Origin of the sequence: Pseudomonas sp. D2002 (assembly GCF_013385735.1) — a bacterium.
GTDB lineage: Bacteria > Pseudomonadota > Gammaproteobacteria > Pseudomonadales > Pseudomonadaceae > Aquipseudomonas.
Map to the genome: position 1 here is coordinate 113,736 of NZ_JACAPL010000007.1, position 56,424 is coordinate 170,159.

54 protein-coding genes, 1 tRNA gene and 2 pseudogenes (2 of these 57 running past the window's edge) are annotated in these 56,424 nt (G+C 58.2%); 38 read left to right on the plus strand and 19 right to left on the minus strand.

Translation table 11 applies throughout. The annotated features are described in order from the left end of the window. A protein-coding gene (locus HX783_RS16270; protein WP_177017534.1) for a DHA2 family efflux MFS transporter permease subunit crosses the window boundary here: on the minus strand, positions 1-1,365 show its 5' portion. It extends 24 nt beyond the left edge of the window; the window shows 1,365 of its 1,389 coding nt (coding positions 1-1,365); it begins with the start codon at positions 1,363-1,365; the stop codon falls past the left edge of the window. Between the two features lie 230 nt (positions 1,366-1,595). Here HX783_RS16270 and HX783_RS16275 point away from each other — a divergent pair, with 230 nt between their 5' ends. The 4 genes from HX783_RS16275 (at position 1,596) to pcp (ending at position 4,563) form a co-directional block, all read left to right on the plus strand. Continuing rightward, a complete protein-coding gene (locus HX783_RS16275; RefSeq protein ID WP_177017535.1) occupies positions 1,596-2,009 on the plus strand; it encodes an N-acetyltransferase in 414 nt (137 codons plus the stop codon). A 241-nt stretch (positions 2,010-2,250) separates the two neighbouring features. Further along, positions 2,251-2,967 (plus strand): DUF969 domain-containing protein, encoded by a 717-nt coding sequence (locus HX783_RS16280; RefSeq protein ID WP_177017536.1) that lies wholly within the window; start codon positions 2,251-2,253, stop codon positions 2,965-2,967. Beyond that, positions 2,964-3,914, plus strand: a complete 951-nt coding sequence (locus HX783_RS16285; RefSeq protein ID WP_177017537.1) for a DUF979 domain-containing protein — start codon at positions 2,964-2,966, stop codon at positions 3,912-3,914. The genes HX783_RS16280 and HX783_RS16285 overlap by 4 nt, the downstream gene beginning before the upstream one ends. Positions 3,915-3,921: 7 nt before the next feature. Further along, entirely contained in the window at positions 3,922-4,563 is a 642-nt protein-coding gene (gene pcp / locus HX783_RS16290; RefSeq protein ID WP_177017538.1) for a pyroglutamyl-peptidase I, read from the plus strand. An 87-nt stretch (positions 4,564-4,650) separates the two neighbouring features. On the opposite strand, the gene HX783_RS16295 is transcribed toward pcp, so the two are convergent. The 4 genes from HX783_RS16295 to HX783_RS16310 form a co-directional block, all read right to left on the minus strand. Further along, positions 4,651-6,051, minus strand: a complete 1,401-nt coding sequence (locus tag HX783_RS16295; RefSeq protein WP_177017539.1) for a heavy metal sensor histidine kinase — start codon at positions 6,049-6,051, stop codon at positions 4,651-4,653. Beyond that, positions 6,048-6,719, minus strand: coding sequence for a heavy metal response regulator transcription factor (locus HX783_RS16300; protein ID WP_177017540.1), 672 nt, complete (start codon positions 6,717-6,719; stop codon positions 6,048-6,050). Before HX783_RS16300 ends, HX783_RS16295 begins: the two co-directional genes overlap by 4 nt. Positions 6,720-6,761: 42 nt before the next feature. After that, positions 6,762-7,022 carry a DUF2790 domain-containing protein gene (locus HX783_RS16305; RefSeq protein WP_159958154.1) on the minus strand — a complete coding sequence of 87 codons (261 nt, stop codon included), beginning with the start codon at positions 7,020-7,022 and terminating at the stop codon, positions 6,762-6,764. A gap of 111 nt (positions 7,023-7,133) precedes the next feature. Then, positions 7,134-7,904, minus strand: coding sequence for an alpha/beta fold hydrolase (locus tag HX783_RS16310; RefSeq protein ID WP_177017541.1), 771 nt, complete (start codon positions 7,902-7,904; stop codon positions 7,134-7,136). A 218-nt stretch (positions 7,905-8,122) separates the two neighbouring features. Between HX783_RS16310 and HX783_RS16315 the strand changes: the two genes are divergently transcribed. Beyond that, positions 8,123-8,800 (plus strand): HAD-IA family hydrolase, encoded by a 678-nt coding sequence (locus HX783_RS16315; RefSeq protein WP_177017542.1) that lies wholly within the window; start codon positions 8,123-8,125, stop codon positions 8,798-8,800. 19 nt (positions 8,801-8,819) lie between these two features. Here the strand turns inward: HX783_RS16315 and HX783_RS16320 are convergent, their stop codons facing one another. From HX783_RS16320 to csrA, 3 genes are all read right to left on the minus strand, one after another. Continuing rightward, entirely contained in the window at positions 8,820-9,116 is a 297-nt protein-coding gene (locus tag HX783_RS16320) for a hypothetical protein (protein WP_177017543.1), read from the minus strand. Between the two features lie 93 nt (positions 9,117-9,209). Continuing rightward, positions 9,210-9,473: a hypothetical protein gene (locus tag HX783_RS16325; RefSeq protein ID WP_177017544.1), complete on the minus strand. Its 264-nt coding sequence runs from the start codon at positions 9,471-9,473 to the stop codon at positions 9,210-9,212. Positions 9,474-9,680: 207 nt separating this feature from the next. Further along, positions 9,681-9,875, minus strand: a complete 195-nt coding sequence (csrA, locus tag HX783_RS16330; protein WP_003192511.1) for a carbon storage regulator CsrA — start codon at positions 9,873-9,875, stop codon at positions 9,681-9,683. Positions 9,876-10,137: 262 nt separating this feature from the next. On the opposite strand from csrA, the gene HX783_RS16335 reads away from it, so the two are divergent. After that, on the plus strand, positions 10,138-10,503 hold the full coding sequence (locus HX783_RS16335) for an SPOR domain-containing protein (protein WP_177017585.1): 366 nt from the start codon (positions 10,138-10,140) through the stop codon (positions 10,501-10,503). A gap of 31 nt (positions 10,504-10,534) precedes the next feature. On the opposite strand, the gene HX783_RS16340 is transcribed toward HX783_RS16335, so the two are convergent. From HX783_RS16340 to HX783_RS16350, 3 genes are all read right to left on the minus strand, one after another. Continuing rightward, positions 10,535-11,224 carry an endonuclease gene (locus HX783_RS16340; RefSeq protein WP_177017545.1) on the minus strand — a complete coding sequence of 230 codons (690 nt, stop codon included), beginning with the start codon at positions 11,222-11,224 and terminating at the stop codon, positions 10,535-10,537. 4 nt (positions 11,225-11,228) lie between these two features. After that, entirely contained in the window at positions 11,229-11,480 is a 252-nt protein-coding gene (locus HX783_RS16345) for a DUF1654 domain-containing protein (protein WP_159958072.1), read from the minus strand. Positions 11,481-11,660: 180 nt separating this feature from the next. Then, positions 11,661-12,749 carry an asparaginase gene (locus HX783_RS16350; RefSeq protein ID WP_159958070.1) on the minus strand — a complete coding sequence of 363 codons (1,089 nt, stop codon included), beginning with the start codon at positions 12,747-12,749 and terminating at the stop codon, positions 11,661-11,663. A 495-nt stretch (positions 12,750-13,244) separates the two neighbouring features. Here HX783_RS16350 and HX783_RS16355 point away from each other — a divergent pair, with 495 nt between their 5' ends. From HX783_RS16355 to HX783_RS16385, 7 genes are read left to right on the plus strand one after another with little or no spacing between them, the layout of a single operon-like run. Continuing rightward, positions 13,245-14,204 carry a sugar ABC transporter substrate-binding protein gene (locus HX783_RS16355; protein ID WP_159958068.1) on the plus strand — a complete coding sequence of 320 codons (960 nt, stop codon included), beginning with the start codon at positions 13,245-13,247 and terminating at the stop codon, positions 14,202-14,204. 57 nt (positions 14,205-14,261) lie between these two features. Next, positions 14,262-15,815 carry a sugar ABC transporter ATP-binding protein gene (locus tag HX783_RS16360; RefSeq protein ID WP_177017546.1) on the plus strand — a complete coding sequence of 518 codons (1,554 nt, stop codon included), beginning with the start codon at positions 14,262-14,264 and terminating at the stop codon, positions 15,813-15,815. Further along, positions 15,812-16,789: an ABC transporter permease gene (locus HX783_RS16365; RefSeq protein ID WP_176998751.1), complete on the plus strand. Its 978-nt coding sequence runs from the start codon at positions 15,812-15,814 to the stop codon at positions 16,787-16,789. Before HX783_RS16360 ends, HX783_RS16365 begins: the two co-directional genes overlap by 4 nt. A 3-nt stretch (positions 16,790-16,792) precedes the next feature. Further along, on the plus strand, positions 16,793-17,815 hold the full coding sequence (locus HX783_RS16370; RefSeq protein ID WP_159958062.1) for a LacI family DNA-binding transcriptional regulator: 1,023 nt from the start codon (positions 16,793-16,795) through the stop codon (positions 17,813-17,815). 23 nt (positions 17,816-17,838) lie between these two features. Continuing rightward, positions 17,839-18,756 (plus strand): ribokinase, encoded by a 918-nt coding sequence (gene rbsK / locus HX783_RS16375; protein WP_177017547.1) that lies wholly within the window; start codon positions 17,839-17,841, stop codon positions 18,754-18,756. Continuing rightward, on the plus strand, positions 18,753-19,157 hold the full coding sequence (rbsD, locus tag HX783_RS16380) for a D-ribose pyranase (protein WP_177017548.1): 405 nt from the start codon (positions 18,753-18,755) through the stop codon (positions 19,155-19,157). The genes rbsK and rbsD overlap by 4 nt, the downstream gene beginning before the upstream one ends. 25 nt (positions 19,158-19,182) lie before the next feature. Then, positions 19,183-20,211: a nucleoside hydrolase gene (locus HX783_RS16385; protein ID WP_177017549.1), complete on the plus strand. Its 1,029-nt coding sequence runs from the start codon at positions 19,183-19,185 to the stop codon at positions 20,209-20,211. 33 nt (positions 20,212-20,244) lie between these two features. Here HX783_RS16385 and HX783_RS16390 read toward each other — a convergent pair whose 3' ends face one another. Beyond that, positions 20,245-20,457, minus strand: coding sequence for a hypothetical protein (locus tag HX783_RS16390; RefSeq protein ID WP_177017550.1), 213 nt, complete (start codon positions 20,455-20,457; stop codon positions 20,245-20,247). Positions 20,458-20,612: 155 nt separating this feature from the next. Between HX783_RS16390 and HX783_RS16395 the strand changes: the two genes are divergently transcribed. After that, positions 20,613-20,921 carry a hypothetical protein gene (locus HX783_RS16395; protein WP_177017551.1) on the plus strand — a complete coding sequence of 103 codons (309 nt, stop codon included), beginning with the start codon at positions 20,613-20,615 and terminating at the stop codon, positions 20,919-20,921. A gap of 143 nt (positions 20,922-21,064) precedes the next feature. Further along, complete coding sequence (locus HX783_RS16400; RefSeq protein WP_159958050.1) at positions 21,065-21,385, plus strand: I78 family peptidase inhibitor; 321 nt, start codon at positions 21,065-21,067, stop codon at positions 21,383-21,385. Between the two features lie 74 nt (positions 21,386-21,459). Here HX783_RS16400 and HX783_RS16405 read toward each other — a convergent pair whose 3' ends face one another. Both HX783_RS16405 and HX783_RS16410 read right to left on the minus strand, forming a co-directional pair. Next, the gene (locus HX783_RS16405; protein WP_003234260.1) at positions 21,460-21,672 is read right to left on the minus strand and encodes a cold-shock protein; all 213 of its coding nucleotides are present in this window, start codon (positions 21,670-21,672) and stop codon (positions 21,460-21,462) included. 289 nt (positions 21,673-21,961) lie between these two features. Then, complete coding sequence (locus HX783_RS16410) at positions 21,962-22,276, minus strand: hypothetical protein (protein WP_177017552.1); 315 nt, start codon at positions 22,274-22,276, stop codon at positions 21,962-21,964. 368 nt (positions 22,277-22,644) lie between these two features. Between HX783_RS16410 and thrS the strand changes: the two genes are divergently transcribed. From thrS to HX783_RS16470, 12 genes are all read left to right on the plus strand, one after another. Then, positions 22,645-24,567, plus strand: coding sequence for a threonine--tRNA ligase (gene thrS, locus HX783_RS16415; protein WP_177017553.1), 1,923 nt, complete (start codon positions 22,645-22,647; stop codon positions 24,565-24,567). Beyond that, on the plus strand, positions 24,567-25,118 hold the full coding sequence (gene infC / locus HX783_RS16420) for a translation initiation factor IF-3 (protein ID WP_015884933.1): 552 nt from the start codon (positions 24,567-24,569) through the stop codon (positions 25,116-25,118). The genes thrS and infC overlap by 1 nt, the downstream gene beginning before the upstream one ends. Before the next feature lie 60 nt (positions 25,119-25,178). Then, positions 25,179-25,373 (plus strand): 50S ribosomal protein L35, encoded by a 195-nt coding sequence (gene rpmI, locus HX783_RS16425; RefSeq protein ID WP_002553160.1) that lies wholly within the window; start codon positions 25,179-25,181, stop codon positions 25,371-25,373. 30 nt (positions 25,374-25,403) lie between these two features. After that, positions 25,404-25,760 (plus strand): 50S ribosomal protein L20, encoded by a 357-nt coding sequence (gene rplT, locus HX783_RS16430; RefSeq protein WP_053257052.1) that lies wholly within the window; start codon positions 25,404-25,406, stop codon positions 25,758-25,760. 109 nt (positions 25,761-25,869) lie between these two features. Beyond that, positions 25,870-26,886, plus strand: a complete 1,017-nt coding sequence (pheS, locus tag HX783_RS16435) for a phenylalanine--tRNA ligase subunit alpha (RefSeq protein ID WP_003192486.1) — start codon at positions 25,870-25,872, stop codon at positions 26,884-26,886. Positions 26,887-26,912: 26 nt separating this feature from the next. Then, the gene (gene pheT / locus HX783_RS16440) at positions 26,913-29,291 is read left to right on the plus strand and encodes a phenylalanine--tRNA ligase subunit beta (protein ID WP_177017554.1); all 2,379 of its coding nucleotides are present in this window, start codon (positions 26,913-26,915) and stop codon (positions 29,289-29,291) included. Between the two features lie 3 nt (positions 29,292-29,294). Next, complete coding sequence (gene ihfA, locus HX783_RS16445; RefSeq protein WP_002553164.1) at positions 29,295-29,597, plus strand: integration host factor subunit alpha; 303 nt, start codon at positions 29,295-29,297, stop codon at positions 29,595-29,597. Beyond that, on the plus strand, positions 29,578-29,934 hold the full coding sequence (locus tag HX783_RS16450) for a MerR family transcriptional regulator (RefSeq protein WP_003174972.1): 357 nt from the start codon (positions 29,578-29,580) through the stop codon (positions 29,932-29,934). The genes ihfA and HX783_RS16450 overlap by 20 nt, the downstream gene beginning before the upstream one ends. Before the next feature lie 90 nt (positions 29,935-30,024). After that, a tRNA-Pro gene (locus HX783_RS16455) sits at positions 30,025-30,101 on the plus strand. Between the two features lie 326 nt (positions 30,102-30,427). Continuing rightward, positions 30,428-37,057: a DUF3320 domain-containing protein gene (locus HX783_RS16460; RefSeq protein ID WP_177017555.1), complete on the plus strand. Its 6,630-nt coding sequence runs from the start codon at positions 30,428-30,430 to the stop codon at positions 37,055-37,057. 303 nt (positions 37,058-37,360) lie between these two features. Further along, positions 37,361-38,254: a hypothetical protein gene (locus HX783_RS16465; protein ID WP_256347192.1), complete on the plus strand. Its 894-nt coding sequence runs from the start codon at positions 37,361-37,363 to the stop codon at positions 38,252-38,254. A gap of 29 nt (positions 38,255-38,283) precedes the next feature. Next, positions 38,284-38,673 (plus strand): hypothetical protein, encoded by a 390-nt coding sequence (locus tag HX783_RS16470; RefSeq protein ID WP_038859116.1) that lies wholly within the window; start codon positions 38,284-38,286, stop codon positions 38,671-38,673. 435 nt (positions 38,674-39,108) lie between these two features. Here HX783_RS16470 and HX783_RS30000 read toward each other — a convergent pair. Together HX783_RS30000 and HX783_RS16475 are read right to left on the minus strand one after the other, a co-directional pair. Then, a pseudogene (locus HX783_RS30000) lies at positions 39,109-39,344 on the minus strand (site-specific integrase); the annotation flags it as partial. A gap of 272 nt (positions 39,345-39,616) precedes the next feature. Beyond that, positions 39,617-40,492, minus strand: a pseudogene (locus HX783_RS16475) (tyrosine-type recombinase/integrase); the annotation flags it as partial. Between the two features lie 18 nt (positions 40,493-40,510). On the opposite strand from HX783_RS16475, the gene HX783_RS30325 reads away from it, so the two are divergent. The 4 genes from HX783_RS30325 to HX783_RS16490 all read left to right on the plus strand — a co-directional run bounded on the left by HX783_RS30325 (position 40,511) and on the right by HX783_RS16490 (position 42,379). Continuing rightward, positions 40,511-40,744: a glycine zipper domain-containing protein gene (locus HX783_RS30325; protein ID WP_371317690.1), complete on the plus strand. Its 234-nt coding sequence runs from the start codon at positions 40,511-40,513 to the stop codon at positions 40,742-40,744. Positions 40,745-40,852: 108 nt separating this feature from the next. Then, positions 40,853-41,179, plus strand: a complete 327-nt coding sequence (locus HX783_RS16480) for a DUF2388 domain-containing protein (RefSeq protein ID WP_177017557.1) — start codon at positions 40,853-40,855, stop codon at positions 41,177-41,179. 81 nt (positions 41,180-41,260) lie between these two features. Further along, the gene (locus HX783_RS16485) at positions 41,261-41,734 is read left to right on the plus strand and encodes a hypothetical protein (RefSeq protein ID WP_177017558.1); all 474 of its coding nucleotides are present in this window, start codon (positions 41,261-41,263) and stop codon (positions 41,732-41,734) included. Positions 41,735-41,968: 234 nt separating this feature from the next. Further along, entirely contained in the window at positions 41,969-42,379 is a 411-nt protein-coding gene (locus tag HX783_RS16490) for a VOC family protein (RefSeq protein ID WP_177017559.1), read from the plus strand. A gap of 131 nt (positions 42,380-42,510) precedes the next feature. Here HX783_RS16490 and HX783_RS16495 read toward each other — a convergent pair whose 3' ends face one another. Continuing rightward, positions 42,511-42,678, minus strand: coding sequence for a hypothetical protein (locus HX783_RS16495; protein ID WP_177017560.1), 168 nt, complete (start codon positions 42,676-42,678; stop codon positions 42,511-42,513). Between the two features lie 302 nt (positions 42,679-42,980). Here HX783_RS16495 and HX783_RS16500 point away from each other — a divergent pair, with 302 nt between their 5' ends. The 6 genes from HX783_RS16500 to fecE all read left to right on the plus strand — a co-directional run bounded on the left by HX783_RS16500 (position 42,981) and on the right by fecE (position 51,775). Continuing rightward, complete coding sequence (locus HX783_RS16500; RefSeq protein ID WP_177017561.1) at positions 42,981-43,676, plus strand: zeta toxin family protein; 696 nt, start codon at positions 42,981-42,983, stop codon at positions 43,674-43,676. 1,725 nt (positions 43,677-45,401) lie between these two features. Further along, positions 45,402-47,801 carry a TonB-dependent receptor gene (locus HX783_RS16505; protein ID WP_177017562.1) on the plus strand — a complete coding sequence of 800 codons (2,400 nt, stop codon included), beginning with the start codon at positions 45,402-45,404 and terminating at the stop codon, positions 47,799-47,801. A gap of 306 nt (positions 47,802-48,107) precedes the next feature. Continuing rightward, a complete protein-coding gene (locus HX783_RS16510; RefSeq protein WP_371317692.1) occupies positions 48,108-49,022 on the plus strand; it encodes a Fe(3+) dicitrate ABC transporter substrate-binding protein FecB in 915 nt (304 codons plus the stop codon). Positions 49,023-49,024: 2 nt separating this feature from the next. Then, positions 49,025-50,014 carry an iron-dicitrate ABC transporter permease FecC gene (gene fecC / locus HX783_RS16515; RefSeq protein WP_177017564.1) on the plus strand — a complete coding sequence of 330 codons (990 nt, stop codon included), beginning with the start codon at positions 49,025-49,027 and terminating at the stop codon, positions 50,012-50,014. Beyond that, a complete protein-coding gene (locus HX783_RS16520; RefSeq protein ID WP_159958015.1) occupies positions 50,011-50,979 on the plus strand; it encodes an iron ABC transporter permease in 969 nt (322 codons plus the stop codon). Before fecC ends, HX783_RS16520 begins: the two co-directional genes overlap by 4 nt. A 4-nt stretch (positions 50,980-50,983) precedes the next feature. Continuing rightward, a complete protein-coding gene (gene fecE / locus HX783_RS16525) occupies positions 50,984-51,775 on the plus strand; it encodes a Fe(3+) dicitrate ABC transporter ATP-binding protein FecE (protein ID WP_177017565.1) in 792 nt (263 codons plus the stop codon). A 272-nt stretch (positions 51,776-52,047) separates the two neighbouring features. On the opposite strand, the gene HX783_RS16530 is transcribed toward fecE, so the two are convergent. Both HX783_RS16530 and HX783_RS16535 read right to left on the minus strand, forming a co-directional pair. Continuing rightward, a complete protein-coding gene (locus HX783_RS16530) occupies positions 52,048-53,379 on the minus strand; it encodes an LLM class flavin-dependent oxidoreductase (protein ID WP_177017566.1) in 1,332 nt (443 codons plus the stop codon). 2 nt (positions 53,380-53,381) lie between these two features. Further along, complete coding sequence (locus HX783_RS16535) at positions 53,382-55,574, minus strand: TonB-dependent receptor (protein WP_177017567.1); 2,193 nt, start codon at positions 55,572-55,574, stop codon at positions 53,382-53,384. Between the two features lie 206 nt (positions 55,575-55,780). Here HX783_RS16535 and HX783_RS16540 point away from each other — a divergent pair, with 206 nt between their 5' ends. Next, positions 55,781-56,424: the 5' portion of a LacI family DNA-binding transcriptional regulator gene (locus HX783_RS16540; protein WP_177017568.1), read on the plus strand. Its footprint extends 397 nt past the window's final position; 644 of the gene's 1,041 nt are visible here — the first part of the coding sequence; it begins with the start codon at positions 55,781-55,783; its stop codon lies off the right edge, out of view.

Consider the following 56,424-nt stretch of genomic DNA (forward strand, 5'->3'; position numbering starts at 1 on the left):
CACGCTTTCCCCGGCCCCCGCCGGCAACCGATACACATCGATCAACCCCAGCACACCGAGCAGTGCCACGCCTGCGAACGCCACCCGAAAATCCCCGGCGCTGGCGTGTGCCTCATGCCCTTGCGCGGCCATGGATGCGCGCAGCAGCAGTGCTGCAATCGACACGCCCAAGCCCATCGCCAGTTGAAACGCCATGCTGAACAGGGCGGATGCTTCACTCATGCGTGCCTTGGGCACATCGGCGAAGCCAATCGAGTTGTAGCAGGTGAACTGCATCGACCGCGATAGCCCGCCCACAAACAGCACTGCTGCAATCAGCGTCAGCGGCGTTTGCGCCGTAAACAAGGCGCAGGCGGCAACGAGGCTGACGCCGATCACGCCGTTGACGAGCAATACCTGGCGAAACCCAAAGCGCTGCATGATGGCTGTCGTGAAGGGTTTCATTGCCAGGTTGCCGGCAAATACCGCCAGCACCAACAACCCCGCATCCACTGGCGACAAACCAAAGCCCACCTGAAACAACAGCGGCAGCAAAAACGGCAGGGCGCTGATGGCCAGGCGGAATAGTGAACCACCCAAAATGCTGACCCGGAACGTCGCGATCGACAGCGTCTGCAGCGGTAATAACGGTTCGGCATGCCGACGGCAATGCTGCACGGCCCATACCGCAAGCGCTGCACCTGCCGCCGCGAGCGCGAAACCGGGCAGCAGTGTTTCACTGGTCTGGTTACCCAGCCATTCCAGCCCGCCCAGCAATGCCACGCAGGCGCTCGCCAACAGCACAAAGCCTTTGCCATCGAATTGACGCACGCTCGCCTCACGGCCCTTGGGCACAAGCCACAGCGCGGCAACCAAGGCCAGCGCGCCCAGCGGCACGTTCACGTAGAAAATCCACGGCCACGATGCATGGGTCACGATCAAGCCACCCACCAATGGCCCAAGAATCGGTGCCACCAAGCCAGGCCAGGTGATCACCGCAATCATGTTCACCAGGTCTTTTTTGTCGGTATTGCGCAGAACCGCCAGGCGCCCCACGGGCACCATCAGCGCGCCGCCGATGCCTTGTAGCACCCGCGCGATCACGAACATCTCAAGGCTTTGGCTCAACCCGCAGAGCAGCGACGCCAGGGTAAACACGATGATCGCGCCAGCGAACACCCGGCGTGCGCCAAAGCGGTCAGCAATCCAGCTGGACGCCGGGATGAAAATCGCCACGGCCAGAATGTAGGCCGTGATGCCGATGTTCATGTCCACCGGCGTTACCCCAAAGGCGGCTGCCATGGTCGGCAGAGCGGTGGCGATCACCGTGGCGTCGAGGTTCTCCATGAAAAAAGTCACGGCGACCACCAGAGCGATAAAACGCATTTGCACGCCTGAGATGGGTGTAGCGGAAGAAGTCACCAGTGCCACCTCTTTTCAATGAAAATCGATTGCAGTCCACAATACCGGCTCAGTCCTGTGCTCGCACGTTTGAGTCGACGCGCCTAAGTCAGGCTCTTCCAAAACGTCGGATTATGCCGCTGCGCAAGCCAGAGTGAGCTAGTCATACTGACGGGTCATTGAGTTCAGCCTGGGAGCTTGAAGTGGAATGTGAAATGGAAGTGTCGTTCGACGTGACGGCGCAGGAGCGTGAGGACATCCTCAAACCGTTGAGGGCTTACAACACCCGCCATATCGGCGACATCAAGTTTGAATCGGTCGGCATTTTGTTACGTGATTCGACCAGTCGAGCGGTGGTAGGCGGGCTCTATGGGAGCATTTCTTTAGGATGGCTGTTCGTTGAACTCTTGATCGTTCCGCAAGAGATGCGCGCCCAAGGTACCGGTAGGCGTTTGATGCGCGCCGCCGAGGAGTTAGCTCGGCAAAAGGGCTGCATCGGGATCTGGCTGGATACGTTCAGCTTCCAGGCGCCGGAGTTTTATCGAAAGCAAGGCTTCAGCGAGGTGGGTCATATCGCTGACTACCCTGCGGGCCACCAACGGTATTTTTTCCAAAAGCGTCTGGCTTGAATCCCAGCACGGCGCCGGATCACCTGGCGCCAATCACCCACAAAATTTATTGGTTTGCAGCAACAATTTTTCTTGTTGGACACCCCCCGGCCCCAAGCAGCAAAGTTGCCGCCACTGACGCTCGACCTTCCAGGTCAACAATAAAAACCGCGCCGGGCTGCACGCTATTTTCATGCTGTGAACCCGTTGTTCACATCCTGCCGTAATGGCGCCGCAGCGCGCATTCAAGGACCTCATCGTCATGCAAACTGTTGTGAACCTATGGCCGTTGATCGGCGTACTTGTCATCGTGGTTGGCTTCGTCTTGCGCTTCAATCCGCTGTTGGTGGTGACTGCTGCCGCCATCGCTACCGGGCTCGCCGCCCACTTCCCGTTGGAAAAAATCCTCGCCAGCATGGGTGATGGTTTCCTTCAGACCCGCGCGCTGCAACTGATCCTGTTATTGCCCCTGGCGGTCATTGGCCTGCTCGAGCGCCATGGTCTGCGTCTGCATGCGCAAAACTGGATCGCGCGTTTCGAGCGCGCCACGGTCGGGCGTTTGTTGATCATCTACCTGTTTGTACGCGAGTCCACGGCGGCCATGGGGCTGACCAGCCTGGGCGGGCACCCGCAAATGGTGCGGCCGCTGCTGGCGCCGATGGCCGAAGGGGCGGCGGAAAAACGCTACGGCAAACTGCCGGACAAACTACGCCACAAAGTATTGGCCATGTGCGCGGCGACCGATAACGTCGGGCTGTTTTTTGGCGAAGACATCTTTGTCGCCTTTGGTGCGATTGCGCTGATGCACACCTTCCTGCTGGGCTCGGGCATTGACGTGGAACCGTTGCACATTGCGGTGTGGGGCATCCCGACGGCGATCTGTGCGTTTATCATCCATGCGATTCGCCTGCATCGGTTTGATCGAAGACTCACGCGTGAAATGACATCCGCCGCCACGCCTGCGGAGGCTGCGCAATGATCATCTCGATTCAATACCTGTATTGGCTTGCCGGTGTTTTGCTGCTGATTACTGCGGGCATGATCCTGCTCGATCGAACCCACCCGAAGCGCTGGTCGACCGCGTTGTTCTGGTTGCTGTTCGCTATTCCGTTCCTGGTCGGGGAGCGTCTGCCGTCGGTGGTCATCGGCGCCGGTGTGGTGGTGATGGCATTGATTGCAGGCCTGGGCGGCGTCGGCCGTGGCAAGCATGCCGAATTGCATGACAAGGCGTCCCGCGCGAGTGCCGGTCGTTTGGGGCACAAATTGTTTATCCCGGCGCTGGCCATTCCCCTGACCACGGTGATTGGTTCGGTACTGCTCAAACACACCGAAATCGGCGGCGTGCCGCTGCTGGACCCGAAAAACACCACCTTTGTGTCGTTGGGCATTGGTTGCCTGATCGCCCTCGGCCTGGCGTGCTGGCTGACCCGCGACACACCGGTACAAGCCTTGCGCGAGTCTCGGCGCCTGACCGAGGCCCTGGGTTGGGCCATGGTGTTGCCGCAAATGCTGGCGATGCTCGGGCTGCTGTTCAATGAAGCTGGAGTCGGCACGGCTGTCGCTCATGTCACCACCACCTATATCAACCTGGATTTCAAGTTGGTGGCGGTAATGGTCTATGTGTTGGGCATGGCCTTGTTTACGGTGATCATGGGCAACGGTTTTGCGGCATTCCCGGTCATGACTGGAGGTGTCGGCGTGCCGGTGCTGGTGGGCATCTATGGCGGTAACCCGGCGGTGATGGCGGCGATCGGCATGTTCTCCGGCTATTGCGGTACGCTGATGACGCCGATGGCGGCCAACTTCAATATCGTCCCGGCGGCGTTGCTGGAACTGCCGGACAAAAATGCGGTGATCAAGGCGCAAATGCCGACGGCGTTGATGATGCTGGTGGTGAATATTGTCCTGCTTTATCTGTTGATGTGAGGCGCAGATGCAAACAGTACTGCTGACGGGCTTCGAGCCCTTTGACCAAGACCTGATCAACCCATCCTGGGAGGCTGCGCGCCAGTTGGATGGCGTGCAACTGGCCGAGGATGTGCAGATTGTGGCGCGTCGCCTGCCCTGCGCGTTTGCCACGGCGGGGGAGTGCCTGGCCGAGCTGATCGCCGAGCTGCGCCCGGTGATGGTCATCGCCACGGGGCTCGGGCCTGGGCGCAGTGATTTATCCATGGAGCGGGTGGCGATCAACGTGAATGATGCACGTATCCCCGACAACCTCGGCGCGCAACCTGTAGACACGGCGGTGGTGGTCGGCGGGCCGGCGGCCTACTTCAGCACGTTGCCGATCAAGGCCATGGTCAAGGCCGTGCGCGAGGCGGGGGTTGCAGCGTCGGTTTCGCAAACTGCCGGGACGTTCGTGTGTAACCAGGTGTTTTACCTGTTGCAACATTCGCTCGCCGGTACGGCGATACGCAGTGGTTTTATCCATGTGCCACCTATGCCGGAACAAGTCACTGTCGCGGCCCAGCCTTCGATGGCACTGGAGACGTTGGTTAAAGGTTTACGGGTTGCGGTACAGGCGGCTTGGGGCGCGCAAGTGGACATCGCGCAAACCGGAGGGCAGGTCAGCTGACCTCGCTTGGGAAGGAACAACAGAGGGAAAGCGGCCCAGTGGTGACAGACAATTTTTTTGCAAAACCAAGGTTCGGGCCGGGCGCTCTCAGTGTTCCCGCCGAGGAAAGAACAACTCAAAACATGTCACGCCTTCTTCACTGGTGACGCTGTAGCGACCGTTATGCAACTGCATGATGGTCGCGACAATCGACAGCCCCAATCCATTGGACTGTGCCGAACGTTCCCGCGACTCATCCACCCGATAAAACCGCTCGAACAGCCTCGGCAGATGCTCGGCAGGAATCGTCTCGCCGCGGTTGCTGACACTCAGGCTGATGCCTTCAGCAGTAGGCGTCGCCTGGATCAACAGCAGCGAACTCGGCGCGCCGTACTTGATCGCGTTGGCACACAGGTTTGCCAGCGCCCGGCGCAACAGCATCGGTTCGGCCCAGATCACGCCTTCGCCCTGCGCAAGAATGCTGATCTGCACATCGCTCGCCAACCCTTCAAAGTAGTCAGCCATACGTTCCACTTCATCCGCCGCACTCAGTTCCTGGCGTTGGCGCAGCGCGCTGGCCGGGTCGGTGCGGGCGAGGAACAGCATGTTGTCGAGCATCCGCGCCAGGCGCTCGAGCTCTTCAACATTGGAGGCGAGTAATTGTTGATAGCTCTCGATGCTGCGGTGCTGTTGCAGGGCGACTTGGGTTTCGCCCAGCAGGTTGTTGATCGGCGTACGCAGTTCGTGAGCCATGTCGGTAGACACCTGGCCCAGTTGCACAAAACCCTTGGCCAGGCGCTCGAGCATGGTGTTGAACGAGTCGATCATTGGCAGCAGTTCTTTCGGCGTACCGTGGCTGTCGAGGCGTTCGGCCAGGTTGCCCACGCCGATGCCCTGGGCGTGCCTGGCCAGGCGCCGCAGCGGCAGCAGCCCACGGTGCACCAGCAGGTAACCGACCATGGCGAGGATGATCGCCGCGATGCTGGCCAGCACAAACACACTCAAGCGATAGCTGGCGAGCATGGCCGTGCGCTCGGTCATCAAGCGCCCGGTGGTGACTTGCAGGCTGCCCAGGTCGCCGGTATCGATGGACGCGGCGACAGTGGCGAAGGGCACGCCATTTACGCCGGGTAAATGGTGCACATCGGAAAACCCCAACACTTGGTTTTTTGGTACGGGTGTCACGTTCGGCATGTCAATGTTGCCCGGGTTCACCAGCAGCAACGGCTTTTGCCCCGGCGCCGCGATGCTCAGCACCGACTCGCTGTTGCCCAGCATGTTCTGGAACAGCTCCGGCTTGGTCTTGATCAGGTCCAGGGTGTTGCTGTCATTGAGCAGGTTGCGCAACTGGTCGGCGCGATAGATCAGGGCCGCGTCGTCACGCTTGATCAGTTCCCGCTCAAGCTCGCGATACAGCGCGACCCCCAACGTGGCCAGCAGGGCGAAGGCGAGCAAGGCGAAGATCAGCGCCAGGCGCAGGGTCAGTGAGTAATGCCGGCGATTGTTCATGGCTGGGTATCGAAGCGGTAGCCAATGCCGCGCACGCTGTGGATCAACTTGAGCTGGAACGGGTCGTCGATTTTCAGGCGCAGGCGCCGTACGGCGACGTCGACCACATTGGTGTCGCTGTCGAAGTTCATGTCCCAGACCCGCGAGGCGATCATCGAGCGTGACAGCACTTGGTCTTGATGGGTCGCAAACAAGTGCAGCAGCGCGAACTCTTTATTGGTCAGGGTAATGCGCGTACCGGCGCGGGTGACGCGGCGCTTGAGCACGTCGATTTGCAGGTCGGCGATCTGCAGCTGTTCTTCCTCGCGGCTCGGGCCGCGGCGGGTCAGGGTGCGCAAGCGCGCGACCAGCTCGGCGAAGGAGAACGGTTTGATCAGGTAATCATCCGCGCCCAGCTCCAGGCCCTTGATGCGATCAGCAATGTCGTCGCGAGCGGTCAGGAACAGCACCGGCGTATCGGCTTCTTTGCGCAGGCGGCGCAGCACCTCCCAGCCGTCCATTTTCGGCATCATCACATCCAGCACAATGACGTCGAATGGCGTTTCCAGCGCCTTGTGCAAACCGTCCACGCCATCGCGGGCAAGGCTCACGGAGTAACCCAATTCCTGCAGACCGTTGAGCAGGTAATTGCCGGCCTTGGGTTCGTCTTCGACTACGAGGATGTTCATGGGAGGAGCCCTGATGCTAGGTGTGGCGCAAGTGTAGCCCGATCAATTGTCACTGGCGCAGCCGATGCCTTGCACTTGGTAGTCCAGCACGTGTTCGCGGCCCTGGTGGTCCAGGTAGTCGAGGCGGGCAGGGACGATGCCGCATTGGCCATAGGTGTCGGTGCTCGACAGCACTTTGTCGACATCCAAGTGCACGAAGAAGCCGGTTTTGTCGTGAATCACGTTAGTGGCAGCTGTGGTGTCGGCGGCAAACGCGGAACCGGTAGCCAGCAAAGCGGCAAAACCCAGGATAAACAGTTTCATGGTAGTAGCTCTCTTTAAGGGTTGGCTGCCAGGTCCTGGCAGTGAGTTCACAGTAACCAGGCGCCCCAAACAGCCAACCAACAGGATCATGACAAGTTCGTAATGAATGGCTTAAGGCTGGCGACCGGACGCTTCGAGGATCAGGTCGGTGATTTCCTTGGCGTGGGACACCAGCGACAAGTGGCTTGATGGCAGCTCGATGGTGCTGGCGTTCATGCGCTTGGCGAGAAAGCGTTCCAGGTCCGGGTTGATGGTCTGGTCATTGCTCGACACCGCGTACCAGGACGGTTTGGTGTGCCACGCGGCGTTCACCGTACGGCCGCCGAACAGGGTCTTGGTGATCGGTTGTTGCACGGCGTACAACTCCAGGGCCTTGGCGCGCGGCACATCGGCGGCAAAGTACTTGAGGAAGGCATCCTGGCTCAGGGTGAGGTAGCCGTCGTGATCTTCCACGCCGGCACGCACCGGCATGGTCGGGTACTTGGCGGAAAGCGCGACGAAGTCTTCGTTGGCGTCCGGCGCACGGGCGGCCACGTACACCAGAGCGCTGACCTTCGGGTTCACCCCGGCGTCGCTGACCACGGTGCCAGCGTAGGAATGGCCGACCAGCACCGTAGGACCGTCCTGTTGGTCCAGCACACGATTGGTCGCGGCGACGTCATCGGCTACCGATGTCAGTGGGTTCTGCACAGCGGTGACGTGCAGGCCGGCGGCCTGAAGCCGGGTGATCACTTCGGACCAGCTTGAACCATCAGCCCAGGAACCGTGGACCAGCACAACGTTATTGGCTTTGACCGGTGCGACGGTGCCGGCCATGGCGGTGCCGGTGCCCAGCATCAGCAGGCTGGCGGCGATCAGGCAGAGTTTGCTTGCAGGTTTCATCGGGTGGACCCTTTTCATCTGTGGGAAGTGGCGTCAACCGCTGTGGGTGACTGACGACTCCACTGTATGAAGTGAGGGTGCTGACAAGACTTACAGCTTGATTACAAGGTTGTAATGCAAGCCCATGGGGATCGGTGCGCAGCGTTTACAAGTGGGAAGGGGATCCGTAGATTGCATCGGGGTCAGCATTTGTTACCGATCAAAAGGAAAGCCAAGCAGTGTCCATTTCAGGCCCCGCCGCATTTACCCAACGCTTCCGCGCCTTTCTATTCGACATGGACGGGACCTTGCTCAACTCCATCGCCGCTGCCGAGCGGGTGTGGAGTATCTGGGCTGAACGCCATGGCCTGGATGTGCCGGCCTTTCTGAGCACAATTCATGGCGCGCGGGCCATCGACACCATCACCCGTCAGGCGCTCCCGGGCGTCGACCCTGAGGTTGAAGCGCAGTGGATTACCGAGGCTGAGTTGAATGATGTCGAGGGTGTGGTTGCGATTCCCGGCGCGGTTGAATTCCTGAACCGGTTGCCCGGCAGTCAATGGGCGTTGGTGACGTCTGCACCCAAGGAGCTGGCATTACGCCGGTTGCAAGCGGCGGGTATTTCGCCGCCGCAGGTGCTGGTCACGGCCGAGGATGTCGCTATCGGCAAACCGGACCCCGCCTGTTATGTGCTGGGTGCACAACGCCTGGGTGTACGTGTGCAGGACTGCCTGGTGTTCGAGGATGCGACGGTGGGAATTCGGGCCGGGGAGGCGGCGGGAGCAGCGGTGGTGGTGGTGACCTCGACGCACCTGAAGCTCATGGCTACGGCACATGCATCGATCGATGGCTATGAGCAGCTGCAGGTCGAGCGCGATGATGACGGCCTGCTGAGTTTGCACCGCGTGGCGGACTGAAACGAAAAAGCCGAGCGCGTTACCGGTCTCGGCCTTCTTCCCTGGCGTCGTGATCGGGTGACGCTTGCTGTCGGTTACTGCGCATGCCCTGGCGGGACATCACCATTTCCCTGAGGATCTCATTGGCCAGCCGAGCAATCGCTTCGGCGCCGCGATAATGTGCGCGCACGATGCCGGTAATCGCGAAATGGTCGGTTTCGGGGCCGCTCAGGATGGCTGAAAGGGTGCCGTCAGCATGCAGCGTGCAGGTGATCTTGTAGCTGGGCAGACGGGCCGCCAGTGCAGATTCGATGTCGGATTTGCTGAGGGTATCCATCTGCTTACTGCCTTTCATTGATCGTGCACGCCCAAGCATAGATCTTGCTGTGAGGCTGTAAATACCGGCGATCAGATAGTGTATTGCCGCCCATTAACCCGCAGATTTGCGATGCGTAAGGTGACCGGCTCGCTGGCACATTTTGCGTTGGATGATTGTCTGTATGGGCTTGAGGCAGAACACAAACAGGTAACCGCACAACAGCAGCACCAGGTCCAGCCAGGAGGGCGCATCCCAGGCGGCGGCACCTTCAATTTCGTATCTCAAGCCATATTCCACGCCGGCAAACGCCAGCCCGATCAGCAGGGCGATCATCCAGGAATAGGCGACAAATTGTTGCATAGAGGTGCGCCTCATCGACGTACTCCTGAGTGCGCTCAGTTGTCGGCAGAATGGCTCACCCGTTTTGGCTGTGCACCACGCGACAAGTTCCGAATTATGAAGACAGTTTCATCTTGCGTGGAAGATGAAGAGAGCGACGCTCTGGACGCAAAAGAGCGAACAGGCCTAAAGGGTCTTCGCCAGCCGTTACAGTGAACGAAAAGGCTGGCTACTGAGGGCGCTTCAAGGAGTCTGGTTTTTGTCCGGAGCAGTCAGGCCGGCCTGGATGCGCTGGTAAATCTCCTCGCGATGCACGGCAACGTCCTTGGGTGCGTTGATGCCGATTCGTACTTGCTGGCCGCTAACGCCCAGAATGGTGATCGTGATGTCATCACCGATGTTTATGCTTTCACCGACTTTGCGGGTGAGTATAAGCATGGACTTCTCCTTGATTACTTTTAAGGACACATGTTTCAGACAGGGCAGATGTCGGATGTGTGTAGCTTACTGCTAAGCGCTTCCCTGTGACTGCCTCTTTTAGGACGCATAGAGGCGACATTAATTCCCATGACGGCATCATACAGGTCTGCGGTACATCATTCGCATTGTTTAAGCCAACGTTTATGACGGCCAGAATAGACAGTGAATGATAAAGTTGCCTCTTTATCCTTAAAGGAGCAGGGCAGTGCGTAAAGTAGCGATGGCAATGGCGGTGTTGGCATTGGCCGGTTGCGGTGAAGGCAAACCTGTCGAAGCGCCCAAGGCCAAGCCTGCCGTGACTGAAAGCCAGCCACAAACCGGTGCAATTGCCGCCCAGGAATGGGACGTGTGGGTTGGGCCGCCGGACCACAAGCTGCAGGCGATCACCGACCTGACCGCCTGGTTGCTGGAGCATGGTTTCAATTTTTATATCGTGAAGGAAGACGGCAAGGATCAAGTATTGCTGGGGCCGTTCGCCAGTAAGGCCGAAGCCGAAGCCAAGCAGGCGTTGTTGACCGAAAAACTGGCACGCGCCAAGAAAAACGATACCGAGTCGCAGGTCATCGTGCACAAGACTGCGCAGTAACCGGCAAGTTGGGCGGGTGTCCCGCCCAGTTTCAACCGCAGGCCTTAAGGTTTACCGGGCCGACAAACTCATTCCCGCGCCCCATCACGCACGCTACGGTCTGGTTGCGCTGGCGTTCCCAGGCTTGCACAGGGTAAGTCTTGTTCCAGGCTTCATACAGTTGCCGATCCTGTTTTGACAGGCGCAAGCCGTACTGTTTGCTCATATAGAAATACGTGCGGGCGATCATCCCGCGAATCGATGGGCGCGGCATGACCTTCTTGGCCTTGAAGTCCACCTGGGTCAGGCACGAACCGTACTGCCCACGTTGAACCGGCAGCCAGCCAAAACTGAAGTTGTTACGGTCACCATTGACCTCGCCGATACTCGGCACCAGGTTGTGCAGGTCTGCTTCGGCGCGCTTGAACACGTCGTCGTGGCGCGTACAGTTTTTGCGCCCGCCGTTCTGCCAGCATTGGCGCTGATGGCCGATCTGCCAGGCCGGAACGATGTGTTCCCATTCGATGCGTGCGGCACGACTGGCATTTTTGCGCGGGATGTAACCGCATGCTTTCAAGTTCACACGATTGCCGGTGTATTTGCAGCCGCAGTAAAACTCCGTGGATTGTGGGGCGTATAGCGTCCAGGCGACTTTCTTGGCTTCGCTGAAGGTTCGCGGTGCCTGGGCGTGGGCGGTGACGGAAAGCAGTAAACACATCACAGCGATAAAGCGGACACTCATTGAATCAGTCTTCCTTCGGCACAACCCAGAAAATTTGCACACCGCCGTCATCCCGATAGGCAAGGGTGACGTTGTCGTTTTCAGCAATTTCTTCCAGTAAGCGTGCCCATTCCTCTTCCGGCTCTTCCGGCAAACGGAAGATCAAGGCCGCCTTGGCTTTCTGAGCGTTGGTTGAATTGATGATTTTTTGCACGCGAACGGCCAGGCGTTGGTAGGCGTCAGGTGGGGTTGGCGCTGCGGAAGAAGACTTTGCCACGGAGCATTCCTTAGTTTGCTGTATGTGTATACAGTATTTAACTGTAAACAATTTCGCAACTGCTTAAAACTCAAGATGTTCGTGTAAAAGCGATTGAGGGAAAGGCAGGGGTTTGTAGCGAGGGTATTTGATGGGTGGTAGAGGCGGGTTAACCCGCCTCTACGCAGGTGTTACCAGGAATCAATATTCCCAGAACATCCGTTGCAGCTCTTTGCTGTCCTGGGTCTTGGTCAGCGCAACCATTGCCAGGATCCGTGCTTTCTGCGGGTTCAGGTCGTGGGCAGCGACCCAATCGTACTTGTCGTCAGGCTGTTCGGCGTTACGCAGCACGAAACCGCCGGCGTTCACGTGGGAAGAGCGAATGATCTGCACGCCTTGCTTGCGCAGTTCCTGCAGGGCAGGGACCACCTTGGACGACACCGAGCCATTACCGGTGCCGGCATGGATGATGGCTTTGGCGCCAGCCTGGGCCAGGGCCTTGACCGCGGTGTCGCTCACGTTGCCGTAACCGTAGGCAATTTCCACATCCGGCAGGCTTTTGATGGTCTTGATATCGAACTCGGAATCCATGGTGTGGCGCTTGGCAGGCAGGCGGAACCAGTAGGATTTGCCTTCAACCACCATGCCCAATGGCCCCCACGGGCTCTTGAACGCTTCGGTCTTGATGTTGATCATCTTGCTCACGTCGCGACCCGATTGGATCTCGTCGTTCATGGTGACCAACACGCCCTTGCCACGTGCGTCTTTGCTACCGGCTACGGCCACGGCGTTGTACAGGTTGAGCATGCCGTCCGCCGACATCGCGGTGCCTGGGCGCATGGAGCCGACGACCACGATGGGCTTGTCGGTTTTTTCCACCAGGTTCAGGAAGTAAGCGGTTTCTTCCAGGGTGTCGGTACCGTGGGTGATCACGATGCCGTCGACGTCTTTGCTGTCGGCCAGCTCAGCAACGCGGCGACCCAATTGCAGCAGGTTTTCGTTGTTGATGCTTTCGGAAGCAATTTGCATCACTTGCTCGCCGCGCACATTGGCGATCTGGCTAAGCTCAGGAACACCGGCAATCAATTGCTCGATACCGACTTTGGCCGCCTGGTAGGTGGCACTGTTGGCAGCGCTGGCGCCGGCACCGGCAATGGTGCCGCCGGTGGCGAGGATCACCACGTTGGAGAGTTTGGTCTTGGTTTCAGCTTCCTTTGCCTGGGCGGCAACGGGGAACAGCAGCAGTAGGGCGAGGGCGCCCGGAACAAAGGTTTTCAGTGCAGATTTCATTATTTTTCTCTCTGGTTTTTGATGAGTGCGGTAGCAGGTTCATCTAGAACACCCGGGCGGTTCTGAACGCCGCGTGGTGCTGAGAAAGAGCAGGATTTGTACCAAGCTGATTGTGTCTGGCCAGATAAATTAACGTCTTGATTTAAAACAACTTATGTTGAGTTTTTCGGCGGGTTGGAAACGCTTGCGTCCGGCTTTCCGAACGTCGAGGTAGTATTGCGTTCGGTTGTCCGAAAAGCAGATTGGAATATCGACCGGATGTGTATGACAAGCACATCGCTGCCTGTCGTTTTAGAGAACGACTGGAGGACAGCGATGTTTAATCTCGTCAACGCCCTGGCTTAAAAGACGGAGGGTGGAGGGCTTGGATGAAAGACGACGGTCACCCGTTGACAAATCTCGACAAGGTTCTCATAGTTTGAATAACGCAAACGTTTGCGAGATGTTTCACAGCGCGAGCGTTGCTCACAATAATCATAAGATCGGAGTGAACCCATGAAGCTGCCATTCGCTGGACGTCTTCTTGCTGTCGCTGTGCTTGCTGCCGCATCCGCTGCTCTACCTCTCTCTTCTGCCTTTGCTGATGACGCCGCCGCCAAACCCAAGGTCGGCCTGGTGATGAAGTCCCTTGCCAACGAATTTTTCGTGACCATGCAGGACGGCGCCAAGAAGTATCAGAAAGACCACTCTGCTGACTTCGACATGATCACCAACGGTATCAAGAACGAAACCGATACCAGCGCGCAGATCGACATCGTCAACCAGATGATCCTCGCCAAAGTAAACGCCATCGTGATCGCCCCTGCCGACTCCAAGGCACTGGTCACTGTGCTGAAAAAGGCCTCCGATGCCGGCATCAAGGTCGTCAACATCGACAACCGCCTTGACCCGGACGTGCTGAAAAGCAAAAACCTCGATATCCCGTTTGTAGGCCCGGACAACCGCAAAGGCTCCAAGCTGGTGGGTGACTACCTGGCCAAGCAACTGGCTGCGGGTGACAAGGTCGGCATCATCGAAGGTGTACCGACCACCACCAACGCCCAGCAGCGCACCGCAGGCTACAAGGATGCGATGGACGCCGCCGGTATGAAAATTGTCTCCACCCAATCGGGTAACTGGGAGATCGACCAGGGCCAGAAAGTCGCCTCCGCCATGTTGAGCGAATACCCGGACCTCAAGGCACTGCTGGCCGGTAACGACAACATGGCGCTGGGTGCTGTGTCTGCCGTACGTGCAGCTGGCAAGGCCGGCAAAGTGCTGGTTGTGGGCTACGACAACATCGAAGCCATCAAGCCGATGCTGCAGGACGGCCGCGTGTTGGCGACTGCCGACCAGGCTGCCGCCCAGCAAGCCGTGTTTGGTATCCAGAACGCGCTCAAGCTGGTCAAGGGTGAGAAAGTCGATGCCAAAGACGGCGTGATCGAAACCCCGGTCGAACTCGTCCTCAAGAAGTAATCCTGGCAGTACCCAACAGCGCCCGCTCGTCCTGAGCGGGCGCCTGGAGATTTTCCTATGTCATCTTCCGCCCCGAACGTTGTCCTCTCGGTCAGCGGTATCGGCAAGACCTATGCGCAACCGGTTCTGTCCGACATCACCCTGACGCTCAATCGCGGAGAAGTGCTGGCACTGACCGGTGAAAACGGCGCAGGTAAAAGCACCTTGTCGAAAATTATCGGCGGGCTGGTCACGCCGACCACCGGCAACATGCAGTTCAATGGTCAGGATTTCCGCCCCGGCAGCCGCACCCAGGCCGAAGAACTGGGCGTGCGCATGGTCATGCAGGAGCTAAACCTGCTGCCGACGCTGACCGTGGCTGAAAACCTGTTCCTAGACAACCTGCCCAGAAACTGCGGATGGATCAACCGCAAGGAACTGCGCAAAGCTGCGATCGAAGCCATGGCCCAAGTCGGCCTGGATGCGATCGACCCGGATACCCTGGTTGGTACCCTGGGCATCGGCCATCAACAAATGGTCGAAATCGCCCGTAACCTGATCGGCGACTGCCATGTGCTGATCCTCGACGAACCCACGGCCATGCTCACCGCCCGTGAAGTCGAGATGCTCTTTGAACAAATCACCCGCCTGCAGGCTCGGGGCGTGGCGATCATTTATATTTCGCACCGACTGGAAGAGCTGGCCCGTGTTGCCCAGCGCATTGCAGTGCTGCGCGACGGCAAACTGGTCTGCGTCGAGCCGATGGCCAACTACAACAGTGAGCAACTGGTGACCTTGATGGTCGGTCGCGAACTGGGTGAACAGATCGACCTGGGCCCGCGCACCATCGGCGGCCCGGCCCTGACGGTCAAAGGGCTGACGCGCTCGGACAAGGTCCGCGACGTGTCCTTTGAAGTACGCGCCGGTGAGATCTACGGCATCTCAGGCCTGATCGGCGCCGGTCGCACTGAACTGCTGCGCCTGATCTTCGGCGCGGACCTGGCAGACAGCGGCACCGTCGCCCTGGGCTCGCCAGCCAAGGTCGTGAGCATTCGTTCGCCGGTCGACGCGGTGGGCCACGGCATCGCCCTGATCACCGAGGACCGCAAAGGCGAAGGCCTGCTGCTGACCCAATCGATCAGCGCCAATATTGCCTTGGGTAACATGCCGGAAATCTCCGGCGGCGGTGTGGTGAACAGCCGTGACGAAACCGCGTTGGCCAAGCGCCAGATCGACGCCATGCGCATTCGCAGTTCCAGCCCGGCGCAATTAGTCTCGGAGCTGTCGGGCGGCAACCAGCAAAAGGTCGTGATCGGCCGTTGGCTGGAGCGCGATTGCGCGGTGATGCTGTTCGATGAGCCGACGCGCGGCATCGACGTCGGCGCCAAGTTCGATATCTATGCCTTGCTCGGCGAATTGACGCGCCAGGGCAAAGCGCTGGTGGTGGTGTCCAGCGACCTGCGAGAGCTGATGCTGATCTGTGACCGCATCGGCGTGCTCTCCGCCGGGCGCCTGATCGAAACCTTCGAGCGCGACAGTTGGACCCAGGACGAATTGCTCGCCGCCGCCTTTGCCGGCTATCAAAAACGTGATGCGCTGCTCAACGACGCAGCGCTTAGGGATACCCCATGAAAACCACTACTTCCCCGGGTAAAACCGGCGGTAACTTCTACGGCCTGGGCACCTACTTGGGCCTGGCCGGTGCCTTGCTGGCGATGATTGCGCTGTTCTCGGTGCTGAGCGATCACTTCCTGTCCTATGACACTTTCAGCACCCTGGCCAACCAGATCCCGGACCTGATGGTGCTGGCGGTGGGCATGACCTTTATCCTGATCATCGGCGGCATCGACCTGTCGGTGGGCTCGGTGCTGGCACTGGCCGCGTCGGCCGTCAGTGTGGCGATTCTCGGCTGGGGCTGGAGCGTGCTGCCGGCCGCCGTGCTCGGCATGGGCTGCGCGGCGTTGGCCGGCACCATCACCGGTTCGATCACCGTGGCTTGGCGTATCCCGTCGTTTATCGTGTCCCTCGGCGTGCTGGAAATGGCTCGCGGCGTGGCTTACCAAATGACCGGTTCGCGCACCGCCTATATCGGTGACTCGTTTGCCTGGCTGTCGAACCCGGTGGCCTTCGGGATTTCACCCTCGTTCATCATTGCCTTGCTGGTGATCATCGCCGCTCAGCTGGTGTTGACCCGTACGGTGTTTGGTCGCTACCTGATCGGTATCGGCACTAACGAAGAAGCCGTGCGCCTGGCCGGCATCAACCCCAAGCCTTACAAGATCCTGGTGTTCAGCCTGATGGGCTTGCTGGCGGGCGTGGCGGCTCTGTTCCAGATCTCGCGCCTGGAAGCGGCGGACCCGAACGCGGGCTCCGGCCTGGAACTGCAGGTGATTGCGGCGGTAGTGATCGGCGGCACCAGCCTGATGGGCGGGCGCGGCTCGGTTATCAGTACCTTCTTCGGTGTGTTGATTATTTCGGTACTGGCCGCAGGCCTGGCGCAGATCGGTGCCACCGAACCCACCAAGCGCATCATTACCGGTGCCGTAATCGTGATTGCCGTGGTCCTCGACACCTACCGCAGCCAGCGCGCCAGTCGGCGGGGCTAAACCATGGCAACGATCAAGGATGTGGCAGCGCTTGCGGGTATTTCCTACACCACCGTGTCCCATGTGGTGAACAAGACACGGCCGGTCAGTGAACCTGTGCGGATCAAGGTTGAGGCGGCAATCAAGCAGCTCGACTACGTGCCGAGTGCGGTAGCGCGTTCGCTCAAGGCCAAGACTACCGCCACCATCGGCCTGCTGGTGCCCAACAGCCTCAACCCGTATTTTGCCGAGTTGGCCCGCGGGATCGAGGATTACTGCGAGCGAAATGGCTACTGCGTGATTCTCTGCAACTCCGACGATAACGCTGAGAAGCAGCGCAGTTACTTGCGTGTGTTGCTGGAGAAGCGCATCGACGGCTTGATCGTCACGTCCGTAGGTGGCGACGACAGCGGCCTGGCTGCCGGCTTGAGCGCGGTACGCACGCCCATGGTGATTGTCGACCGTGCGTTGGACGGCATCGATGTCGACCTGGTGCGCATCGATCACGAGGAGGGCGCCTACCTGGCGACCCGGCACTTGCTTGAACTCGGTCATCGCGACATCGCCTGTATTGGTGGGCCGGGCCACACTCGCGTGGCGCAAATGCGATTGGCGGGCTACCACCGCGCGCTGCGAGAGGCGGGCGTTGAGGTGGCGGCTGGGCGCACGCGGGAAAGTGACTTCACCAGTACGGGCGGTTATGCCGCAGCGGTGCAACTGCTGTCGGACAACCCGCCCAGCGCGATTTTCGCCAGCAACGACATGATTGGTTTCGGCGTATTGCGTGCTGCGGCCGAGCGCAATATTCGCGTGCCCGGCGAGCTGTCGGTGATTGGCTTCGATGATATTCAAATGGGCCGTTACGTGTACCCGGCGCTGACAACGGTCGGCCAGTCGATCGTGCAGTTGGGCGAGACGGCGGCCGAGCTTTTACTGCGACGAATTGCAACACCCCAACTGCCGATCGATCAACGCATCGTGACGCCGAGTATTGTTTTGCGTGAGTCGACGGCGCCGTTTGCCGGTGTGTTCGCCCAATACCGCTGAACCGAATTGATGAGTACTGATGTATGCCAGCAAAAGTAGTGGTAATAGGCAGCTTGAACATGGACCTGGTCACCCGCGCCAGTCGCTTGCCGCGCGCCGGTGAAACCCTGATCGGCCAGACGTTCTCGACCGTCCCCGGCGGCAAGGGCGCCAACCAGGCCGTGGCCTCGGCGCGTCTTGGGGCGGATGTGGCGATGATCGGCTGCGTCGGCAACGACGCCTATGGCACTCAACTGCGCGATGCGTTGTTGGTTGAAGGCATTGATTGCCAGGCCGTCAGCACCGTGGACGGCTCCAGCGGCGTGGCGTTGATTGTGGTGGATGACAGCAGCCAGAATGCGATTGTGATCGTGGCCGGCAGCAACGGTGAGCTGACGCCCGCTTCGTTGCAAACGGCTGATTCAGTGTTGCAGGGCGCCGAGGTTATCGTCTGCCAGCTGGAAACGCCGATGGACACCGTAGGCCATGCCCTGAAACGCGGTCGTGAGCTGGGCAAGACGGTGATCCTCAACCCGGCGCCCGCCAGCGGCCCATTGCCGGTGGAGTGGTTCGCTTCGATTGATTACCTGATTCCCAACGAAAGTGAAGCCCATGCCTTGACCGGCGTGACCGTCGATTCCATCGACAGCGCCAAGGTCGCCGCGACGCAACTGATCAAGGCGGGCGCCGGCAAAGTCATCATTACCCTTGGCGCCCAGGGCGCGCTGTTTGCCGACGGCCAAGGCTTTGAGCACTTGGTAGCGCCCAAGGTCAAGGCGGTGGACACCACTGCCGCGGGTGACACCTTCGTCGGAGGTTTCGCCGCCGCGCTCGCCAATGGCAAGAGCGAAGCCGAGGCGATCCGCTTTGGCCAGGTAGCCGCTGCGTTGTCAGTGACCCGCGCCGGTGCGCAACCCTCTATTCCTACGCTGCACGACGTTCAAGGTTTTGTGCCCTCATGAAAAAGACACCTTTGCTCAATATCGCCCTGTCGCGCGTGATCGCCTCCCTTGGCCATGGCGACATCCTGGTCATCGGCGATGCCGGCCTGCCGGTGCCGCCCGGCGTCGAGTTGATTGACCTGGCGCTGACCCAGGGCATTCCCGATTTCATCAGCACCCTGCGCATCGTGCTCAGTGAAATGCAGGTGGGAAGCCATGTATTGGCCGAAGAAATCCTGCTCAAGCAGCCACCTGCGCTCTCTGAACTCAACAGCCTGACCGAACAGGCCGCACTCGGCGAACGACGCCTGGTCAGTCACGAAGAATTCAAACAATTGAGCCGCAAGGCCCGCGCCGTGGTGCGCACGGGTGAATGCCAGCCTTATTGCAATATCGCGCTGGTGTCCGGCGTAACCTTCTAGAGTTCCCTACGACAAGGAGTGTTTCATGCAACGTAGTCTCCCATCCCTGAAAAACCTGTTTCGGAGTGTCCTGCTTTTGTCCGCACTCACCGCAGCCAGCGCCCACGCGGCGGAAAAAATTGACCTGATCATCGACACCGACCCAGGCGCTGATGATGTAGTGGCCTTGCTGTTTGCCATGGCCTCGCCGCAGGAATTGAATATTCGCGCACTGACCACCGTCGCCGGCAATGTGCGCCTCGACAAAACCTCGCGCAACGCGCGCCTGGCCCGCGAGTGGGCAGGGCGCGAAGACATTCCGGTGTATGCCGGTTCGCCAAAGCCGCTGCTGCGCACGCCGATCTACGCTGAGAATATCCACGGTAAGGAAGGTATTTCCGGCGTTGCCGTGCACGAGCCGAAAAAAGGCTTGGCCGAAGGCAATGCCGTTGACTACCTGATCAAGACCCTCAGCACCGCCAAGCCACATAGCATCACCATCGCCATGCTTGGCCCGCAGACCAACCTGGCACTGGCGCTGACCCAGGCGCCGGAAATCACCCAAGGCATCAAGGAAGTGGTGGTGATGGGTGGGGCGCACTTCAACGGCGGCAACATCACGCCGGTGGCCGAGTTCAACCTGTTCGCCGACCCGGCGGCCGCCGAAATCGTGCTCAAAAGCGGGGTCAAGCTGACCTATCTGCCACTGGACGTAACCCATAAGGTACTGACCAGTGACGCGCGCCTGAAACAGATTGCCGACATCAAGAACAACGCCAGCAAAATCGTTGGCGATATTCTCAACGAATACGTCAAAGGCGACATGGAGCACTACGGCATTCCAGGCGGCCCGGTCCACGATGCCACGGTTATTGCCTACCTGCTCAAGCCTGAGTTGTTCAGCGGCCGTGAAGTCAACGTGGTAGTCGACAGCCGTGAAGGCCCTACCTTCGGCCAGACCGTCGTCGATTGGTACGACGGCCTGAAGCAACCGAAGAACGCCTTTTGGGTTGAAAATGGCAATGCCCAGGGCTTCTTCGATCTGCTGACCGAACGCCTGGCGCGTCTGAAGTAATAAGATTGCCGGTCGGCGTTCGCCGGCCGGTTCTTACGCGCGCTCGGGGTCGTGAGCGCCCATATGATCGGCCGGGTATTTCTCGAATATCTTGCCGATGAAAGTCTTCGCGGCTTGCGTGCCCAGTTCCTTGACCAGCAGGTCGATTCCGATGATTGCCAATTCCTCCGGGCTTCCGGGGCTGTAGGAACTTTGTCCTTGGGGCCACTTGGCTTTGATGTCGGCTTGGAGGGTCACAGTGGTCATGGGGGGCTCACGGTTGAAAGTACTGGGCAGTGCGCTAAAACGCGGTTCTTACCAGCGCAGTTAACCATTTTTGGCTGGGGTTTGGCACTGCTACTTAGGCATGAGGCATGCGCTGTGCGACACTGTGCCCCTGTCTAATTGCCGGGGAACACCAGGTGCAGATCGATTTGAACAACCCCGATAACCTGACGCTGGAGGCTGTTCGCCAGCTGCTGGCCAGTGCCAGTGACGACGAACACACTCAGTTGCGGGTGACCAAAGCCGGTATCGCCTATATCTCTTCTGGCAGGGCAGTAGGCGGTGTGGATATCGATGGTCTGCTGTTTCGCCTCGAAACCTGGGCCAAAGGCTCCGGTTACGTCGGTAACGTCGCGGCCAGTGATGAAGTCTGGGTCACGCAAATCTACAACGCGCTGAAGCAAAACTGGCCAACGCCGCCGTTTGACTACATCGACATCTACTGAGTGTGTTCATATCTGGTCACGATTGACTGGGCGAATGCTTGCCCTGAGTCAGGCAGACTTGCCTGCGGGCGATTTACGTCTTGAAACCAATCCGCCGGATCGCTGTCGCACGATCTCTGTTCATTTTTATCATAGGAGGCTTCATGCCTTGGAAGCTCGCTTCATTCGGTACTTTGTTGGCAGCACTCGCGTTGGCGGGTTGCAGCACCCCAGGTGCCTCTGAGCCAGCCAAAGACGCTGCCGTGGCTGATGCCGGTCATAGTCGCTGTGAGTCAAAAGCCGCCGACTTCGCGATTGGCCAGAAAGCCTCACCTCAATTGCTGGAGCAGGCGCGTACCCGTGCCGGTGCGCAGAACGCGCGGATCCTCAAGCCTAACGACATGATCACCCTGGAATACCGCTCCGACCGCCTGAACCTGAACACCGATGACAACCTGGTGATCACGCGGGTCAACTGCGGCTGATAACCCGGCGGCTTTTGTAGCGCGCACAAAAAACCCCGTCACATGGACGGGGTTTTTTTTAGCTCAGCGGAGAATTACTCGCCGCGAACCTGTGCAGCTTGCATACCCTTTTGGCCTTTCTCAGCCACGAAGGAAACGGTTTGGCCTTCTTTCAGGCTTTTGAAACCGTCGCTTTCGATAGCTTTGAAGTGTACGAACAGGTCGTCACCGCCACCTTGAGGAGTGATGAAGCCGAAGCCTTTTTCATCGTTGAACCATTTAACGGTGCCGGTTTGGCGATTAGACATGGTGTATCTCCAAGAAACATATATTTTCAGTAGTGCTGTGCTGCTCAGGCCAACTGGGCACACAGGGCTATCATAGTCGAAATGTTCGACTTGGGAGCCCCCCCAAGGCATTGTTTGCTAATCAATAGCGTTGCGTTTAGTGCTTTGGTCGGCTGAAAGCCCCGATCTACGGGGCTTCGGCGCGAAATATCAGATGTTAAAAAAAGCCGTAAAAGCTGCGTAATTTGTGAGAAATGGCAGTTTTCAGGCATTTATTTCAGCAAAACGGCCGTCTGATCAGTGGTCGATCTTACTTTTTCTTCACGACTTTGCAGGACGAAATGGCCGCGACAGCTTTGTTCTTGAGCACAGGATCGGCGTTCTGGTTGGTCATGAGTTCTTTGATTTCTGCAGTGCTCAATTCGGCGTTGATCTTGTCGGCGCCGCATTCGCAATGGTCTTTGGCGGTCTTGGCGTCAACGCTCTGCTGGGCTGCCGCGCTGCAATCTTTGACGAAGCTGTCGCGTGCACCGGCTGGCCAGTTGGAAGGGGCGGCTGCCTGAGCGCCGAGAGACAGTAAAGCCAGGGAAGCGGCGAGAGCGAGGGTCGAGGTGAAACGCATCATGTGGATGCTCCTTTGAGTCGAGGACGAACGGCGATTCTCGGTGGGTTTGAGGCATGTCGTACAGCTCAAGTTCACTTTTGCAGCTATAAAGCCGTGAATTTGCCTTTACACAAGGTGGCGCCACCGCGATGACCGTTCATCTGTGCTAGGATCCTTCGCTTGGCTATTTCCAGGCGCGCCGTTTGCCGCCATGCCATGTTTCTTTTTAGCTCACTCCAGTCACTCTGGTTCGATTATCGGTTGGCCGAAAGGCTCCTGCCGCTGTAAGGCAGGCGTTCATCATTGAACGGCCTGGTATTGGATCTTGTACTGGCTCATCCCAACCCACGTGACCTTTGGTAGGGGTCACCACTAGGAGAGGAGGCGCCATGCCAACTATTACTCTACCCGACGGCAGTCAACGTTCATTCGATCACTCGGTTTCCGTAGCCGAGGTCGCCGCATCCATTGGTGCCGGCCTGGCCAAGGCCACTGTGGCCGGCAAGGTCGACGGCAAGCTGGTTGACGCCAGCGACCTGATCACCGGCGATGCCAGCCTGCAAATCATTACGCCCAAGGATCAAGAGGGGCTGGAGATTATTCGCCACTCTTGCGCGCACTTGATTGGCCATGCGGTCAAGCAACTGTACCCGACGGCGAAAATGGTCATCGGCCCGGTCATCGACGAAGGTTTCTATTACGATATCGCCTACGAGCGTCCTTTCACTCCGGACGACCTGGCTGCTATCGAAGCGCGCATGCACGCGTTGATCGAAAAAGATTACGACGTGATCAAGAAAGTCACGCCGCGCGCCGAAGTGATCGACGTGTTTACTGCCCGTGGCGAAGACTACAAGCTGCGTCTGGTGGAAGACATGCCGGACGAACAGGCCATGGGCCTGTATTACCACGAAGAATACGTCGACATGTGCCGTGGCCCGCACGTGCCGAACACGCGCTTCCTCAAGTCGTTCAAGCTGACCAAGCTGTCCGGTGCCTACTGGCGCGGCGATGCGAAGAACGAACAGCTGCAACGGATCTACGGCACTGCCTGGGCTGACAAGAAGCAGCTGGCAGCCTACATCCAGCGCATCGAAGAAGCCGAAAAGCGCGACCACCGCAAGATCGGCAAGCGCCTGAACCTGTTCCACCTCCAGGAAGAAGCGCCGGGCATGGTGTTCTGGCACCCGAACGGCTGGACCCTGTACCAGGTGCTCGAGCAGTACATGCGCAAGGTTCAACGCGACAACGGCTACCTGGAGATCAAGACTCCACAGGTCGTTGATCGCAGCCTGTGGGAGAAATCCGGGCACTGGGCCAACTACGCCGACAACATGTTCACCACGCAGTCGGAAAACCGCGACTACGCCATCAAGCCGATGAACTGCCCCTGCCACGTGCAGGTGTTCAACCAGGGCCTGAAGAGCTACCGCGAGTTGCCGATGCGCCTGGCCGAGTTCGGTGCCTGCCACCGCAACGAGCCATCGGGTGCGCTGCACGGCATCATGCGCGTGCGCGGCTTTACTCAGGATGACGCCCACATCTTCTGCACCGAAGAGCAGATGCAGGCTGAATCCGCCGCGTTTATCAAGCTGACCATGGACGTTTATCGCGATTTCGGTTTCACCGAAGTCGAAATGAAGCTGTCCACTCGTCCGGAAAAGCGCGTGGGTTCCGATGAACTGTGGGATCGCGCCGAGTCAGCACTGGCCGCTGCGCTTGACAGTGCGGGCCTTGCGTACGATCTGCAGCCGGGTGAGGGCGCCTTCTACGGTCCCAAGATCGAGTTCTCGCTGAAAGATTGCCTTGGTCGCGTCTGGCAGTGTGGTACCCTGCAGCTCGATTTTAACCTGCCGATCCGTTTGGGAGCCGAATACGTCTCCGAAGATAACAGCCGTAAGCACCCGGTTATGCTGCACCGGGCGATCCTCGGCTCGTTCGAGCGGTTCGTCGGTATCCTGATCGAGCACTACGAGGGTTCATTCCCTGCGTGGCTGGCTCCGACCCAGGCAGTGATCATGAATATCACTGATAAACAGGCCGATTTTGCCGCTGAAGTTGAAAAAACTCTCAACGAAAGCGGATTTCGTGCCAAGTCCGACTTGAGAAATGAAAAGATCGGCTTTAAAATCCGCGAGCATACTTTGCTCAAGGTTCCCTATCTTTTGGTTATCGGAGATCGGGAAGTCGAGATGCAGACTGTCGCTGTGCGTACTCGTGAAGGTGCTGACCTGGGCTCGATGCCCGTCGCCCAGTTCGCTGAGTTCCTCGCGCAAGCGGTTTCCCGGCGTGGTCGCCCAGATTCGGAGTAATTATTATTAAGCGTGAAATGAGACAAGATAAACGAGCTGCACCGAAAGCCCCGATCAACGAGAATATCTCGGCACGCGAGGTTCGGTTAATTGGCGCTGACGGCGAGCAGATTGGCATCGTCTCGATTGATGAAGCGCTTCGTATTGCTGAAGAGTCCAAATTGGACCTGGTGGAAATCTCCGCCGATGCAATCCCACCCGTTTGCCGGGTGATGGACTACGGCAAATCGATCTTCGAGAAGAAGAAACAGGTTGCCGCAGCGAAGAAGAACCAGAAGCAGATTCAAGTAAAAGAAATCAAGTTTCGTCCAGGGACGGAGGAAGGGGATTACCAGGTAAAACTGCGCAACCTGGTACGTTTCCTGAGTGATGGGGACAGGGCCAAGGTATCCTTGCGATTCCGCGGCCGTGAGATGGCCCACCAGGAGCTGGGGATGGAACTCCTCAAGCGGGTTGAAGCTGACCTGCTCGAGTACGGTTCGGTCGAACAGCATCCTAAGATGGAAGGACGCCAACTGATCATGGTCATCGCCCCGAAAAAGAAGAAGTAATCAACAGGGCACGGCAGGCCTTCTGATTATGTTTATCAACTGAATGCGGAGTATCCGAACATGCCAAAGATGAAGACTAAAAGTGGTGCTGCTAAGCGGTTTCTGAAAACTGCTAACGGTATCAAGCACAAGCACGCTTTCAAGAGCCACATCCTGACCAAAATGTCGACCAAGCGTAAGCGTCAACTGCGCGGTAGCAGCTTGCTGCATCCGTCTGACGTGGCAAAAGTCGAGCGCATGCTGCGCCTTCGTTAATTTTTGGATCAAGACTAGAGGAAGTAACTCATGGCTCGTGTAAAGCGTGGCGTCATTGCCCGTAAACGTCACAAAAAAATTCTGAAACTCGCTAAAGGCTACTACGGCGCACGCTCACGCGTATTCCGTGTTGCCAAGCAAGCGGTAATCAAGGCAGGCCAATACGCCTACCGTGACCGTCGTCAGAAAAAACGTCAGTTCCGCGCTCTGTGGATCGCTCGTATCAACGCTGGTGCACGTGTTAACGGTCTGTCCTACAGCCGTTTCATCGCTGGCCTGAAAAAAGCGTCCATCGAAATCGACCGTAAGGTTCTGGCTGAACTGGCCGTGAACGATAAAGCGGTGTTTGCTGCGATTGTCGAGAAAGCTAAAGCCACCTTGGCTTAAGTACCCCCGACAGTCACCCTGGGTTGCTCCTGCAGCCCAAGGTGGTAAACGTCATAAATAGGGGAAGAGCCTTCAAGCTCTTCCCCTATTTTGTATCTGGAGTCTGTACATGGAAAACCTGGACGCGCTCGTCGCTCAAGCCCTTGAGGCTGTGCAAAGCGCTGAAGATGTAAATGCCCTGGAGCAAATCCGGGTTCACTACCTTGGCAAAAAAGGTGAATTGACTCAGGTGATGAAGACCCTGGGGAATTTGCCGGCTGAAGAGCGTCCGCAAGTCGGTGCGCTGATCAACGTCGCCAAGGAGCGTGTCACAGAGGTTCTCAATGCGCGCAAGGCGTCGCTCGAGGAGGCCGATCTTGCGGCCAAGCTCGCCGCCGAGTCCATTGACGTGACCCTGCCTGGCCGTGGCCAGGCCTCGGGCGGTCTGCATCCGATTACCCGGACTCTGGAACGTATCGAGCAGTTCTTCACCCACATCGGCTACGGCATTGCCGAAGGCCCTGAGGTCGAAGACGACTATCACAACTTTGAGGCGCTCAACATCCCAGGCCATCACCCGGCCCGGTCGATGCACGACACCTTCTATTTCAACGCCAACATGCTGTTGCGCACCCATACCTCGCCGGTACAGGTCCGCACCATGGAAGCAAACAAGCCGCCGATCCGCATCGTCTGCCCAGGCCGTGTGTACCGTAGCGACTCGGATATCACCCACTCGCCAATGTTCCACCAGGTCGAAGGCCTGCTGGTAGATCGCGACATCAATTTCGCCGACCTCAAAGGCACCATCGAAGAATTCCTGCGGGTGTTCTTCGAGAAAGAGCTGGCGGTACGTTTCCGTCCATCGTTCTTCCCGTTCACCGAGCCGTCCGCTGAAGTCGACATGGAATGCGTGATGTGCAGCGGTAAAGGCTGCCGCGTCTGCAAACAGACCGGCTGGCTGGAAGTGATGGGCTGCGGCATGGTTCACCCTAACGTGCTGCGCATGTCCGGGATCGACCCGGAAGAGTTCTCGGGCTTTGCCTTCGGCATGGGCGTGGAGCGTCTGGCCATGCTGCGTTACGGCGTGAACGACTTGCGTCTGTTCTTCGACAACGACTTGCGGTTCCTCGCGCAATTTCGCTAGTCGTAACGAATCTTTAGGAGAGCAGGATGAAATTCAGTGAACAATGGCTGCGTGGCTGGGTAAGCCCGCAGGTAGATCGCGACGAGCTGGTTGCTCGTCTGTCGATGGCCGGCCTTGAGGTCGATAGCGTAACGCCGGCCGCCGGTGTTTTCAGTGGTGTGGTCGTGGGCGAAGTGCTGAGCACCGAGCAACACCCCGATGCCGACAAATTGCGTGTGTGCCAGGTCAGCAATGGCGCGGAAACCTTCCAGGTCGTGTGCGGAGCGCCAAACGTGCGCCCGGGCCTGAAGATTCCGTTCGCCATGATCGGCGCTGAACTGCCCGGCGACTTCAAGATCAAGAAGGCCAAGCTGCGCGGCGTCGAGTCCAACGGCATGCTGTGTTCCCAGGCTGAATTGCAAGTGGGCGAGGGCAACGATGGCCTGATGGAACTGCCGGCTGACGCGCCAGTGGGCCAGGACATTCGTGTTTATCTGGAACTGGAAGACGCCAGCATCGAGGTCGACCTGACCCCGAACCGTGGCGACTGCCTGTCTTTGGCGGGCTTGGCCCGTGAAGTCGGCGCGCTGTACAACGCCCCCGTTACCCGCCCGGTTGTTGCCGCCGTGCCTGCCGTGCACGACGAAGTGCGCCCTATCGAGGTGCTGGCACCAAACGCATGCCCGCGTTACCTGGGCCGCGTCATCCGTAATGTCGACCTGTCCAAGCCGACTCCGCTGTGGATGGTTGAGCGCCTGCGTCGCGCCGACGTGCGCAGCATCGACGCTGCTGTCGATATCACCAACTACGTGATGCTCGAACTGGGCCAGCCGCTGCACGCGTTCGATCTTGCCGAAATCAACGGCGGCATTCGCGTACGCATGGCTGAAGAAGGCGAGAAGCTGGTACTGCTCGATGGCCAGGAAGTCAGCCTGCGTGCCGATACCCTGGTGATCGCCGACCATTCCCGCGCCCTGGCCATTGCCGGCGTGATGGGTGGCGAGCACAGCGGTGTGTCCGCGACCACCCGCGATATTTTCCTTGAAAGTGCGTTCTTCGATCAGATCGCGATTGCGGGCAAGGCCCGTTCCTATGGCCTGCACACCGATGCTTCGCACCGCTATGAGCGTGGCGTGGACTGGAAACTGGCCCGTGAAGCCATGGAGCGCGCCACTGGCCTGCTGCTGGAAATCACCGGGGGCGAAGCCGGCCCGATCACTGAAACAGTGAGCGAGCAGCACCTGCCGTCCGTTGCACCCATCACCCTGCGTGCCAAAAGCGTCGAGCAAATGCTCGGCCTGGTGATCGAGCCGGCTCACATCGAGCAACTGCTGTCGGCGCTGGGCCTGGGCATTTCCGCTGGCGGGGAAGGGCAGTGGCACGTTGAAGTGCCAAGCCATCGCTTCGACATCAGCCTGGAAGTCGACCTGATCGAAGAGCTGGCGCGCCTGTATGGCTATAACCGCCTGCCGGTTCGTTATCCGCAAGCACGCCTGGCCCCGCAGCCTAAGGCTGAAGCCCGTGCGCACCTGCCTGAATTGCGTCGCCTGCTGGTTGCCCGTGGCTACCAGGAAGCGGTGACCTACAGCTTCATCGATCCAAAGCAGTTCGAGCTGTTCAATCCGGGTGTCGAGCCGTTGCTGTTGGCTAACCCGATCTCGAACGACATGGCGGCCATGCGTTCCTCGCTGTGGCCGGGCTTGGTAAAAGCGCTGTCCCACAACCTGAACCGTCAACAAGACCGCGTGCGCATGTTCGAAAGCGGCCTGCGTTTTGTCGGCCAGCTCGACGGCCTGAAGCAAGAGCCAATGCTGGCTGGCGTGGTGTGCGGTAGCCGCCTGCCGGAAGGCTGGGCGCAGGGTCGCGACGCCGTGGACTTCTTCGACGTTAAAGCTGACGTGGAAGCAGTATTGGGCTTTGCCGGCGCGCTCGACGCGTTCACCTTTGTGCCAGGCAGCCACCCAGCGTTGCACCCAGGCCAAACCGCACGTATTGAGCGCGAAGGGCGCCTGGTGGGCTTCGTCGGCGCCATTCACCCAGAGCTGTCGAAAACCCTGGGTCTGGACCGTCCGGTGTTTGTTTTCGAGCTGGTCCTGGCTGAAGTTGCCTCGGGCAAAATGCCTAAATTCAGCGAGTTGTCGCGCTTCCCTGAAGTGCGTCGCGACCTGGCCCTGATCGCCGATCGTGAAGTCGCCGCCACTGCCGTTCTGGATGTAATCCGTGAAAATGCAGGGGAATGGCTGACAGACCTCAGGCTATTTGACGTCTATCAGGGTAAAGGCATTGATCCGCATAGAAAAAGCCTCGCAGTTGGCTTGACCTGGCAGCATCCATCGCGCACTCTTAATGACGATGAGGTGAATACCACGACACAAAATATCCTCACCTCGCTCGAACAAAGGTTGAACGCCACGTTAAGGAAGTGACGTATGGGGGCTTTGACGAAAGCTGAGATGGCGGAACGTCTGTACGAAGAGCTGGGTCTGAACAAACGCGAAGCCAAGGAATTGGTCGAGCTGTTTTTTGAAGAAATCAGGCACGCTCTGGAAGACAATGAGCAGGTCAAATTGTCCGGTTTCGGCAATTTTGACCTGCGGGACAAACGCCAGCGGCCTGGCCGCAATCCAAAAACGGGAGAAGAAATCCCGATCACGGCTCGCCGTGTGGTCACCTTTCGTCCAGGGCAGAAGTTGAAGGCCCGAGTTGAGGCTTATGCTGGAACCAAGTCATAACGACGAGCTACCCGTCATCCCAGGCAAACGCTACTTCACCATTGGTGAAGTCAGCGAGCTCTGTGCGGTCAAACCGCACGTGCTGCGCTATTGGGAGCAGGAGTTTCCTCAACTCAACCCCGTCAAACGCACCGGGAACCGTCGGTATTATCAGCGCCAGGATGTGCTGATGATCCGACAGATCCGCGCGTTGCTGTACGACCAGGGGTTCACCATCAGTGGCGCGCGCCAGCGTATGTCCGGTGATGAAGCCAAAGACGACACTACCCAATACAAGCAACTGATCCGCCAGATGATCTCCGAACTCGAAGACGTGCTGGTGGTTTTGAAGAAGTGATTCAAGCTTTTAAAATACTTCCACATTTCAAAAGCTTGCGGTATATTCCGGATCGCTTCGTAGCGAAGCAAACCCAGTAACACGCCTAGTCGGGGCGTAGCGCAGTCCGGTAGCGCACTAGCATGGGGTGCTAGGGGTCGAGTGTTCGAATCACTCCGTCCCGACCATATAATTCAAAGGGTTGCGAGATTTTATCTCGCGACCCTTTTTTATTTTCAGGTGTTTTTACCCCCACGAAACGCCCGGCTCTTGATGGACATTTCGATGTGATACCACTATCGGAGTTTGCCCAGTGGACTTCGATCCTTTTTCGATATTGAGCTGTGTCGGTCGTAATATGTGACGTTCGATGATGGGCAGAGAAACCAGTGACGACCAAAGGCACATTACGGCTGTCGCTATAAGAGATATCATCCCGCCATCAGCTCAATAGGGGCTCCCTGGCCGTTCAGTTTCGGCACTCCCTTGAGCATAACGACAAGGATTGTTGCGCATGGACGATATCGTTCAGCCCCTCACACCCCAAGAAGAAGCCCCGCCTAAGGAAGTAAAGGTCCTTGCCACCTTGGTAGCAAAGCTAAATCTTGCAGATTTCCAGAACGCTATCCCTGTGATTCGCGAGCTTCGTATCTCGAACGAAACGAGTAATCGTTTCGTCAATGCCACTCTTACGCTTAGCTCGGCCCCCGAGGTATTTAAGTCCAAGATCTGGCGGATCGACGAGATCGCTGCAGATAGCTTCCGGGTCATACCTGGGCTTGATCTTGTCTTGGACGGCCCGTTGTTGAGTCGCCTGACAGAGTCAGAAATGTCGACCTTTACGTTTGTCCTCGAAGCCGATGACAAGGAGGCGGAGAGCGGTCGCAAGGAAGTTGCTCGGCTTGAACAGGTCGTAGACCTTTTGCCCAGAAACCAGTGGGGCGGATTGCGGCATTTACCAGATATGACTGCGGCTTTTGTTCAGCCGAATGATGCAGCGGTTGAGCGGTTGCTCAAACAGGCAGCCGAATTGCTTCGTCTTAGCGATAAGCCGTCCGCACTTGACGGATATGAGGGTGGCCCCAAAAGAGCTTGGCAGTTGGCGTCGGCAGTGTGGGGCGCGGTGGCGCGCATGAAGCTCGACTATGCGTTGCCGCCGGCCAGCTTTGAACAATCAGGACAGAAGATTCGTAGCCCCAGTCAGCTTGCTGACTCCGGGTTGGCTACTTGTCTCGACCTGACTCTGCTTTTCTGCGCAGCATTGGAACAGATTGGTCTTAACCCCGTGATCGTATTCACCCATGGTCATGCTTTTGCTGGTTTGTGGCTTAAGCCAGAAGAGTTTACGACTGCCGTGGTGGATGATGTCACTGCAGTACGTAAGCGGGTGAAGCTTCAGGAGCTCGTGCTGTTTGAGACCACTCTTATTACCCACGCCTCGATACCGCCATTCTCTTATGCGGTAGAGATGGGCACGAAACAGGTAGCCGAAGACGCTGAAAGTGTTTTCGAGATGCTGCTAGATATCCGTCGCGCCCGTTTGCAACGTATCAAACCGCTCGCCAGCTCAGAGGCTCAGATTGCACGTGTCGCCGTTGCTGAGTCTGATGAAGCCCCATCGCTTCTTGTGGAGGAAGGGATTGGCATCGCCGATGACAATATTAAGGTGCAGGTTGAGGATCTGTCTAAGCTCGACCCAGCAGATCGCCTCGGCCGGTGGCAGCGAAAGCTTCTGGATCTGTCGCTTCGAAATAACTTGCTCAATTTCAAAATGGGTAAGAGAGCGCTGAAGCTTGAATCTCCTGATCCCGGTGCTCTCGAGGACATTCTTGCAAGTGGACAGTCTCTGAAGCTGCTTACCAGGCCTGACCTGATGGATGGCGCAGATCCGCGTGAGCGCACACTCTATGAACAGCGTGAGCGAGAAGATGTTCGCCGTCGTCATGCTGAAGATGCTCTCAAGCGTAGGGAAGTATTCGTTGCGCTGACGTCCGCCGAAATGGATGTCCGGTTAACTGAGTTATATCGAAGCGCTCGTACTGCTTTGCAGGAGGGTGGCTCCAACACGCTTTTCCTGGCCATCGGTTTCCTTAGTTGGACGCGTGAGGATAGAGCTGGGCAGAAGTACAAAGCGCCACTGGTCTTGGTTCCTGTCACTTTGGAGCGTAAGAGCGCACGCTCTGGATTCACCATGGTGCTGCACGATGATGAGCCTCGTTTTAACCCGACTCTGATCGAGATGCTGCGTCAAGACTTTGAGCTGGGCTTAGGTTCGCTGGAGCAGGAGCTGCCTCGGGACGACTCCGGTCTGGATATCGTAGGCATTTGGAACAAAGTTGGTCATGCGATTAAGGACATCGCTGGCTGGGAGCTGAATGAGGACGTTGTGCTCTCGATGTTCTCATTTGCCAAGTATCTCATGTGGAAGGATCTTGCCGAGAATGCAGAGCACCTTCGACAGAGTCCAGTAGTCCAGCATCTTCTGGATACGCCACGCGATTCGTTCATCTCCGATACCCCGTTTCCGGAGGCTGAGTCTCTGGACCGTGATTACGGCCCGACTGATGTGTTCTGCCCACTGCCATCTGATTCATCTCAGCTTGCGGCTGTGATGGCCGCAGCCAAGGGTAAAGACTTCGTTCTCATCGGCCCACCTGGCACGGGTAAAAGCCAAACGATTTCCAACATGATCGCCCAGTCGATCGCTCAAGGGCGCCGGGTGCTGTTCGTGTCTGAGAAAATTGCTGCCCTGGATGTCGTGTACCGGCGCTTGCGTGAAATCGGTCTGGGTGAGTTCTGCCTTGAACTTCACTCCAGCAAAGCTCGGAAAACGGATGTCCTTGCTCAGTTACAGTCGGCTTGGGAAGCGAAAGGGCAGGTAGATGCTGCCGCATGGGAGGTGGAAGCGCAGCGGCTCGCGTCCCTGCGTGACAGCCTCAATATTTATGTCGAGCGTCTGCATCGCCGGCACCGCAACGGCTACACCATCTACGATGCCATCGGGACGGTGACATCGGGTGTTGATGAGGCAGTAGCTCCAATCGGTTGGCCATCTCCGGAAACGCATGATCAGAAGGCCATGCTTGAACTTGGAGAGCTGGGCGACCGCCTTGAAGTGAACGCACAGGCTGTGGGTTACAGTCAGCTGGCAGGCAACGCTTTGTCCGGGGTAGGCCAAGCAGAGTGGTCGCCTCATTGGCAGCAACAATTCGTGCAGGCGGCTCGTGACGTGCTTCCCGCTGTGCTTGAAGTCCAGAGAGCTGCCGATCGCTTTGTTGAGCTGTCTGGGCTTCCTGTTACGGAGTACACCCCAACAGCGCTTGAGGGGCTATCGATCCTTTCTCGAGCACTTCCCGCTGCCGCTGGGCATGATTGGCGTTTCGCACTGCGCCCCGATGCTCGCTCGATTTCTAAACGTCTGAGTGACGGCTGCACTTGGGTCGACGAACACCGGGACATTAACTCCAGACTCTCATCCCTCTGGTCTTCTCGTATTATTGCTGAAGCTAAACAAGGCATTGATTTGCTGCAGCAACGCCGCGCTACGTTCGTTGATCTAGGCTCGGCCTGGCCAGAAAATGTCACTGACGTTCTCGGGCAAGCTGTCACATTGCTGTGTCAGATAGACGACCTCAAGCACCAGCTAACGGCGTCCTACGTTGATGCGATTGAAGTACTTGATACCGAACTCCTGCTGCGCGAGTGGAAAGACGCGGAGGAGTCTTTCTGGCCTAAGTCTTGGTTCGGAAAACGCCGCATTGCTGGGCTATTGGCTCCGACGCAGACGTCAACAGGTGAAGTCGACAATGGCAAGGATCTCGCTACTTGGGTAGAGATTCGGTCGGTGCGTCGAGCAATCGATGAGCTGGAGCCAGGTCATGAGTGTGTTGCTGTTTGGCAAGGTGCCAAATCCGAAGCAACGCATCTCGCGACAGCGATCAAGCTGCAAGAGGCTATGCGGCTTCAGAAAAGTAATTCTGCCTGGATCGATGACGGCTTGCAGTTGGTTGAGCAGGGCCAGCTAGGTGATGGCCTGAAGGAGGAACTCCGCCGGCTGCGTGCGCTGACTCGTCTCGATGCTGGGTTAGATGAGCTGGTTGATCTCAGCTCAGCAACTAGCTCTCTCTGGAGCGGTTTGACCACGGATATTGACGTGCTGACTGCAGCTCTGCGCTTCCAGGCTGAACGACGTGGCATAGAAGAACGCGGTCGGCTTGTCGACGACCATCCTCATGTAGAGGAGGGGCGTTGTGGCTCGTCGTTAAAAGCTGATTTTGAGTTGCTCAAGAACAGAGCAGCAGTTGAGCGAGAGTTGGTGGATCTGGCCGATCTGCGAGAAATCGTTCCTGTCTGGAATGACTTGAAAACGAAAGTTGATGTCGTGCGTAGTGCGGCAGCGTTTCAGGGGGAGATGGCTACCGCGGTGGCGAAGCTGGCACTCAATCCTGAGCAGGTCGCGGCCTACAAAACACCGCTTCAAACTCTGTTGGGGGATGGTAACGCACTACTTGAACCGGAGGCTGCTATAGCCAATGCCGGTGTTGCTCTTCGAGAAAAGCTTGAGTTGCTACAGGCGCGAGCGGCGCACCTGACGGCTGTCGGTCATTTCACCGAAATGGGCGTCATCGAAACTGCTCACCTGGCGCTAAGTGATATCAAGACAAACTGCGAAACTGTCGTCTCGTCTGAATCGCGTCTTAAGGCATGGTGCGCTTGGCGGAAGGTTCGCGATGAAGCCTACGCTGTCGGCCTGGCGCCGATTGTTCAAGCGATGGAAGCAGGAGCTATCAGCTCTGGAAAAGTCCGGCGTGTATTGGAAGTAAATTATGCCCGCTGGTGGCTGAATACGACGGTCGACAACGAAGAGGTGATCCGGACGTTCGTCAGCGTGGAGCATGAGCAACGCATTCGCGATTTCCGCGCTTTGGACGACAAGTTCACCGAGTTGACCAAAGACTGGCTCCGAGCTCGGCTGTGTTCCGACCTACCAAGCCAAGACAGTGTAAGTCGCTCTTCAGAGTGGGGAGTCCTGCGACATGAGATGGGCAAGAAGACTAAGCACATTCCATTGCGGGAGCTGATGAGTCGTGCGCCAGAAGCGCTAACCAAGCTGACTCCATGCTTGCTCATGAGTCCTCTATCCATTGCTCAGTATCTGCCTCCTGCCTCAACGCCATTCGATCTCGTTATCTTCGATGAGGCATCTCAAATACCTGTCTGGGATGCCATCGGCGCCATGGCCCGAGGGAAGCAAGTGGTGATGGTGGGCGACCCCAAACAGCTCCCTCCAACTTCGTTCTTTAACCGCGCTGAGTCGACCGCTGAAGATGAGGATGTAGAGGCTGATCTCGAGAGTATTCTGGACGAGTGCATCAGTGCCAATCTGCCAATGCGTAATCTTAACTGGCACTACCGTAGCCGCCACGAAAGTCTGATCGCTTTCTCGAACCAGCGATACTACCAGTCGAAGCTGGTGACCTTCCCATCACCGTTTACGGCCGACAAAGCAGTACGGTTATGCCCAGTCCCGGGTGTATATGACAAGGGCGGGTCGCGAACAAACTTAATTGAAGCAAGATATTTAGTTGCTGATTTGGTTGCTCGCCTACAGTCTCCGGCCTTCCGCGAAAGCGGGCGGACCGTGGGGGTCGTAACCTTTAACGGCGAGCAACAGAAGCTCATCATGGACATGCTGGATGAGGCTTGCCGGAAAGACCCATCACTCGATTCGTATTTCGCTGAGTCCGAGCTGGAGCCTGTGTTCGTCAAGAACCTTGAGAGCGTTCAAGGCGATGAGCGAGACATCATCTATTTCTCGACCACCTACGGAAAAGACGCTGCCGGTGTGCTGTCCATGAACTTCGGTCCGATGAACCGCCCTGGTGGTGAGCGTCGACTGAACGTGGCAATAACCCGTGCTCGCCAGGAGCTAGTGGTGTTTTCGACCTTGCGCCCAGAGCATATTGATCTAGCTCGTACGCAAGCGATCGGGGTTCGAGATCTTAAGCACTTCTTGGAGTTTGCAGAGCGTGGCCCACGGGCTCTCGCAGAGGCTGACTTTGGTAGCGTGGGTAGTTTCGACAGCCCATTCGAAGAGGCAGTTGCAGCGGCCTTGGCTAAAAAGGGATGGCAGATATTTACCCAGATTGGCGTTTCCTCCTTTCGAATAGACCTTGGGGTTGTTCACCCTGACACACCTGGACGGTACCTTGCCGGGATTGAGTGCGACGGTGCTACCTATCACCGCAGTGCGACCGCTCGTGATCGTGACAAGCTCCGTGAGTTTGTACTGCGTGGACTTGGTTGGGAGATTGTTAGGATATGGTCGACAGACTGGTGGGTTGATGCAATTGGAACTGCCGAAAAGGTACATCTACGTCTGAACGAACTCCTTGCTGAGTCCCGAGCCAAGCAGGCTGTCATCGATGCCGCTCAAGAGGCAGAGCGACTGAAAATCGACGCAGCTATGTCTGAGGTCATTGAGGTAGTAAGTCAGGTTGCTGTGGTCGCCACACTGGATAGTGCGGGCGAATCCAATGATCCCTCAGGTGCATTCCCTGATTTTAAGTACGCTAAGGCTGCATCTATCAAGCCAGATGAGGATGTCCTGGCTTTTGCTCGTCCCCTTGAATATTTGATTTATAAAGAATCCGACCCTCGTCAGGCGGTAGGGTTGGTCGATCCAGATCAGTTCTTTGAGGCGAGTTACACGGAAACGTTGGAGCAGATGATTGCTCATGTCGTGGCGGAAGAGGGGCCGGTTCTGGACACGGCGCTTGCAAAGCGCATTGCCCGTGCTCATGGCTGGGTACGAACCGGCTCACGGATACGTGATCGCGTTGACCAAATTGCCCGGGCGCGATTCCGCTCACATGAAGAGGAGCAGACAGGAGTCTTTTTCTGGCCGACTCATATCGAGTCGGATGCCAGTGTAGTCTTTCGTAAGCCCGGCGATGAAGACACCACGAGAGGGCTATCTGAAATCTGCCTGCCAGAACTATGTGCTTTGGTTGACGAGATGGTGCAGCGGGGGCACGAAGGGGAGGCCCTAATATATGCGGTCGCGAAGGAAGCTGGTGTAAGCAAGCTTGCTCATGCGGGACGCCAGCGGATTGAGAGGGCCGTACGTCAAATGGCGGAGTAAGCAAGAAACAAGGGGGCCGTGAAGGTCCTCTTACTTCTGGGAAACTGAACGTGCCCTTGCTCTGAGAAGCGTGGAGTACAAATGCATTCTTTATGGGCTAACTGATGTTTCGGTTACGAAATGCGCAGGTGATTCAGGCAACGCTAAGAGTTATGTTAATGTGCCATCATATGGGCGTTATGGAGAGTCGTGATGGGTTGGAAAGGGACTGTACGTTCGCTGCAAGCGTCTGCGCGGCGATCAGAGCGTAACGCTCATCGCCGTCAGCGTGAACTTGAAAAGCGACAGAAAGAGTACGCAAAGATGGAAGCGCTGGAACAAGCAGCGTATGAAGTTGAGGTGTACGAAAATCACGTAGATATCATCCTTTCAATGCACAAGGAGTGTGCCGAGGCTGTGAAATGGAAGCGACTTCTCTCCAATCCTGAACCTAGACAGCCACTCAAGAGCGGTACTCTTGAACAACAAGCTACGCACGCGGCCGCTACATATCACCCCAATTTCTGGGCTAGGCTCTTCAAGCTAGAGGCTCGTCAGCGTGCAGCCCTGAAAAGCAAGATTGGCGCCGCGCAGGCGGAAGACGAAAGGCGATATCAGGCTCAGCTTGATGAATGGAAAACTGCCCATACCGAGTGGGCAGAGGAGAGGGACATTGCGATCCGTATCCTTGATGGTGACCGTCAGGCCAAGCTAGATGCCATCGAAGCTTTCGAGTCGTTTGCAGAAATATCACACCTCGGCTCAGCTATTCAGATGATTGTTCATGAAGGTGGTGTCCTAGAAGCCAAAGTCGCTATCCATGGCTCCGACGTGATTCCTACCGAAATCAAATCTCTACTCAAAAGCGGCAAGCTGTCGACCAAAGCTATGCCAATTGGTCGGTTCAACGAACTCCATCAGGACTACGTGTGCAGCTGCGCGCTGCGAGTAGGTCGAGAGTTGTTGGCAATCCTGCCGGATGACCTAGTCATAGTCACCGCTCTTGACAATGTGCTCAACAGCTCGACAGGTCATATGGAGGAACAGCCAATTCTGAGTGTTGCATTCTCTAAGCTAACTGTTGACGGACTTAACCTCGAAACCATCGACCCGTCTGATGCGATGAAGAATTTCGTCCATAACATGAGCTTCAAGAAGAGCGCTGGATTCTCGGCTGTTGCCGCCCTTGATGCTCGGCGCTTCGCCGTGACCGTATAACTGAATCATCTGAGAACCCAGAGAATGGCATGGCAAACATGAAACAAATTGGCTTGTACGCTGGCATATTGGGAGCGTTGGCATCAGTGGCGGCGCTCGTCCTACCTACCCCGGCGGTTTCGCACAGCTCCAGCGGTAACAACAGTCCGGTCATTTCTGGCAATGGCAATAACGTCAGCTACCAATCCGGTTTTCCCGATCTTGAAACGATAAGGGCCCAGCGTCCCAATATTAGTGATCAACAATACGCTGCAATTAAGCCCGGCATGACATATGAACAGGTGCTGGATATCGTCAAGATTCCTGGTAAGGAGGCCGCCAGTGGCGGCAACGTGCAGATCTATACGTGGGGGACGGAGGTGTACGTATATATGGTGGTGACCTTGGTAAACGGCAAGGTTGAATCCAAGTCACATTGACACGGTTTCATGGTATTGCATCGCCAGGTAACGTCATGGATACCAGGCGACGCAGTTCAGCATTGATCTATTTGCTCCGAGGCTTACCCGCGTCACTCCGCTTGTCTCGAATTTGACCATCTTGATTTCGCGAGCGAGGCTGTTGGCCACCGCCGGGCTTCGGAACGGTCACATCTTTGTTGATAGGGCGTCGATCTGTCATCGTAAATCTCCTACGAGTGTGGGGTTTTTACACCTAATCTCCTAAGCCGACTTACACTAAAATACATCATGTTGTGGTTTGTGCTTGTCGTAAGCACAATATAGCGCGTTTTTTCACGTTGGCAATGACTGGTGTATGTTTGTGTTCTCGCGGGGGGGGGGGGGGTTTTTTTTGGNNGGGGGGGGGGGGGGGGGGGGTTGTCTACTTGCGCATGAAATGTCACGAGCCTGTTAAATGAGCGCTTGGACTTGGTTGCGTGCCTTGCGGATGTCCGTCAAGGATTGGCACTCCCAAGACCCGCGGGCGTACTCTTTGTTCCGCTTGCCCCACCGATAGCGATAGAAGAGGCTGATCGACACACTGTTCTTGCGGACTGAGATTCGACCGGCCAGATTGCCATCCTCTCGGAGGATTCGGCCGGCATCATTGGCGGTCAGCGACTCGAGTTCTTTATGGTGATTTTGGCGATGAAACGGACTCCCCCCTACTTTTACCCCCACAAAAACGCCGGCTCTTGATGGACGTTACTGGAGTCTCGTAGAGCAGAACACCGCTGGAGCTCAAGTAAATACTAGCTTAGAAAAATCCAGAGCAGAATTTTCGAAGCTATCAAGAAGTGTAAAAAAGAAGATGGGGTGCTAGGGGTCGAGTGTTCGAATCACTCCGTCCCGACCATATTCTTGATCAAGCCCAACCTGAAAAGGTTGGGCTTTTTCATGTCTGCGCAAAACCCGCGCAAAACTACCCTGTGATTTCGCTGATATTCAGGTCCGGAATCGCCTCGGACCAGATGATTTCCTCGTGGTCTCGCTGGTAATTCCTGGTCATGCCCTCGCTCGCATGGCCTGCAATCTTCTGCCCATCCTTACCTGCTTTCTTGTACAGGTGCAGCGACAGTGCTCGCACTTCATGGAATCCAGGCATCTCTTCTTCCTTCCATCCCGCGTAACAGTTTGCCGACTCTCTGGCTTCCTTGAATGCTCGCGTCAAATACCGCTCCTCAACCTTCGTCCAGTGGTCCTTTGTCTGTGCCTGCTTCTGTTTCAGCCGATCCGGTTTACGCTGCACCAGGTACGGCGACACGACATCGTCGCGGCACCGGCTAACGAAAGCCTGCAGCTCGGGCGTGACCCGGAATCGAATCCAGGCCGCGTCTGTCGCCTTGGCCGTCTTCTTCTGCACGACATACAGGAAACCCTCCCGAACGCCATCAAAACGCATGTCCAGGATGTCCGTGCGCCGTTGAGCGGTAATCAGCGCCAGGTCGATTGCATTCCGTAGCCAGGCTGGCGACTCTTCCCTGATCGCTTTCAGTCCCTCGACGGTGTGCCGTTTGCGATGTTTCTTCTCGATCCGGTTGATGGTGCTGGCTGCAGGGTTGTCAGGGCATAAGCCTTTGGCTGCCGCATGGTTGAAAATGTCGATTGGCAGCGCCCTGGACTGGTTTGCCGAGCGCGGAGTTATGGCGTCCAGCATTTCAGCGATCATGCGGATCGTGATCTGGTCGACCGCTTTACCTTCGAACTGCTTCCGGAAACGGTGGAAGTGCACGGCATAAAGGCCCAGGGTCCCTTTTGCCAGCTCGCGCGGGGGAAGTACGTCCCGCTCATACGTATCCTCATTTCGCAAGGAGCAATGGCTGCCGGAGACGGCACAGCCGGCCTTGGAGGCGGCGTTGGTGGTGCACTTGGCAACATCGTAGGTCAACAGCTCGGCGGCACGACTGGCTCGACGATCGGCGCAGGTCTCGGCGGCGCTGCGGGTGGCGCGCTTGGAAACAACCTGGCGGCTGATGAGAGCAATCATCGGTCGGATGGTAAGGAGCACAAAGGCAACAACAAGCATAAATACAAGAACAAGCATCGTTAGTTTCTGACGCGGTTACATCGAGCCCGGCCCGGCGTCGGGCTTCTTGTTTCTGGCGAGCCACTACCCTGCTATGGTGGCGCCCTTAGATCGCAATGGAAGCAATGAAGCATGGAGTCATGGAAGACACTGGCGATAGCCCTACTGGCATCGGTCAGCACGCAGGCCGTATCAGGTGATGGCGCCAACCCTATCGCTGCCGCGATATTTCTCACAATTTCCGCGCCAACCATTTTAATTGGGGCGACCACATCTCTCACGACCGAGCCGCCGAAGGTTTTCAAGTCAGCCAAGACCGACGCCCTTGCCTACATAGGTTCGGATGGCGAGATTCGCGGCGCCCAGTTTGAGCAAGCGTGCCGACACTACCGATTGAGCTATAGATCGCCCCTCATGTCCGATATGCAGCTCGCCCAGGCTATCGCGACTACATACTGATACAGACCTTTAACCTATCCTCAGCGTCGTGATTCTTGCCTCCGGCGTAACCGCCAAACTCATCATCCGGGTCTGCCACCAATGCCTTCCATCGTCTATGCCAATGAGTTCGACATCTGCGTATCAATGTCCGATTTAGTTTCATGGGTAGGGGACGAGCACTCACCCAATGCGGATTTAGAAGCCGCTTTGAGCGCTGCTGGAATCGAGCTAGACATTGCCAAGCTGTACAACCACTACTTCGAAGACACACCTATTGGTGCTGGTGACGTTCATGTCTATTCGTCTGCCGTGAGCGAGAGCCTAATGGTCATAGACCTGTATCGAGACCTGACCGACCAACTTGATTTGATTACGGTTTCATTGAAAATTGAAAAGCCATTTACCCATTTGGTCCTTCCATTACTCAGACGATTTTTTGATGCCGCTGAGTGCCAGGTACTTTTCAGTCAATCTGCACACTCACAGCGATTGCGCTCACTGACAGATGAAAGCAGGTACCCTTTACCGATGGGGGAGAACGGGTACCGACAACAGATAATTTTCCATAAATGATGCGCATGGCTAAGGGGCCACTGCCTTTCACACCCCTTTCACAGTCGGGCGCCTATGTTTACCACAGCTCCTAACGATCATCCCTTTAAGCCCGCTACTCCCCATCGCGGGCTTTTCTTTGCCTGCGATTTGGAGGGCCGACACTCGCCTTCCCCGACTTACCCGACGACGGCTATACACGCCCACCTTCAAAATGACACGATAACGTCTCGCCTTCGTAAGTAGGAATACAGGATGTTCAGTCACGTAACCGTTGGGACAAACGATCTTGATAAGGCCTCGACCTTCTATGACGCGGTGCTGATCCCCCTGGGGCTCTGTCGCAGGCCTGTAACGCCTGATGGCGGACCAGCTTCGGCATGCTGGATTAAGCCAGAAAGCGTTCTCCCTCGTTTTTATGTGTACAGCCCCTATGACCGCAATGAAGCCGGAGCAGGAAATGGCAGCATGGTGGCTTTCACCGCACCATCTCCAGATGCGGTAGACAGCGCCTATGCAGCTGGGCTTCTTGCGGGCGGATCCGATGAAGGTGAACCTGGCCAACGTTCCCACTATGGTGACGGTTACTACGGTGCGTACCTACGTGATCCAGATGGCAACAAGGTACATATCGCTCATCGTGGAGATTTGGACTTGGCGGGGTAGCCGCCGCTCACCGTATTCGCTTGAAGCCCGCCCAACGCGGGCTTTTTCATGCCTGCAATTTGCTCGTAGCGCTTAGCCCCCCTGATCTGCACTTACTCAGTCGAATTTTTGCACCCTCTTGATAATCTTGGCTAGGTTGAACGTTCGTGGGCAGGATTGATCACTATGGGGAGGGCAGCAATGATCTCGCTCATCGTCGCTTTGTTTCGCTCAAAGTAAGCAGCGCCGGCATGTGTAATTGCGAGCTGATGGTCCCCAATCTCGACGAGTATCAGCGTTTGGGATTTCTTACCCATCATGGGTGCAGCTCCAGGAAGCTTTTTGTCCCTTGCGCTGACCTCCTCTGCCAGTAACGGTTCGAGGTCTGCCGCAGTAATCTCAACAAGTCGTTAGCCACAGCAGTAACGAGAGCCCGGCCTAGCGTCGGGCTTTGTTCGAGGGCGGATCGGCGAGCCCTGGACTGACTGAGGCTGCTACGGGGCCGGGGTAGTTACTGACCCCCATACAGGATGCCCGGCGGGATAAGGGGTGTTAAAGTTTTGCCTCTAGCTAGAAGGACTAGTCCACGACGCAGGAAGATCAAGCCGTTTCTGAACGCGCTGTGGTATTTGCAAAGCAAAACCGAACCCGTATCGTCCGGGAGTTGGCGTGTTTGGATACGTATCCGAGCGATGAGTACCCCGTCTCTGTATTCATGGCTGGGTCGCCAGGAGCGGGTAAAACCGAGGTGTCCAGGGCGTTTATTGGAATGATGCAGACTGGTGGATCGAACGCTTTAAGAATCGATCCCGACGATTTCAGAGACTATTTCCCTGAATACACGGGCCGAAACTCCAGTCTTTTCCAGCGTGGTGTGACAACATTTGTTGAACGAACCCTGGATTTGGTTTACCAGCAACGTCAATCGTTCCTGTTGGATGGGACTCTTGCGAATCTCGAAGTGGCGCGACGAAACATCTCGCGAGCCCTTGATAAACAGAACAGGTCTGCCCAAGTCATTTACGTCTACCAGCGTCCTGAGCTTGCTTGGGAGTTTGTTCTCGCGAGAGAGAAAAAAGACGGCAGGAATATTCCTTGCCCTGAGTTTGTCAGGCAGTTTTATGCAGCAAAAATGTCTGTGTGCGCGCTGAAACGTGAATTCGAGGATGCATTGCAGGTGGATGTGATCATCAAAGACAACGATGGAGGGAACGAGGATATCGGCATTGACCTTTCGGCTGACGAAATTGACGTGTTTGTCAGCCAGCCCTATGATCAAAACGAGCTTGAACGTATTTTGAACGGAGAATCCCAATGAAAGGCGAAAAGGCAGCAGACGCTTCGACGAAGATTCATGGTTCGTCGAAAATGTCTGATTTTTTCCGCCACGGGTCCGTGGAGGAAAGGCGAGCGGTTTATCATATGGCAGCTAGCGCAGCCATTGACGAGCAGAAGGATGTAATACGCTCAGCGAAGTCTGGCGAATTCCTGAATGTAAAATCTAAGTAATTCCGTGTCTTTGCCCCTAAGCCCAGCCTCGCGCTGGGCTTTTTGCATCTGGCTCAAGGCTTTTCAGCGTTGGCCTTCTCAAGTAGGCCGGCGATTCCCTCGAGCAGTACCAGGTCTGACTCCCTAAGCCTTCCCTAAGCCGCTGCCCGGGCGAGCTTCTCGATAACCGCCACAGCCCGTGGAGAGGCCTTGTCCTGCAGGGCTTGGTAGGCGGAGGCTGCCTCTCGCACCACATCTTGGCGAGTATATTCACCCTCGATCAATGCAGGTCCTACCGCGCTCGCTTACTTGCTGGATATCGTCGCCAGCTGGCACGCCAGCCGAACTCAGATCCCCTTTCACGACTATGGCCAGCGTTGGCTGATCGAGGGCAATGCCAAAAATAAAACTGCGGATCGTTTGTTGCGAGACCTGTTCGGGTTGAGCGACCCAAGCCCGAGGAAAGCTGCATGAATAAGCGCACATATCTCGACACCGAAAGCCAGGCAGATGCACTGATTTAAAGCTGCAAGGTAGAGTATTTGAGGCAGGCGAAAGAGAGGGCGGCGACCTCACATGTTGAGAAATAGTAGTCGAAGAAAACCCTGCCTCTGAGCGGGTTTTTTTACACTTCGAATTTCCTGTAGCCAGGACAGCTCTCGGGAAGGCCTGGACGTCGATAGCCGGTAGTACGACGTACGGAAATAACATCGGCAGCCGGCACACTCTCTCACCATGAACCCATAAACCAGAATCTCGCGATCTTTACTTGGACTCTCATTGCTGACTGATTTGTATTGCAGTCTTCCTCTAGTTCCTGGGCAGACCGGGCAGGCCGCTTCTTTAAACTAGGTCGCAAGCCTTCTTGATAAGTGGCAGCAAATTCTGGACTTGCCTCCGATAGCAGTCGGATTGACTTCGCATAGTCGTCCTCAAGGTCTTGAGGGAGCGTTCCACACGCTGCTTTGGTGCGTTCATAGAGGTTCCCCCACATGAAGCCTGATTTGTCTGGGGTATTCAGGTCTGTGAAGGTATCTGCCTCTACAGATGTGCCGGATAGGGTAAGCAAAATCGCAGCCGTTAAGAGTTTCTCGCGCACAGTTACCTAGCCTTCCTTGGTTGTTAATTCTGACCTTATACATCGCGCGCAGCTGTAACGCACATTCAGGACCTCGATATTTAACTGAGAAGGGGGCGCAAAACCTCCCCTGTAGACCGCGTGTTTTCGTTTGCGTAAGCACAAAAATACGGATGATTTGTCATGTTAAAAAATACCTTTTATCCAAATAAAACAGTAAATTAGATGTATAAAGCCTCTAGCATGGGGTGCTAGGGGTCGAGTGTTCGAATCACTCCGTCCCGACCATATTCTTGATCAAGCCCAACCTGAAAAGGTTGGGCTTTTTCATGCCTGCGCAAAACCTCACGGCTCGAAAAACATCAATGGTCGTGGCTCAGTACTACGTCTTCGGTGGAAAAAACTCTCGAAGCCTGTCCCTTTTTTTCACCTCGCCTGTCATTCCAGGCAAGTGAATTAAATCGAGAGCCTCCGCCCATGCCCGCCGCCTCACCCTTGCGCCCGTTGCTGAACTTGAGCCTGATGCTGAGCCTCAGCGCCAGTCCCTTATTCATCCCCGTCAGCTATGCCGAAGACAACGGTGCTCGTCGCAGCTATCAAGTGCCGGCCGGTAGCCTGAGCGCGGCGTTGACTCGGTTTGCCGGGCTTTGCGGTGTCAATTTATCGATCGACCCGGCGCTGGTCAGCGGTCGCAACAGTAATGGCCTGGCGGGTGAATACGGCGTCGAGGAGGGCTTTGCCCGTTTGCTGCAAGGCTCCGGCCTGCAATTGCAGCCGATGGGTGATCAGGCCTACATGCTGGTGCCGGTGCCGGAAGGCAGCAGCCTGCAATTGGCGCCGACGTCTATCGTCGCCACCAATGCGCTCGAGGGCGGCGATACCTACGCCGGAGGCCAGGTGGCGCGCCGGGGTTCGCAAGGCCTGCTCGGCTCGCGGGACTTCATGGAAACGCCGTTCAGCATGACCACCTACACCGAGGAAGCGGTGAAGAACCAGCAGGCGCGCACCCTTGGCGACCTGATCGCCAGCGACCCGTCCGTGCGCGCCACCAACCCGGCCGGTGGGCGTTATGAGCAGTTCACCATTCGCGGCTTCAGCCTGTTCAACAGTGATGTGGCCTACAACGGCCTGTACGGCGTGTTGCCGACGTACACCATCGACATGGAAATGGCCGAGCGCGTCGACATCCTCAAAGGCCCGAGCCAGTTGATCAATGGCATCTCACCGCGCGGCAGCGTCGGTGGCGGCATCAACGTGGTGCCCAAGCGCGCCACCGACAAAGACATCAACTCGTTTACCGGCACCTGGGCCTCCGGCAGCCAGGCGGGTGGGGCGGTGGATGTGGGCCGGCGTTTTGGTGAGGACAACAAATTCGGCATCCGTTTCAACGGCGTGAAACAGTCCGGCGACACCGAGTGGGACCACCAGAGTGTCGACCGCGAGATGGCCGTGCTGGGCCTGGATTTTCGTGGCGAGCGCCTGCGCCTTTCCACTGACTTCGGCCACACCGAACGTGACACCGACGCCCCGCAGGAGCGCGTCCAAGTCGGCCCGAATGCCAGGGTGCCGAGTGCCAACGATGTGCGCCGCAACTACGCGCAATCCTGGAGCAAAGCCAGCACCAACGACACGTTCGGCACCGTAAACGGCGAGTTCGACCTCAGTGACAGCGTGATGCTCTACGGCGGTGTCGGCGCGCGTAAAAGCAATCACGATTTCCTGCGCCACGCGGTGTCCGTCACCAACAACGCCGGGGACTTCAGCGTACAGCCGCGTGATTTCACCCGCGACGAAAACGTGCGCACCGCCACGGCCGGCGTACGCAGCTGGTTCCACACCGGGCCCGTCAGCCATGAACTCAACCTGGCGGCCAGCTACTTCTATATGGACTTTGAAAATGGCGGCGCGCGCTATGCGGCGGCGCCGAGTAACCTCTACAACCCGGTGCAAACGCCAACGCCGTCGCGGCCGACGCGCTTCGACTCCAGGGTCTATACAGAGAATAAGTTCAGCGGTGTGGCACTGTCCGACACCCTGGGTTTCTTCGACGACCGCCTGCTGCTGACCCTTGGCGCGCGCTGGCAGCGGGTGAAGGTGGATGACTGGACCGACAACGTCAAAGGCGACACCGCCTACAATGAGGAGAAAATCTCGCCATCGGGCGGCATCCTCTTCAAAGCCACCGACACGTTGTCGCTGTATGCCAACTACATGGAAGGCTTGAGCCAGGGCAAAATCGCGCCTTCCACGTCGATCAACGAAGATGAAATCTTCCCGCCCTTTATCAGCCGTCAGGTCGAAGTGGGCGCCAAATATGACGCCGGCGCCTTTGCCGTCACCGCCGCCGTGTTCCGTATCAAGCAGCCAGCCTATGAAACCAACGCCACCACGCGGGTGTTCGGGCCCAATGGCAAACGTCAGAACGACGGGGTGGAGCTGAGTGTGTTCGGCGAACCGCTCAAGGGCTTCCGCCTGCTCGGCGGCGTGATGTACATCGACAGCGAACTGACCCATACCACCAACGGCACCTACGACGGCAACCGCGCACCGGCCACGCCCAAGTACAACGTCAACCTGGGCGCCGAGTGGGACGTGCCGACGCTGGAAGGCTTGACCCTGACCAGCCGCGGTATCTACTCCAGCTCGCAGTACCTGGATCAGTCCAACGTCAAGCAAATCGACGCCTGGAACCGTATCGACGTCGGCGCACGCTACGCCTTCAAAGTCGACGACAAGCACATCACCCTGCGCGCCAATGTCGAGAACGTCGCCGATAAACGCTACTGGAGCTCGGCCGGGGCCTCGGATGACAGCGAACCGGGGTTGACCCTGTCAACGCCGCGCACCTACCTGCTTTCAGCCACCGTCGATTTCTAGCGCCTGTTGTTGATCGGCTTTTTGTGGCGAGGGAGCTTGCTCCCGCTGGGCTGCGCAGCAGCCCCAATCCAGGCAATCGAGCGCGCCCTGAAAGACCCCGGTGACTGTATCGGGGCTGCTACGCACCCCAACGCGGGGCAAGCCCGCTCGCCACAAGAAAGCTACTTGCCACAGCAACCGCTGTAAATGAACACAGCGTTAATAAGAATGTTTTTTGATTGCATCGCCCCGATATGGAATAGTACCCGCCGTTTTCCCCAGCCTGTCTAGCCGGGGTGTTCCAACGCCGAGGTCCTTGTCATGCGAATGCTGCGCTCCATCCCGACCCTTGCCGCCTGCCTCCTGGCATTTTCTTCAAGCGTACTAAGCGCTGCTCCTATCGACCTGAATGACGGCCAGCATGCGGTGCACTTGCCGGATGCGCCCAAGCGCGTGGTCGTGCTGGAGTTCTCCTTTCTCGACAGCCTTGCCGCCGTGGACGTAACCCCGGTCGGCGCCGCCGACGATGGCGACGCCAACCGTGTACTGCCGCGAGTACGCCAGGCCATCGGCGAATGGAAATCCGTGGGCCTGCGCTCACAACCGAGCATCGAGGAAATCGCCCGGCTCAAGCCGGACCTGATCGTCGCCGACCTCAATCGCCACCAGGCCTTGTACGGCGACCTGTCGAGCATCGCGCCCACCTTGCTGTTGCCGTCACGCGGCGAGGATTACCAGGGCAGCCTCAAATCCGCCGAGCTGATCGGCAAGGCCCTGGGCAAAAGCCCGCAGATGGAGGCACGTATCGCGCAGAACCGCGAACACTTGCAGGCGATTGCCAAGCAGATTCCGACGGGCGCCAGCGTGTTGTTCGGCGTCGCGCGCGAAGACAGTTTTTCCGTACACGGCCCGGACTCCTACGCCGGCAGCGTGCTCGAAGCCATCGGCTTGAAAGTGCCGTCGGTACGCGCCAAGGCCGCGCCCACCGAATTCGTCAGCCTGGAACAACTGCTCGCGCTGGACCCGGGCTGGTTGCTGGTGGGGCATTACCGCCGCCCGAGCATCGTCGACACCTGGAGCAAGCAGCCGCTGTGGCAGGTGCTCGGTGCGGTGCGCAACCACCACGTAGCTGAAGTCGACGGCGACAGCTGGGCGCGCAACCGTGGCGTATTGGCCTCGGAGCAAATCGCTGAAGACGCCCTGGCCATTCTCAAGGGCGGCAAAGCCGTACTGAGCCAATAAGCATGCGGGGCAGTCTTGCGGCGGCAAGCATTGTGCTGCTGGGCGCCGTGTTGTTCTGGCTCTCGTTGTACAGCTGGTCACCGTTCACTATCACGGCAACCGATGCCTGGAATGGCCTGGTTCACCAGGGCAGCGTAGGCGGCAACATGGCCTATATCGTCGCCCAGTTGCGGGTGCCGCGTGCGGTGTGCGCGGCGTTGGTCGGTGCCTGCCTGGGCTTGGCCGGGGCGTTGATGCAGGGCATTACCCGTAACCGCCTGGCATCGCCGTCGCTGTTTGGCGTGACGGCGGGCGCGGCGTTGGGCTTGGCTTTGTTCTCGACCGGCCTGGTCGCGCCGCCCTTTGCCGGTGGCGCATTGCTGATGACCTGCGTGGGTGGCGCATTGGCCTGGGTCACCGTGTTCAGCCTTGGCGGCGCGTGGTCGCCGACCACCGCCCAAGGTCGACTGGTATTGGCCGGCGTGGCCGTTGCCGCCTTGTGCGCAGCATTGACCCGGCTCACGGTGATTCTGGTCGAAGCCCAGGCCCAAAGCGTGCTGAACTGGCTGGCCGGTTCCCTGGCCAATGTCGGCGCAGCCCAGGTGCAATTGCTCTGGCCGTGCACCTTGATCGGTGGCCTGTGGGCGCTGTGGTGCGCGCCGTGCCTGAACCTGATCAACCTCGGCGAAGACGCCGCCCGCTCGTTGGGCGTGGGCATTGCCAGCCTGCGCCTGCAGGTGTTTATCGCCAGTCTGCTGCTGGTGGGCGCGAGTGTCTGCGCGGTCGGCCCCATCGGGTTTGTCGGGCTGATCGCACCGAACATCCTTCGGCAGTTTCTTGGCAATGACTACCGCTGGCTGATCCCGCTGAGCGCGGCATTGGGCGCGGTGATCGTGCTGGGCGCCGACTTGCTGAGCCGCGCCGTGGCCTTTCCGGTGGAAACCCCGGCCGGTGTGGTCACCGCACTGATCGGCGCACCGTTCTTTCTCTTTCTCGCCAGGCGCGCGTTATGACTCAGCCACGATTACGCCTATGGCTGCTGCTCGGTTTGCTGCTGGTTGCAACCTTCGTCAGTCTCAGCGCCGGCACGCTGTGGCTCACGCCGGATACGGTGCTGGAGCGCCTGCTGGCCCACAACGCCCTCGACTTCGAAGTCTGGAACCACCGCTTGCCACGCAGCCTCATTGCGATCCTCGCCGGCTGCGCGTTCGGCCTTGCCGGGGCGATTGTCCAAGGTGTGATTCGCAACCCTTTGGCCTCGCCGGAAATTCTCGGCGTTACTCAAGGCGCAGGGTTGGCGCTGACTGTGGCGATCATCAGTTGGCCGCACCTGCCGATTGCCTGGCTGCCACTGGTGGCGTGCCTGGGCGGTGCCGGTGGCGCCTTGCTGCTGGCGCTGTATAACACCGGCGTGAGTTTTTCCGGGGTGCGGTTTGCGCTGTCGGGTGTGGCGATTGCGGTGACCTTGTCCAGCGTCACCGAGTTTCTGATCCTGTCCCATCCGCTGGACATCAACACCGCCTTGCTCGCCCTGACCGGCAGTTTGTGGAGCCGTAACTGGCACCATGTCGCGCTGGTGCTGCCGTTTCTGTTGCTGATCCCGCTGGGCCTGTGCCTGGCCAAACCGCTGAACCTGATCGCCCTCGGCGACGAGGCCGCCCACAGCCTGGGCACCGCGCTGAGCCGCACGCGCTGGTTGGCGATGGCCTGCGCGGTGGTGCTCACCAGCCTCGGCGTCGGGGTGATCGGGCCGATTGGCTTTATCGGCCTGGTCGCGCCGCACATGGCGCGGCGGCTGGTCGGCGGGCATCACCAGTACCTGCTGCCGGCGGCGATGCTGATCGGCGCGCTGTTGCTGGTGCTGGCCGATACCCTCGGGCGCACGTTGATCGCGCCCAGCGAAATACCTGCAGGGGTTCTGACGGCGGTGATTGGCGCGCCGTATTTTCTTTGGTTGCTGGCACGGTTCAAGGGCTGATGACATGAGCATTCTAAACGCACATCAACTCGACATCGGCTACGGCGCCACGCGCATCGTGCAAGGCTTGTCGTTTGCGCCGCCCGCAGGCAAGGTCACTGCGTTGATCGGGCCGAACGGTTGCGGCAAGTCCACCTTGCTCAAGGCCTTCGCGCGCATCCTCAAGCCGACCCAGGGCGCATTGACCCTGGATGGCCATGCCTACGCCAGCCTGTCCGCGCGCGAACTGGCGCGGCAGATCGCGTTTCTGCCCCAGGTGTTGCCAGTGCCGGAAGGCGTCAGCGTGCGCCAATTGGTCGCCTATGGCCGCAGCCCGCATAACTCGCTGTGGGGGCGCCTGAGCGGCAACGACCAGGCCCACGTGACCCAAGCCATGCAGCGCCTGGAACTGGACACCCTGGCCGACCGTGCCTTGGCGGACCTGTCCGGTGGCCAGCGCCAACGCGCCTGGCTGGCCATGGTGCTGGCGCAGAACGCGCCGGTGGTACTGCTCGACGAACCCACCACCTACCTCGACATCAGCCACCAGGTCGAACTGCTCGACCTGATGGGCGAGCTTGCCGCCGAAGGCAAGACCGTGATCACCGTGCTGCACGACATCAACCAGGCCTGCCGCTACGCCGACCACCTGGCGGTGATGCACGCCGGCAAGCTGGTCGCCGACGGCGCGCCTGCCCAAGTGATCAACGCCGAACTGATGCGCCAGGTGTTTGATGTGCAAGTGCAGATCATGCAGGAACCGGTAGCCGGCACGCCGATGTGCCTGGTAGAGAAAAGCACCCGACCTCACGCCTGACGCCATTCAAAATGTGGGCGCTGGCTTGCCCGCGTTCAGCCCGCTATTGATCGCCATACCCTGTATGACTTGATGTGAAATGCAGGCAAAAATGTGGGAGCGGGCTTGCTCGCGAAGAGGGCGTGTCAGTTAATGCATCCTGTGACTGACACACCGCTTTCGCGAGCAAGCCCGCTCCCACACTTTTGATCTCAGTGGGTTTCAACACTCCACACGGCCTTCTTGACCTCAATCGCCTTGGGCCAACAGCGCCAATAACAATGCCGGGATTTTCATGCCTGCACCGCCTTGAAACGATTCTCCGGGCGCGCCAGACCAAGGTTTTCGCGGAGCGTGCGGCCGCTGTATTCGGTCCGAAACAGACCGCGCCGCTGCAGCTCGGGCACCACCCACTGGGCGAAGTCTTCAAGCCCGCCCGGCAAATGCGGCACCAGAATATTGAAGCCATCGGCGGCGCCATTTTCAAACCAGCGTTGCAGCTCATCGGCAATCTGCGTGGGCGTGCCGATCAGGCTGTAATGCCCGCGACCACCAGCAATCCGCCGCCCCAGCTGCGCCAGCGTCAGGTGCTCTGCGCTCGCCAATTCGCTGAGCAATTGCTGACGGCTGCGTTGCCCGCTGTCGGTCAACGGCAACTGCGGCAGCGGCCCGTCCAGCGGGTAGCCGGACAGGTCGAAATTGCCCAGCATGCGCCCCAGCAAGGCAACGCCCACCTCGGGCTCGACCAGGTCCTGAAACACCTCGAATTTCGCCCGCGCCTCAGCCTCGGTTTGCCCCACCACCACAAACACGCCGGGCATGATTTTCAGCGAGTCGGCCTCGCGCCCATAGCGGCGCAGCCGTCCCTTAAGGTCGGCATAAAATGCCTGCGCATTGGCCAGCGATGTCTGCGCAGTAAACACCACCTCGGCCGTCTGCGCGGCCAGCTCGCGGCCGGCTTCGGAAGAGCCCGCCTGCACGATCACCGGCTGGCCTTGGGGCGAGCGCGCCACATTCAGCGGGCCTTTGACCCGAAAGTGTTCGCCGACGTGATCGAGTACATGCCGCTTCGCTGGGTCGTAGTAGCGGCCGCTGGCCTTGTCGCGCACAAAGGCGTCGTCTTCCCAACTGTCCCAAAGCCCGGTCACCACTTGATGAAACTCCCGCGCCCGGCTGTAGCGCTCGCCATGGCCGAGGTGTTCATCTCGGCCGAAATTCTGCGCCTCGGCAGCATTGTCCGAGGTCACCAGGTTCCAGCCCGCGCGCCCGCCGGACAGGTGATCCAGCGAGGCAAATTTGCGCGCCACATGATACGGCTCGTTGTAGGAGGTGGTCGCCGTCGCAATCAGGCCGATGTGGTCAGTCACCGCGCTGAGCGCCGAGAGCAATGTCAGCGGTTCAAAATGATCCGAACGCGCCATTTGGCTGGCGATCTCACCCGTGGCGGCCGCAATGCTGTCGGCCACGAACAGCGCGTCGAACCTGGCCGCCTCGGCGATCTGCGCCAGGCGCTTGTACTGGGCGAAATCCAGCCCGGCATTCGCCGGTACATCCGCGTGGCGCCAGGCGGCGACGTGGTGCCCGGTGGCCATGAGAAAGGCGCCGAGTGTCAGGTGACGGCTCATGCTTAGAAATCCTTGCGCAGTTGCACGCCGAAGTAACGCTCATCGTCACGAGGCACGGCGCGGTAGATGTAGTTGCCACCGCTGGCCAGCAGTGGCGAATAGGACTTGTCGGCGAGGTTCTTCGCCAGCAGCGCCACGCGCCAGCCATTGCTGTAATCGGCCAGGGCTACGCTGGCGTTCCAGATGCCATAGGCGCCTTGTTTGGTGTCGACGTTCTGGCTGATGTCGTACTGCACTTCGCTTTGCCAGCTGTAGTCGGTGCCCAATTCGATATCCAGGCCGTTATCCAGTGGGATGCTGTAATCGGCGCGCACGTAGCTTTTCCAGTCGGGGCTGAACGGCAGCGGTTTGCCATTCACGTTGCATGTAGCCGCCGCACCGGCCGGGCAGGCGAATTCATCGATGCGCGCATGGGTGTAAGCCAGAGCGCCGGAAAGCTTGAGTTGCTGGGTGGCCTGCAGGGCGTAATCCAGCTCGACGCCTTCGGTGCTGACGCTGCCGGCGTTGATCAGGCGCGTCACCACCTGGCCGGCGACGGTGTCGAAAAAATTGGCCTGGTAGTTGTCGTACTCGCTGTGGAACACCGCGAGGTTGGTGGTCAGGCGATTGTTCCAACTGGTGGCCTTGATCCCGGCTTCCCAGGTGTTGGAGGTTTCCGGTTTGAGCGCGTCGGTGTCACGTGGCTGCATGTTGAAAAACACGTTGTACGCCGGGCCCTTGTAGCCACGTGAATAAGTCAGGTAGCTGGTGACGCTGTCGCTGATGTCGTATTGCACGCCGAGCCGCCCGGACCAGCCGTCCTCGTCCACCGAACCAGAGCTGCTGGTGGCCGGCTGAATGCCGCTGACCGTGGTCGCGGAGGTGGAGACGCGGCGGTGATCGTATTTCAAGTCGTCGTGGGTATACCGCAGGCCGGCGATGCCGCGAAAACGTGAGGTGAAGTTCAGCGTGGTTTCGCCGAATGCCGCGTAGCTGTCGCTGGTGGTGCTGTAGTCGGCGATGCCACGGTCGGTGCGTGTGGTGGTCGTGAGTGTGCGCTGGTAGGTCTCTTTGTCCTTGCCGTGCATGTAGAACAGGCCGCCGACGTACTCCAGGAACTCACCCTTGGGCGAGGCCAGGCGCAGTTCCTGGGAATATTGATCGAAGGCCAGATCGCCCTTGTCGGCGGTGCCGGGGAACGCGGCGGTGACGGTGCCGAGGCGGTCGCCGTCCTGGTACTGGGTGTTGTCCCAGCCGCGCCAGGCAGTGATCGAGGTCAGGGTGTAGTCGCCCAGGTTCCAGTCCAACTGCGCCGACAGCCCCTTGTTGGTGTCTTCGACATGGCTGCGGGTGTCGGTGTTGATATCGCGGTTGTCGCTGGACGCACGCACCGGGCTCAGCGCGTTGGCAAACGCAGGCGTCAGCGACTTGCTCACCACACCGTTCGGGCCGTCGTCGTGGGCCTGCATATAGTCGGCGATCAGGGTCAGTTTCACCTCGTCGTTGGGGGTGAATTCCAGCTTGCCGCGAATGCCCTTGTGGTTGTAGCCGTTGACCTCCTGGCCGTTGTTTTTGTTATCCACATTACCGTCGTAACTGCCGAACAGCGTGCTGATCGAGCCCTTGAGCACATCCGGCACCAGGCTGCCGCCAATGCCGAAACGCGTGCGGCTTTCATTGCCGCTGTAGTACGACTGGTCGATATAGCCGTGGGTCTCGGCAGTCGGCGCCTTACTGGTGATATTCAGCACACCGGCCGAGGCGTTCTTGCCGAACAACGTACCTTGCGGGCCGCGCAGCACTTCGATGCGCTCCAGGTCCAGCAGGTCGAGGGTGGCCTGGCCTGGGCGCGCATAGACCACGCCGTCGATCACCGTGGCCACGGTCGGCTCCACGCCGGGGGAGGTGGAAATGGTGCCCACGCCGCGCACGAACAACGAGGTGTCTTTGTTCGATGCGCCGGTACGAAAGTTCAGCGACGGCACTTGCTGCACGATGCTCGCCACGCCGTTGCGGTTGTCGCGCTCGAGCTGTTCGCCGTCGAGTACCGAAACCGCCACCGGGACTTTTTGCAGCGACTCTTCGCGCCGGGTCGCCGTGACCGTCACGGACTTGAGCGTGGGTTCCTGTTCGTCGGCGGCAAATACGCCCGGCACCGGAAGTGCGGTCAGGCCGGCAAGAATCAATAAGTGAGTGTGACGTGGAAAATTGCGCATGCTGTGCCCGCTCGAAAAAATGCCCTGAACCGCTGCGGTTCTGCGACCGTCAGCGCCTGTGTCGTGTCTTGGGCATTCGCTCGAGCGAGTAGCAGACAAAGCGCTTTGTTAGCGCTAACATCGGCATTATTGGTAGGTCTGGTTTAGAGCGTCAAATACTAAAAAATTAGTCCTATATTCCTTTTGGTGTTTAACAGGATCGTCCCTTGAGCGAAGAAAAACCGCGCAAACGCCGTGGCGCCGGGCGCGTCACCCTCAACACCGTGGCGCGCGAAGCCGGGGTGTCGGCGATTACCGTGTCGCGCTACTTCAACCAGCCGGAGCAGGTCTCGCCCGAACGTCGCGAGCGCATTGCCGCGGTGGTGGCCGAGTTGGGTTACGTGCCGAACCTGGTGGCCGGAGGGTTGGCCTCGGCGCGGGGGCGGATCGTGGCGATGGTGATTCCGAATATCTCCGGGCCGATCTTTGCCAACACCATCCAGGGCTTCAGCGACACCCTCAGCCGCCATGGCTATCAGCTGCTGTTGGCCTCCAGCTACTTCAGCGCCGAGCAGGAAGAAAGCGCGGTGCGCGCGTTCCTCGGTTGGTCACCGGCCGCCTTGGTACTAACCAGCCGCTTCCACAGCGCCGGTACGGAAAAGATGATCGCCGAGGCGGACATCCCGGTGGTGGAAACCTGGGATTACGTGCCCGAACGCGAGCCGCTGCAGATTGGCTTCTCCCACTACGACGTGGGTGTCAGCGCCGCACGCTACCTGCATGCCCAGGGCTATCGGCGCATCGCCTTCGTGCAGAACAGCGCCCCGGGCGACTTCAGCGCACTGGAGCGGCGCGACGGTTATGCCGCGAC

Excerpts from the sequence above, each read along its gene's own strand:
- HX783_RS16275 (WP_177017535.1), top strand. The coding sequence starts at position 1,596 with ATGGAAGTGTCGTTCGACGTGACGGCGCAGGAGCGTGAGGACATCCTC.
- HX783_RS16280 (WP_177017536.1), top strand. The coding sequence starts at position 2,251 with ATGCAAACTGTTGTGAACCTATGGCCGTTGATCGGCGTACTTGTCATC.
- HX783_RS16285 (WP_177017537.1), top strand. The coding sequence starts at position 2,964 with ATGATCATCTCGATTCAATACCTGTATTGGCTTGCCGGTGTTTTGCTG.
- pcp (WP_177017538.1), top strand. The coding sequence starts at position 3,922 with ATGCAAACAGTACTGCTGACGGGCTTCGAGCCCTTTGACCAAGACCTG.
- HX783_RS16295 (WP_177017539.1), bottom strand. The coding sequence starts at position 6,051 with ATGAACAATCGCCGGCATTACTCACTGACCCTGCGCCTGGCGCTGATC.
- HX783_RS16300 (WP_177017540.1), bottom strand. The coding sequence starts at position 6,719 with ATGAACATCCTCGTAGTCGAAGACGAACCCAAGGCCGGCAATTACCTG.
- HX783_RS16305 (WP_159958154.1), bottom strand. The coding sequence starts at position 7,022 with ATGAAACTGTTTATCCTGGGTTTTGCCGCTTTGCTGGCTACCGGTTCC.
- HX783_RS16310 (WP_177017541.1), bottom strand. The coding sequence starts at position 7,904 with ATGAAACCTGCAAGCAAACTCTGCCTGATCGCCGCCAGCCTGCTGATG.
- HX783_RS16320 (WP_177017543.1), bottom strand. The coding sequence starts at position 9,116 with ATGGATACCCTCAGCAAATCCGACATCGAATCTGCACTGGCGGCCCGT.
- HX783_RS16325 (WP_177017544.1), bottom strand. The coding sequence starts at position 9,473 with ATGAGGCGCACCTCTATGCAACAATTTGTCGCCTATTCCTGGATGATC.
- csrA (WP_003192511.1), bottom strand. The coding sequence starts at position 9,875 with ATGCTTATACTCACCCGCAAAGTCGGTGAAAGCATAAACATCGGTGAT.
- HX783_RS16335 (WP_177017585.1), top strand. The coding sequence starts at position 10,138 with ATGGCAATGGCGGTGTTGGCATTGGCCGGTTGCGGTGAAGGCAAACCT.
- HX783_RS16340 (WP_177017545.1), bottom strand. The coding sequence starts at position 11,224 with ATGAGTGTCCGCTTTATCGCTGTGATGTGTTTACTGCTTTCCGTCACC.
- HX783_RS16350 (WP_159958070.1), bottom strand. The coding sequence starts at position 12,749 with ATGAAATCTGCACTGAAAACCTTTGTTCCGGGCGCCCTCGCCCTACTG.
- HX783_RS16355 (WP_159958068.1), top strand. The coding sequence starts at position 13,245 with ATGAAGCTGCCATTCGCTGGACGTCTTCTTGCTGTCGCTGTGCTTGCT.
- HX783_RS16360 (WP_177017546.1), top strand. The coding sequence starts at position 14,262 with ATGTCATCTTCCGCCCCGAACGTTGTCCTCTCGGTCAGCGGTATCGGC.
- HX783_RS16365 (WP_176998751.1), top strand. The coding sequence starts at position 15,812 with ATGAAAACCACTACTTCCCCGGGTAAAACCGGCGGTAACTTCTACGGC.
- HX783_RS16370 (WP_159958062.1), top strand. The coding sequence starts at position 16,793 with ATGGCAACGATCAAGGATGTGGCAGCGCTTGCGGGTATTTCCTACACC.
- rbsK (WP_177017547.1), top strand. The coding sequence starts at position 17,839 with ATGCCAGCAAAAGTAGTGGTAATAGGCAGCTTGAACATGGACCTGGTC.
- rbsD (WP_177017548.1), top strand. The coding sequence starts at position 18,753 with ATGAAAAAGACACCTTTGCTCAATATCGCCCTGTCGCGCGTGATCGCC.
- HX783_RS16385 (WP_177017549.1), top strand. The coding sequence starts at position 19,183 with ATGCAACGTAGTCTCCCATCCCTGAAAAACCTGTTTCGGAGTGTCCTG.
- HX783_RS16390 (WP_177017550.1), bottom strand. The coding sequence starts at position 20,457 with ATGACCACTGTGACCCTCCAAGCCGACATCAAAGCCAAGTGGCCCCAA.
- HX783_RS16400 (WP_159958050.1), top strand. The coding sequence starts at position 21,065 with ATGCCTTGGAAGCTCGCTTCATTCGGTACTTTGTTGGCAGCACTCGCG.
- HX783_RS16405 (WP_003234260.1), bottom strand. The coding sequence starts at position 21,672 with ATGTCTAATCGCCAAACCGGCACCGTTAAATGGTTCAACGATGAAAAA.
- HX783_RS16410 (WP_177017552.1), bottom strand. The coding sequence starts at position 22,276 with ATGATGCGTTTCACCTCGACCCTCGCTCTCGCCGCTTCCCTGGCTTTA.
- thrS (WP_177017553.1), top strand. The coding sequence starts at position 22,645 with ATGCCAACTATTACTCTACCCGACGGCAGTCAACGTTCATTCGATCAC.
- rpmI (WP_002553160.1), top strand. The coding sequence starts at position 25,179 with ATGCCAAAGATGAAGACTAAAAGTGGTGCTGCTAAGCGGTTTCTGAAA.
- rplT (WP_053257052.1), top strand. The coding sequence starts at position 25,404 with ATGGCTCGTGTAAAGCGTGGCGTCATTGCCCGTAAACGTCACAAAAAA.
- pheS (WP_003192486.1), top strand. The coding sequence starts at position 25,870 with ATGGAAAACCTGGACGCGCTCGTCGCTCAAGCCCTTGAGGCTGTGCAA.
- pheT (WP_177017554.1), top strand. The coding sequence starts at position 26,913 with ATGAAATTCAGTGAACAATGGCTGCGTGGCTGGGTAAGCCCGCAGGTA.
- ihfA (WP_002553164.1), top strand. The coding sequence starts at position 29,295 with ATGGGGGCTTTGACGAAAGCTGAGATGGCGGAACGTCTGTACGAAGAG.
- HX783_RS16450 (WP_003174972.1), top strand. The coding sequence starts at position 29,578 with ATGCTGGAACCAAGTCATAACGACGAGCTACCCGTCATCCCAGGCAAA.
- HX783_RS16460 (WP_177017555.1), top strand. The coding sequence starts at position 30,428 with ATGGACGATATCGTTCAGCCCCTCACACCCCAAGAAGAAGCCCCGCCT.
- HX783_RS16465 (WP_256347192.1), top strand. The coding sequence starts at position 37,361 with ATGGAAGCGCTGGAACAAGCAGCGTATGAAGTTGAGGTGTACGAAAAT.
- HX783_RS16470 (WP_038859116.1), top strand. The coding sequence starts at position 38,284 with ATGGCAAACATGAAACAAATTGGCTTGTACGCTGGCATATTGGGAGCG.
- HX783_RS30325 (WP_371317690.1), top strand. The coding sequence starts at position 40,511 with ATGGCTGCCGGAGACGGCACAGCCGGCCTTGGAGGCGGCGTTGGTGGT.
- HX783_RS16480 (WP_177017557.1), top strand. The coding sequence starts at position 40,853 with ATGGAGTCATGGAAGACACTGGCGATAGCCCTACTGGCATCGGTCAGC.
- HX783_RS16485 (WP_177017558.1), top strand. The coding sequence starts at position 41,261 with ATGCCTTCCATCGTCTATGCCAATGAGTTCGACATCTGCGTATCAATG.
- HX783_RS16490 (WP_177017559.1), top strand. The coding sequence starts at position 41,969 with ATGTTCAGTCACGTAACCGTTGGGACAAACGATCTTGATAAGGCCTCG.
- HX783_RS16495 (WP_177017560.1), bottom strand. The coding sequence starts at position 42,678 with ATGATGGGTAAGAAATCCCAAACGCTGATACTCGTCGAGATTGGGGAC.
- HX783_RS16505 (WP_177017562.1), top strand. The coding sequence starts at position 45,402 with ATGCCCGCCGCCTCACCCTTGCGCCCGTTGCTGAACTTGAGCCTGATG.
- HX783_RS16510 (WP_371317692.1), top strand. The coding sequence starts at position 48,108 with ATGCTGCGCTCCATCCCGACCCTTGCCGCCTGCCTCCTGGCATTTTCT.
- fecC (WP_177017564.1), top strand. The coding sequence starts at position 49,025 with ATGCGGGGCAGTCTTGCGGCGGCAAGCATTGTGCTGCTGGGCGCCGTG.
- HX783_RS16520 (WP_159958015.1), top strand. The coding sequence starts at position 50,011 with ATGACTCAGCCACGATTACGCCTATGGCTGCTGCTCGGTTTGCTGCTG.
- fecE (WP_177017565.1), top strand. The coding sequence starts at position 50,984 with ATGAGCATTCTAAACGCACATCAACTCGACATCGGCTACGGCGCCACG.
- HX783_RS16530 (WP_177017566.1), bottom strand. The coding sequence starts at position 53,379 with ATGAGCCGTCACCTGACACTCGGCGCCTTTCTCATGGCCACCGGGCAC.
- HX783_RS16535 (WP_177017567.1), bottom strand. The coding sequence starts at position 55,574 with ATGCGCAATTTTCCACGTCACACTCACTTATTGATTCTTGCCGGCCTG.